A 43,936-nucleotide genomic window follows, 5' to 3' on the forward strand; every position below is an offset into this window, starting at 1 on the left:
AGCACGTTCGGCCGGTAGCCGAGTTCTTCCGCCGCCGCCCGGATCTTCTCCGCCGTCTTCTTCGACACCGAGGTCCCTGGCGTGAAATACCGCGAGACCGCCGACTGGCTCACACCCGCAAGCCGCGCAACATCGTTCGACGTGACCTTGTCGTTTGCCATCAGTCCGCTGTCCAACCCCCATCAACCATCAGCGCCGTTCCCGTCACCATCGCCGCGGCATCGCCGGCAAGATAGGTGACGGCGGCCATAATGTCTTCCACGCGACCGATGCGCCCGAGCTTGATTTTCTGCGTTATCCACTGCACCCGCTCGGGATTGGCGAAGGTCTGCTCGGTGAGCGGCGTGCGGATGAAGGTCGGGCAGATCGTGTTGACCCGGATGCCGTGCGGCCCCCATTCGATCGCCATGGACTTGGTGAAGCCTTCGACGGCGTGTTTGGTGGCGGCGTAGACCGCCCGGTCGATGCCGCCGACATGGGCCATCTGCGAGGAGACGTTGATCAGCGAACCGGGCTGGCCGGCTTCGATCAGCCCTTTTGCCACCGCGCGGGTGAGGAAATAGGCGCCGCGCACGTTGAGATCGAAGACGGCGTCGAAATCCGCCGGGCTCGTCGCCACCGCCGGGCCGTGGCGCGCGATGCCGGCGCTGTTGACCAGCACATGGAACGGCCCGTGCGCGGCAATTGCCGCCTCGGTGGCCTCGACATCGGCGACATCCAGCACCAGCGCTTCGGCCGAAAAGCCTTCCCCACTGATCGCGTCCACCGCCTCGCTGAGCTTTTCCGCCGAGCGTGCCGACAGCACCACATGCGCGCCCGCCTCCGCCAGGGCCACCGCGCAGCCGAAGCCGATGCCGGAGGACGCACCGGCCACCAGCGCGCGTTTGCCGTCGAGGCGGAAGGAGGGCGTGCGGGGGATCTCCATCAGGCGGCAGCCTCCCCATAAGGAATATTGCGCCCGCCATAACGGCGCACGCGCACATTGGCCTGTTCGGCATGGCCGACGAAACCTTCGAGCAGGCACAACCGCGAGCAATAAGCGCCGACTTCGGCCGCCGCCGCGTCGGTCGTCACGCGCTGGTAGGAATGGGTCTTCAGGAATTTGCCGACCCAGAGACCGCCGGTATAGCGCCCGGCCTTCTTGGTCGGCAGCGTGTGGTTGGTGCCGATCACCTTGTCGCCATTGGCGACATTGGTGCGCGGGCCGAGGAACAGCGCGCCGTAGGAATGCATGTTCTCCAGGAACCAGTCGTCGCGGTCGGTCATCACCTGCACATGCTCGGAGGCGATGTCGTTGGCAACCGCCAGCATCTCCTCATAGGTATCGCAGACGATGACCTCGCCATAGTCGCGCCAGGAGGCGGTCGCGGTTTCCGTGGTCGGGATGATCGAAAGGATGCGGTCGATCTCCTCCAGCGTCTGCCGCGCCAGCTTGTCCGAATTGGTCAGCAGGACGGAGGGCGAATTGTAGCCGTGTTCGGCCTGGCCGATCAGGTCGGTGGCGCACATTTCCGCGTCCACCGTCTCGTCGGCGATCACCATGGTCTCGGTCGGGCCGGCGAAGAGGTCGATGCCGACGCGGCCGTAGAGCTGGCGCTTGGCCTCGGCGACGAAGGCATTGCCGGGGCCGACCAGCATGTCGACCGGCTTGATCGTCTCGGTGCCGAGCGCCATGGCGCCGACGGCCTGCATGCCGCCGAGCACATAGATTTCGTGCGCGCCGGCCTTGTGCATGGCCGCGACGATCGCCGGATGGGGCTCGCCCTTCTGCGGCGGGGCGGACGCCACGATGCGCGGCACGCCGGCGACCGACGCCGTCAGCACCGACATATGGGCCGAGGCCACCATCGGGAACTTGCCGCCCGGCACGTAGCAGCCGACGGACTGCACCGGAATGTTGCGGTGGCCGAGCACGACGCCGGGCATGGTCTCCACTTCGATATCGGTCATCGAGGCGCGCTGCGCTTCTGCGAAGCGGCGGATCTGCGTCTGCGCGAAGTCGATATCGGCCATGTCGCGCGCCGAGACCTTGGAGATGGCGGCCTCGATCTCGGAGGCGCTCAGCCGGAAGGACGGCGGCGAGAACTTGTCGAACTTCTCCGAAAGATCGCGCACGGCCGCATCGCCCCGCGTCTCGATATCCTTCAGCGTCGCTTCCACCACGGCGCGGACCTTGGCGTCATCCTCGGAGCGCTGTGCCTCGGGCTTGCCGCGTTTGAGATAGGTTACGGTCATGAAAGTCTTCCCTTAGTTGCTCTGGGGCCGCGCGATCCGCACACCGGTCTTGCTGTCGAACAGGTGACAGATCGCGGCGGGGATGGCGGCATGCAGGAGATCGCCGATCGCGGCGCGGTATTCCTTGCCGGACTTGATGGAAACGAGCTGGTCGCCGATGCGGAAGCTCGCCATGGTCGCCTCGCCGAGCAGCTCCATCGAATAGACGTCGGCGCCGAGCTCGCCGCCTTCGGAGACGAGCGTCGCATCCTCCGCGCGAAAGCCGAGCGTCACCGGACCCTTCACATTGGTCTGGAGGCCGCCGATGGTGATGCCCGGTCCACGAAACGTGCCGTTCTCGATATCGCCGGAAACGAGGTTCATCGCCGGCGATCCGATGAAAGAGGCGACGAAGGTGTTGGCGGGGTTGTCGTAGATTTCCGTCGGCGTGCCGACCTGCTGGACGAGGCCCTTGTTCATCACCACCACCCGGTCGGCGAGCGTCATCGCCTCGATCTGGTCATGGGTGACGTAGATGGTCGTGACCTTCAGCGTGTGCTGGAGATTCTTGATCTGGGCGCGGGTGGAGACGCGCAGCTTCGCATCGAGGTTGGACAGCGGCTCGTCCATCAGGAAGGCCGCCGGCTGGCGCACGATGGCGCGACCGAGCGCCACGCGCTGGCGCTGGCCACCCGACAGGGCCGCCGGCCGGCGTTCCAGGAAGTCGACGAGCTCCACCATGCGCGCGGCCTGCATGACCTTCTCGTGATGCAGTTCCTTCGGCACTTTTCGCACACGCAGCGGAAAGCGGATGTTTTCGTAGACGGTCATGTTGGGATAGAGGCCGTAGCTCTGGAACACCATGGAGATGTCGCGGTCCTTCGGCTCCAGCTTGTTGACCATGCGGTCGCCGAGCCAGATCTCGCCCTCGCTGATGTCTTCGAGGCCTGCGATCATGCGCATGGTCGTCGTCTTGCCGCAGCCGGAGGGGCCGAGCAGCACGAGGAATTCCTGGTCGCCGATATCGAGGTTGAAATTGTCGACGCCCACGAAATTGTGCCAACGCTTCGATACGTTCTTGAGGCGGATTTCGGCCATTTGCGATTATCCCTTCACGGCGCCGGCGGTGAGGCCGCTGACGATCTGACGTTGGAAGAACAGGACCAGCACGAAGAGCGGCGCGGTCGCGGAGACCACGGCGGCGACGGCGAACATGACGTTGCCCTCCTGCTGGATCGTGCCGAGGAAGCTCGCGATCTTCGGCACCATGGTCTGGTTGGGCTGGGAGAGCAGCATCGCGGTCACGGCGAAGTCGTTATAGGCGAGCAGGAACGAGAACAGGCCGGTGGTGATGACGCCCGGCCACATGACCGGAATGACCACCAGGCGGAAGGCCTGGAAGCGCGAGCAGCCGTCGACCATCGCGCTTTCGTCGAGGTCTTTCGGGATCGACAGGAAGAACGAGTGCAGCATCCACAGCGTGAACGGCTGGTTGATGGCGACCAGCACGATGATGGCGGTCGGCATGTAGCCCCAGATGTTCATCTCGAAGAACGGCAGCAGGTAGCCGGAGACCAGCGTGATATGCGGCATGGCGCGAAACACCAGCGCCAGCATCAGCAGCCAGAACGTATAGCGGTAGCCGGAGCGCGCCAGCGCATAACCGCCGAGCGTGCCGAAGGTCAGCGACACGACGACCACCGAGACGGTGACGATCACCGTATTGACCACCGAGGAGAAGAAGTCGCGCAGCACCCAGGCGCCGTAATAGCCATCGCCGGTGAAGGCGGAGCCGGTCTGCGCGATGGTGCGCGTGCCCTCGATGGCGAACCACCAACTGTCGCGCGAGAAAAAGTCCTGCTCGACCTTGAACGATCCCCAGACCGTCCAGATGAAGGGGAAGGCCGCCATGAACACCCAGAGGAGCACGAAGCCCGTGGAAAGCGCTGCCAGCGGCAGGGGCAGTCTGCGTTTTGTCGCAATCATCGCGGCGCCCTCATCGACGGTTGAAGTCTCGCCAGGTGCGCACCAGCACTGGCGAAAGAAGAATGATCACGCCGACGATGGTCAGCATCGAAGTGGCCGCCGCCGAGCCGAAGAGCTGGTCGACCTGGCCGCGCAGGTCGTTGAAGATCGACCAGGAGAGCGAGGTGGCATTGGCCTCCGCGCTGAAGCCGACGATCGGTTCGAAGACGCGGAAATTGTCCATGAGCTGCACCAGCCCGACGAAGGTGGCGAGCGGCATGAGATGCGGGATCACCACGAAGCGGATGCGCTCCCAGCGGTTGGCGCCGTCGATCATCGCGGATTCCAGCGTGTCGTGCGGCACCGTCTGCAGGCCGGCATAGAAGACGACGAAGGAGAAGGGCGCATTGTGCCAGATGCCGTAGACGAGCAGCGTGATCCAGGTCATCGCCGCCGAGGATTTCAGAGACAGCGTCGGATCGTTGAGCAGCGTTTGCAGCGTGGCGCCGAGAATGCCCTGCGAGGAGGCCATCCAGTAGACGATGAGCGCGCCCACCAGCGGCGTGACGATCATCGGCAGGAGCGAGAAGAAGATGACCGGCCCTTTATAGAAAGGCGGAATGGCATCGACGCCGAGCGCGATGCAGAAGCCGAGCAGCATGGCGAACGGCGTCACCACGAACGTGTAGGTGAGCGTGAAGGCGAGTGCGCGGTAGAAGGGCAGGTTGTAGATGCGCGCGGCGGCATCCTTGAAACCGGCATTGTCGGACAGGATCGCGCCGATCTCGCTGACGGCCAGGTGGTTGCGGTCGAGATAGGTGCCGAAGCCGTTGAAGCGGCCGAGGGGCTCCTCGTTGCGCAGCTTCTCGGTTGCCTCCGCGTCGACGCGGGTCTCCTTGGTGCAGCCGGCAAAGGGCGTGCAGGTCTCCACCTCGGTCACGACCCGCTCGTGCTGGACATAAAACGACTGCACCGCGACCGAGATGATCGGCAAGGCGATGAAGAGCAGCATCGCCACGAGCGACGGCATGATGAAGGCAAAAAAAGCCCTGTGCGGCATGCGCCTTCTCCTTGCTCAAAGTTCCGTGTTGCATGGATCCCGCGGGGCGCGGGACGTATCGGCGGCAAGACCTGCGGGAGCGCCGGAGGGGCCAGCGCTCCCGCCGGGCCTCACTTCAGGAAGCCACCCTCGCGGGCGGCCACACTATAGGATGCCTCGACATCCTTCAGCGCCTCTTCGGCACTTTCGCGCCCCTGCATGAACTCCGCCAGTTCCGAGCCGAGCGCGGAATGCAGGAGGCCCATATAGGGCATCATCGGATAAGGCTTCGCACCGCCAGTTGCGGTTTCCAGCACGCCGACCGCGACGGGGCCGGGCTTGTAGTCCTTGGTGAGCCACGTCGCGAGGTTCGGGTTCTGCTGCCCCACCTCCGGCCGGATGGCATAGACCATGGCGCGGAAGGAGGCTTCCGCATCCTCGTCGGAAATGTTCTTGGCAATCGAGAAGCCGTCCCACCAGAGCGCGCCCGCCGGCGTCGAGCCGCCGCCGACCGTGGGGGCCGCCGCCAGCACCGTGTTGTTGGCGATCTCGGCCGGCGTCTTGGCCGGATCGATCACGCCGCTGGCCAGCGACCCCCAGCCGTTGACGATCGCCGCCTTGCCGGCGACATAGACCTTGATGATCTCGTCGGCATTGTAGGTCATGTAGTCGGGGTTCATGTACTCGGTCATCGCCTTCATGGTGGCGAGCGTGGCGAGGCCCTTCTCGTTGTTGATGGCCGCTGCCGCCGAACCCGGCGCGAAAAGCTCGCCGCCGTAGCCCAGATACATGTTGACGAATTCCGCCGCGAGGTCCCAGCCGGCCTTGTCGGAGGCGGCAAGCGGATAGTCCATCAGGCCCTTTTCCTTGATGACCTTGGCGGCCGCGAGAACGTCCTCATAGGACTTCGGCGGCTGGAGGCCGGCCTTTTCCAGGATGTCCTTGCGGAAGAACAGGTGCTGCGAATTGCCCATGAAGGCGATCGCCATCACCTTGCCGTCGAGCTTGATGAGCTGCGTCGGCTGGAGATCCTGGCCGTACTTCGCGACGAGATCGTCGAGCGGCCGCAAGAGCCCTTCGTTGAGGAGCGGCACGATCGAATTGTTCGCGATGACGGCGACGGTATATTCGGCCGGATTGATCTTCAGCGCCGGCACCTGGAGGTTCTTGTGCTCGGTCGTCTGGTTCATGCTGACCTTGACCGTCGCGGAAGCGCATTTTTCCGCCTCCGCGCCGACGAGGCGCAACGCCTCGAAATCGTTGGAAAGGATGCGCACGGAGCCCTTCTCGATGCCACAGTCTGCCCTGGCGGGCTGAGCCGCCACGAGGCCTGCGACGAGGAGGGCAGCGGTCGATGCGAAGAGTGTCGATTTTCTCATGTTCCCACTTTCTTTGTTGGCGGCGCGCCTCGCCTGGAGGCGGACGCCGCATTGCTCCCGCGCCTTTTTCCGGCGCTTCATGTCGTCATGATAGGCAATTTGCATACGTATGCAAGTAATTTCGCAAGCGTATGCAAAATTCTTCGGCCGAGGCCCTGCGAGGCCCCGCGACTAGCGCAGGACCTGGATGAGCACGCCGAATTCGTTGAAGGTCGTCCACTCCTTGGTGACGCGGTTGCCCTCGATCAGCCAGTGCGTGATGCCCCAGATATTGACCTCGCGCCCGGTCGGCTCGCCGTAGCGGCCGAGCCCGCGATGGGTGCCGGTCATCGACCAGCGGGTGGCGACGACGAAGCCTTCCTGCGCATTGCCCATCCAGTAGAGGTCGTCCACCGAATAGAGCACGTCCGGGAACATGGCGAGCTGCGACAGCATGAAGGAGCGAAGCTGCCCCGTGCCGCGGAAGATGCGGCTGCCGGTCTGCTGCGAGACGATGCCCGGATGATAGACCTGGTCGAGCGCGCCGAGATTGCGCCGGTTCCACATCGTGTGCAACGCGGCGCGCACGAACTCTTCCGGATTGTCGCGGATCTCCGTCGGCACCGCCACCTTTTCCGGCTTGCCCTGCCCCACCGTGCGCTTCGGCTCGCCGCCGAGGAAGTCGCGCGGCAGGCCGGCCGTCACGCCGGACGAGGCCGCGCGCTTGGCCGTCTCGACCACATCGAAGCCGAGCTGCTTGACCACTTCCGCCGTGTCATAGACGACGTGCTCGTAGAAGATCTCGTTGTCGCGGGCCACGCAATTCGCCATGCAAAGGAACTGCACGCGGCGCCCGGTCGGCGCGCCGTAGCGGCTGAAGCCGGTATTGGTGCCGATGATCTGCGAGCGGTGCGAGGTGTGAAAACCGATCGCGTCGTCGCCGGCCCAGACCACGTCTTCCGCGACGATGCGGATATCGGGAAAGGCATTGTTCAGCGAGGTCGTGTCGGCGACGATCTTGTCGCGGCCGACCTGAAGGGCGAGGTCGTCCCACACCAGACAGTCATGGCTATAGGTATCATAGATATAGCCGATGTCCTTTTCTTCCCAGATCTGGTGCGTGATGCGGATGATATAGTCGATGATATTGACATATTGCGGCTCGAAGCCGGTGAGCCGCTGCTTGACCAGATGGTCCGGCGAGCGCCCGATGAAGGCATCCGTGCCGCCGCGCCGGTAGGCGTCGAGCGAGATCGCATAATCGCGCGGCATGTGCTCGGGCGACAGCGGCCGGAACCGCGACCGGCCCTGCTTGGCCTCCGTGCGCCCCTTGGCGGCGGGCGCCTCCTCGTTGGTCAGGGCCTGCTTGCCGACGACCTTTCCCGACTGCTCGTTCATCATCTTCCCTCGTTTTGCATTCGTATGCATAAATAAACACGAGATGCGCGATCGGTCAACACAAAATGACTGTTCGGTCATAAAGTTTCTGCTTCCACAGTCATTGACAGGGCGAAAACCGTGACCGCAGGCCATTTTACCACAAGCCCATCCGCAGCGTCAGGATGGAAAATTGCTTGGAAAGCCGGACTTCCGCGGCCGAAGATCCGGGCAAAACGCCCTACGAAACGGAAAAAATCCGGCCAGAAGATTGACCGAACAGTCAAAACGCCGCGCCGGTTGACATGCAATAAAATCATTGCATATTAATCCGCATGGAACCCGAGCAACTGGACCGGATCTTCAAGGCGCTGGCCGACCCGACGCGCCGGCGGATCATCGACCAGCTGCGCGCCCGGCCGGACCAGTCGCTGTTCCAGATCTGCGCCGGCGCCTTCGCCACGGAAGGCAAGACGCTGTCGCGCCAGGCGATGAGCCAGCATCTCGACATGCTGGAAGCGGCCGGGCTCATCCGCGTCTCCTGGTCGGGCCGAACGAAAATCCACGCGCTCGACCTCGCCCCCCTGCGCGCGGCGACGCAGGACTGGCTGCAACAACACCTTCAGGAGGAGTGAACCATGCGGATCTACGTCATGAGCGTGCTGGTCGACGACCAGGCGAAGGCGCTCGATTTCTACACCACCATGCTCGGCTTCCAGATCAAGAACGACGTGCCCGTCGGCGAATACCGCTGGCTCACCGTCGTCTCGCCGGAAGACCCCGCCGGCACCGAGCTGCTGCTGGAGCCGAGCGAGCACCCCGCCGCAAAACCCTTCAAGACCGCGCTCGTCGCGGACGGCATCCCCGCCGTCTCCTTCCAGGTCGACGACCTCCATGCCGAATATGAAAAGCTGCGCGAGCGCGGCGTGCGCTTCACCCAGGAGCCGATGGATGCCGGCCCGGTACTGATGGCGATCTTCGACGACACCTGCGGCAACCTGATCCAGCTCGTCGAGATGACCGGCAAATAAGAAGCCGGCATGGGCTGAATGTCGGTTGGTCCTATTCGTCGTCGGGATTGTCGTCGGAGGTCCCGAGCGGCACCTCCGCCGCCATTTCCTGCCGGCTGAGCAGCCCGGCATCTTCCAGCGCCTCGATGTCCGGAAGGTCGCGCAGCGTCTTGAGGCCGAAGGCGGCCAGGAACTGCCGCGTCGTCACATAGGTGTAGGGTGCGCCCGGCGAGGGGCTGCGCGGCCCGGAGGCGATGAAGCCCGCTCCCCGCAGCGACGCGATCGTATCGCGCGACACGTCCTTGCCGAATATCTTCGACAGCTCGCTGCGGGTAATCGGCTGATAATAGCCGACCGCCATCAGCACCATCGCCTCGAACTGCGACAGGCTCGGCATCATGGAGCGGGTGGTTGCGGCAGAGGCCCGGATGGTCCCCGCATAGCGCGTGCGCGTTCGATGCTGCCAGCCGCCGGCAACCGCGACGATCTCGTAGGGCCGGTCGCCGAGGTCTTCCTTCAGGTCGTCGATCAGCAGGTCGATGCTGCAATCCTTGCCCACCACGCGGGCCAGCGTCTCGCGGCCGACGGGTTCTTCCGAGGCGAAGATCACCGCCTCGATGCGCAGCATCCATTCCCGCCAGCGCATCGGCGCCGGCAGATCCTCCAGCTCCCGGTCAAACAGCCGCTCGCTCGCCGCACTCGCTTTCAATCGTCCGGCCATGGTCACAACCCGAAAATGCGGAACGACGAGCGCCCCGACAATTCACGCACCGCGCCAAAGCTCTCCAGCCGTTCGAACAGCCGGGTGCTCGCCCAGCGCGACAGGTTCATGCCCGGCGCGGAAGCCGCCACGGCATCCTCGTCCAAAAGCTTTCGGATCACCGCACCGCCGCCCTTGGTGCGCACCTTCGGGGCGACGGCGACCAGCCGGTCGGCGCGGCGCGCAATGTCGTTTGCCGCGCGCAATGCCCCGCTCGCCCCCTCCACCAGCGCCAGGCAGACGGCGCGCGGGAAGGCGGGCTCGCCCGGCCGCACGCGCCCCCTGCCCCCGAGCGTCTTGAAGGCCGGGCCGTAGCGCTCCGCCATCAGCAGCGGCAGGGCGCGCGGCCATTTCAGCGTTTCGGCGATGACGGCATCGGCCAGCATCCAGGCGAGCGGCTCGGCATCCGGACGCCCGGCATGGATGGTCGAGACGAGGTCCGCCGCCGCGAAGGGCGCCGGGCGCGCGGACTGGAGCGCCGCATCCACATGGTCGACGGCCGCGGCAAGCTGCTCGTCCCAGGCGAGGCCGAGAAGATCGGCCAGTTCGGCGATCGCCTTCGATGAAAAGGCCGCCTTGCGCGACGAAATCCTCTTGAAGGCGAGAAGCACCTTGCCGGCCGGCCCCGCATCGTCTCCCGCCGCGGTCAGCAGCGCCGCGTCGCGCAGTGCCGCCTCTTCCTCGTTGCGCCCCATCAGCCGCACCGCCGCCGCCGCGCAGGCCAGCGCCTGGCGCGAGCGCCAGCAGCCGAGCCACACGGGGTCCGCCCGCACGAGGTCGTCCAGCCCTTTCAGGGCGATGCCGGCCGAGAAGGCTGCGTCGATCTCACCCGGCTCGCGCCCGCGCGGCAAGGCCCAGGCGGGCAGGGGAGCGAGCGGCGGCAGGGCCGGGGCGGGTTTGGCAGCGGGCGAATCCATGCGGGCGATGTTACAGCCGCCGTGCGAGGTGCGCCACTCTTTTCCGGCAAAACCGCACGCTATGGCGAAGGGGCATAATGACGGATAAACTTGCCTTATCGCTCGCCATGGTCTTTATAGAAAGAATGCCCCGAATCATCGCGCAAAACACCGAAAATCTTGCTGCCGAAGCTGATGTCCCCGAGGATGTTTCGCCGCAGGCGCCTGTGGTCGCGGAGCCCCCTCCCCTGCCCGGCCATTTGCAGGATCTCACCGATCGCGCCCGCTCCTATGTCGAGGCCGCCAGCTCCGCCAATACGCGCAAGGCCTATGCCTCGGACTGGAAGCATTTTTCCGCCTGGTGCCGGCGCCAGAACCTGTCGGTGCTGCCGCCGGATCCGCACATCGTCGGCCTCTACATCACCGCCTGCGCCTCCGGCACGGCGGAGCGCGGCATGAAGGCCAACACGGTCTCGACCATCGAACGCCGCCTCTCCTCGCTCTCCTGGAACTATGCCCAGCGCGGCGGCGAAAGGCTCGACCGCAAGGACCGCGCCATCGCCACCGTGCTCGCCGGCATCCGCAACAAACATGCCGCCCCGCCCCGCCAGAAGGAGGCGATCCTGCCGGAAGACCTGATCGCCATGCTGGAGACGCTGGAGCGCGGCACGCTGCGCGGCATGCGCGACCGGGCCATGCTGCTGGTCGGCTTTGCCGGCGGCCTGCGCCGCTCCGAGATCACCGGGCTCGACCTCGCCCGCGACCAGACGGAGGACGGCCGCGGCTGGATCGAGTTTTTCGACAAGGGCCTGCTGGTGTGCCTGCGCGGCAAAACCGGCTGGCGCGAGGTGGAGATCGGCCGCGGCTCGTCGGATGCCACCTGCCCGATCGCCGCCCTCGAAACCTGGATTCGCTTCGCCCGCATCGCCAAAGGTCCCCTCTTCCGCCGGGTGACCGGCCAGGGCAAGGAGGTCGGCCCGGATCGGCTCAACGACCAGGAGATCGCCCGCCTCGTCAAGAAGACCGCCATCGCCGCCGGCGTCGGCGGCGATCTGTCGGAGGCCGAGCGCGCCCGAAAATTCGCCGGCCATTCGCTTCGCGCCGGCCTTGCCTCCTCCGCCGAGGTCGACGAGCGCCACGTCCAGAAACAGCTCGGCCACACCACCGCCGAAATGACCCGCCGCTACCAACGCCGCCGCGACCGCTTCCGCATCAACCTCACCAAGGCCGCGGGGCTCTGAGTCTCAGGGGGCAGGACCACGCCGCCTTCCCCTTCTCCCCTCGGGGAGAAGGTGGCCCGAAGGGTCGGATGAGGGGGTGGCGCAGAGGGGCCATGCGATCTTCAACGTCCGCGACGTCCCCCTCATCCGCCTACCGGCACCTTCTCCCTGAGGGGAGAAGGGTATGTGGCATCGTCCTGCCCCATAGGCTGCCTTGTTCACGGCAGAGGCGGCAGCGCCTTGAACGGGTCGAGCACCGGCACGCCGAGCGGCTCGAAATGGCGGATGTTGCGCGTCAGCACGGTCAGGCCGTGCACCTCCGCGGTGGCGGCAATGGCGATGTCCTCGAAGCCTGGATCATGGGCGCGGGCCTGGTCGAGCATGCGGCCGGCGGCGCGCGCGCAGGCGAGGTCGAAGGCCAGCAGCTTGTCCGCATAGAGATATTCGATCGCCTGCCACCAGTCCCTGAGCGCCCGCGCCTTGCTGGTCGCGCCCTCGCGCTCCGCCTTGGTGATGCCGGAGGCGACCTCCGCGGCGGTCACAACGGAGAGGAAGAGCAAAGGGCTCGCCCTGTCGAGCCAGTCGACCAGCGCCCCCTCCCCGCCCCGCTTCGATGGTGCCAGCGCCGAGATGACATTGGTATCGACGAGATACATCAGAGATCGACGGCGCGCGGCGGCTTGCCGGCCCGGGCAGGAATATCGCCCTCCTCGCCGGGAAAGGCGGCAAGCAGCTGCCCGAAACTCGGCACATGCGACAGCTTCTCATATTCCTCATAGGACAAAACCACCGCCTGCCGCCGCCCATGCCGGGTGATGACCGCCGGGTTGCCGCGCACCGCTTGGTCCACGACGGCGGACAGTGTCGCCTTGGCGTCCTTCAACGGGATTTCCCGCATGGCTTTGCCTCATATGACTATAGTAGTCATATAGCGTGCCCGAGACCGAAAGACAAGGCAGTGGCATGACACCCCCCTCTGTCCTGCCGGACATCTCCCCCTCAAGGGGGGAGATCGGCAAGGGGCAAAAACCCTACTTAAACTGCACCCTCTGTAGAGGGCAAAACGGTGCTCCATCCAATCTCCCCCCTTGAGGGGGAGATGCCCGGCAGGGCAGAGGGGGGTGTTGCTCGCACGCGCGGATTCGGCAACCCGCAGCCCCTGAAAAGCCAACGACTCCACCAAAGAGGCTGGATTCAAGACATCCTCTCACCCGACCCCCACCAAAACCCTCACCCGTTGAGCAACCCGCCCACCGCTTCCGCCTCCGGCTTGCCGTCGATCGTTGTCACGCCCTCCAGCCACGGCGTCACCGCGTCGGGATGCGCCTTCAGCCATTCGGTTGCGGCGACCTCGGCGTCCTTGCCGTCGTTCAGGATGGCGCCCATGATTTCGTTTTCCATGGGCAGCGTGAAGCGCAGGTTGGTGACGAATTTTGCGACGTTCGGGCATTCGGCCGCGTAGCCGGCGCGGATGTTGGTGTAGATGTCGGCGCCGCCGTAGTTGGGAATAGTCGTCTCCGCCGGAGAGATAGTTGATCTGGTAGACAGAGATGAAGACGCGGTCGTTCGGATGCACGACGAGCGTGGTGGCCGGATGCTCGATGATGGCCGGGCCGGTCACCTCGTGGCCGGGTTCGAGCAGGTCCATTTCGTAGAGATTGGCCCTGTGCCAGCGCCCGCCGATATAGGCCTCGCGCGTGCCCTTGTGGGCGCTCACCGGATTGGCGGTGCCGAGCGGCCGGCGGATGAGCGTCGGCTTGATCTTGTCGGCCGTGGCGATGACGCCGAGCTCCATCAGCGAGAAGCCCGCCTCGCCATATTTCGAGACGCGGTGGTTCGCCTTGGCATAGACCTCCTCGAACTGGGCGAGCACGGCGCGCATGTCGTCTGCCGAGTTGACAGCTGGCAACGGCGCGATGACCTCGACGCCTTCGAGCTGGCCCGTATAACGCGCCATGAAGAAGGGCACCGTCTTGATCTTCTCGCGCGCATGGCCGTCGGCCAGCATTTCATCGACCGCCGCCCTTTCGAGATCGCTCCAGACCTTGGTGATCTGGCTGCCGGCGGCAACGAGCCGGTCCTCCGTGGCGCGCGCCGAAATGTCGATCTGGGTAGAGACCGAGTGGCGGCGCATGTAATCCGCCGTGGTGCAGCCGAAGGCGGAGAAGCCGGCGGCGAACTGGAAGGTGATGATGTCCTTGAAGCCGATGCCCTTGGAGCAGCCGGCAAGATGCAGCGGACCGGAGCCGCCGAAGGAGAGTAGCGTCTGCACGCCATATTTGAAGCCGTATTTCTTCGACGCATCCTCGATGCCGCGCAGCTGCTTGCGGCCGCGCGACGTCGCATAGGCCTCGATCAGCACTGAATTCAGCCGCGACTGTTCGCGGATGACCGGGCGCACCTCATGGCTGGTATAGACGGTGATCTCGGCGCCGGCCTTTTCGACCTCCTCGCGGCAGATTTCCGCGATGCGCTTTTCATGCACCGGGTTCACATGGGAGAAGATCGTCATGATGCAGATGGCATCGACCTTGTCCTTGATCAGCGCGCGGGCAGCCTTCACCACGTCGGCATCATAGAGCGGCAGAACGACATCGCCGAAATGGTCGATGCGCTCCGTCACGCCATGGGTGCGCCGGCGCGGCACGAGGGGATCGGGGTGATGGTGGGTGACGGCATGCAGCCGGTCGGCATAGGAATAATCGGCCCAGGCCTGCAAGCCGCGGCCCATCAGGATCATGTCCTCCATGCCCTTGGTGGTAATGAGGCCGAGCCTGCGGCCGGTGCGCGACAGCAGCGTGTTGAGCATGCCGGTGCCGGAATAGAGCACGACGTCGACGCCGGAAAACAGGCTTTCGAGCGAAATGCCCCAGGCCTCGGCTGCGTCAAGGGAGGAGGCGACAAAACCCTCCGCCTCGTCTTTCGGCGTCGTTGCCGCCTTGCCGATCTTGAAGTGTCCATGACGATCGACGAGGATCGTGTCGGTCATGGTGCCGCCCGCGTCGATGCCAATCACAATCGGGTTTTCCAAGTCCTTGCCCTCCGAGACTTTCGATGGGGGAAGACTAGGCTCGGGCAAGGGCGGGGCGCCATATGCCGAAAGGCACAATGACGGCGGGGCAGGGGGATGCTAGATCAGAGCATGCGCGCAGAGTTTTGGCAGAACCTTGCCGTCGCGATCGCCGCGACGGGAACGGACGAGCACGTCGACCGGCTGATCGACATGATCGGCGCCGTCGTCTCGCCCGACCTCATCACCGTCACGCGCTATTCGGCGACCCGCCGGCCGGAATTCGTCAAGCACCGCGGCTATTCGGAAGAGATGGTCGCGCGCTACCTCGAAACCTACTATGTCTTCGACCCCTTCTATGCCCATTGGCGCGGCGAGCGGCGCACCGGCATCGTGCCCCTGAAGAGCCTCGCCAGCGACCGCATGAAACGCGGCCGCTACATTGCCGAGTTCCTCGCCCAGTCGGAAATCTGCGACGAGATCGGCGTGCTGCTGGAGGATGGCGACGACTGGTGCCTCGGCATCTTCCTCGACCGCTCGCGCCAGCCCTTCCGCGATGCCGACGTGGACCTGCTCAACGAACGTTTTTCCGTCTTCGCCGCCCTGCACGCGCTCGACACGAAAACCCGCCAGCCCTCCTACAGCCGCAGCGCGACCCCCACGGCGCCCGGCGCGGTGCCGGCCAACGGCCCCGTCATCGCCGCCGCCCTCTGGCCGGAACTGTCCGCCCGCGAGCTGGAACTGGTGGAACTCGTGCTGAACGGCCACCCCACCGCCACCATCGCTGCCCGCCTCGGCATCGCCTCCGGCACGGTCAAAAACCACCGCGCCCGCATCTACGAAAAACTCGACATCACCACCGAGCGGGAACTCTTCCTCCACTTCTTCCACCGCAGCCAGCCGCATTGAGGGGGTGTTGACAGGTGTCAACGGGTAGGGGGCGCTTTGCGATCGTGGTCGGGGTCCCGGCCCGCCGTCCCGTACGATACGCCGACCCCACCCACCAACGTCATCCTCGGGCTTGACCCGAGGATCCATGCCACACCCTCAAGGCCTGCAGTGATGCGTGGATCCTCGGGTCAAGCCCGAGGATGACGGAGGAGAGGGTGGCGAGGATGGATAGGACCAGAGGGAGAGGAGGGTGGAAAGGACGAAAAGGAGGATAGGAGGAGGGGACCAGAGGAGGAGAGGCTGGAGAGGATGGAGACAAAAGAGAGGCCGCCGGGCTTGGCCTTCTACCTCCGGCTCTCAATCCCCCACCGGCACATAACCCCGCCGGCACTTCCGCACGGCCAGCCGCTCCGCATCCCGCCACGCCTCCGCCAGACTTCGCTTCGCCTCCACCCGCTCGCGGGAAAAGACGCCGATGCGGCCCCATTCGCGCACCAGCAGCGCGGTGCCGAACAGGTCGCGCGTCACCGTCAGCCGATAGAAGCGCTGCATGTTGCGCGCCGGATCGCGGCGTTCGAAATGGCTTGACCTCGTCTCATCCATGGCGCCGAGTCTCGCCGGGGAAGAGAATCGCGTCCAACGACTTTTCGGAATCGGTCCGCGCGGATCGATTCATGTGCGTGATGGGTCGGCGATGTTGACAGGTGTCAACGCGACCGTGGTGAATCCGGTGGATGACCGCGGAGGCGGCAGGGGCGAAAAGCCCAGTTTTCCAGCCTCGCGCCGGGTCCGGCGTTAAGATTTCGTTAACCAAAAAACGCTTGACGCGACTCGGAAGCTGCCGCACCGTCCCTAACGGAACCGGGCGAAGATTGTGACTTTCGCCGTAACTGCCAAAAGCATCTGTAGATTCTCCCGTCCCCGCATATCCCCGGGGTGGAGAATCGGAGACACTATAGGCGAGACGATCCGCCCGATCATGACGGGACAGGGGGATTGAGCCCAAAGACTGGGCAAGGAACGGAGACTGCGGATGGCCAAGCCGTCGGAGACAGCGTTGGGAGAACAGGTGCCGCTTCGCCCGGCCGACGAGACCATTGCGGAAGATGCGCATGCGCTTTCCGTGCAGCTCCAGGCGATGCGCGACCGGCTCTTCCCGCCGACCTCGCAGAAGACGCTGCGCAGCTTCACCTCCGGCGAGGCGGCGCGGCTGATCGGCGTTTCGGACGGCTACCTGCGGCAGATCTCGCTGGCAGGGGAGGGGCCTGAGCTTGCGACCGGCCCCGGCGGGCGGCGCATGTATTCGCTCGCCGATATCGACGCGCTGCGCCATCACCTCGCCGAGCAGGCCCGCGCCAAGGGCAATGCAGCGAAAGCCCGCGCCTATGTGAAATGGCGCGACCCCGCGCGCGGCGAACACCTGCAGGTCATCTCCGTCACCAATTTCAAGGGCGGCTCCGGCAAGACGACCTCCTCCGTGCATCTCGCCCAGCATCTGGCGATGACCGGCCACCGGGTGCTCGCCATCGACCTCGATCCGCAGGCCTCGCTTTCGGCGCTCTTCGGTTACCAGCCGGAACTCGACCTCGTCGGCAATGACACGATCTACGGCGCGATCCGTTACGACGCGGAGGTGCGCCCGCTCTCGGCGATCATCCGGAAAACCTATTTCCATAATCTCGATCTGGTGCCCGGCAATCTGGAGCTCCAGGAATTCGAACATGCGACGCCGCGCGCGCTGACCGAGCGCAAGGCCGGCGAGGCGCATGGCCTGTTCTTCACACGGGTGCAGGCGGCGCTCGCCTCGGTCGCCGACGATTACGACGTGGTGGTGATCGATTGCCCGCCGCAGCTCGGCTACCTCACGCTGTCGGCGCTCTGCGCCTCCACCTCGGTCATCGTCACCGTGCATCCGCAGATGCTCGATGTCGCCTCGATGAGCCAGTTCCTGTTCATGACATCGGACCTGCTTGGCGTGGTGCGCGAGGCGGGCGGCCAGCTCAATTTCGACTTTTTGCGCTACCTCGTCACCCGCTACGAGCCGCATGACGGGCCGCAGGCGCAGATCGTCGGTTTTTTGCGCTCGCTGTTCGGCAACCGGGTCCTGACCTCGGCCATGCTGAAATCCACCGCCGTCTCGGATGCCGGCCTCACCAAGCAGACGCTCTACGAGGTCGGCCGCGAAAACTTTTCGCGCGGCACCTATGACCGGGCGATGGATTCGCTGGAGGCCGTCAACAGCGAGATCGAACAGTTGCTGCACACTGCATGGGGACGCGCATGATGACCGGCCGCGACCGCAAGAATTCCATCAAGGCCCTGTTCGGCGGCGATATCCTGCCGGCCGGCGAGGTGGCACCCGAGACGAAATCGCTGCCCGCCGCCGGCGAGCCCGGCCGCACGTCGTCGGGCGCCGTCAAGGCGATGGGGCTGACGCTGTCCTCGATCACGCGGGAAGCCGAAGAGGCGCGGGCGCTGCGCCAGGCGCTGGAGGAGGGCGAGCGCATCGTGGCGCTCGATACCGACCGCATCGAAGCGTCCTTCGTCAACGACCGGCTCTCCGACGAGGAGCGCGACGATGCGGATTTCCTGGCGCTGGTCGACAGCATGCGCGACAGCGGCCAGCAGGTGCCGATCCTCGTTCGCCCCGCACCTGCCACGGATGGAGGAGGGGAGGGCCGCTACCAGGTCGCCTATGGCCATCGCCGCCTGAAGGCCGCGCGCCGCCTCGGCCAGAAGGTCAAGGCGATCGTGCGGGCTTTGTCCGACGAAGAGCTGGTGCTGGCGCAGGGCAAGGAGAATGCCGAGCGGCGCAACCTGAGTTTCATCGAGCGCGCGCTGTTTGCGCAGGCGCTGGTGGCGCGCGGCTTCGAGCGCCGGCTCGTGGGCGATGCGCTCGCCGTGCAGAAGAGCGAGCTGTCGCGCCTGCTTCAGGTGGCCGACAGCGTGCCCATCCGTTTCGTGCGCGAGATCGGCCCGGCGCCGAAGGCGGGGCGCGAGCGCTGGATGGCGCTGGGCGCGCTCTTCGAGAACGGCAACGGCGCGGAAATCGAGAAGGCCGATGACGAGGTCACGTCCGAGCAGTTCCGCCGGGTCGGCAGTGACGAGCGGTTCCAAAAGCTGTTCGACCGGCTGATGCATCGCGCGCTGAAGGCGGCCGCGGCGGTGGAGGAAATCCGCAAAGCCGATGGCGGGCTTCTCGCCAAGGTGGAGCGCAAGGGCAAGGCGGTGCGCATCGCGTTCCCGCCGGATGTCGACCCGGCCTTCATCGCGCGGCTGACGGCGCGGCTGGAAGAGGATTATGCGGCTTTTCTCGCTGCCCGGAAGGGCGAAATAGCGGGGAAAAGCTGAGCCCGAGACACACTGATTCGGCCGTGTGAACGGCCGGCAACACCCAGAGAAACCAGCGGAAGGAAGCGCGGAGACAAGAAAAAAGGCCCCCAAAACGTCACCATTTCGGAAGCCCTCTTCTATGTAGCAATTCGAGAGAATCACTTCCAAGGGTCAAAGTCAAGCGTCGTCGGCATCTGATGCTGCACGGCACAAGGGACTTCGCCTGCCTGAGCGGCGGCGTTGACGGGACCTCCTTGCCTCTCAAAAGAGGACCCGACCATGATGGAGCAGATTGCAACGACGCCTTTCGGCGGCGGGCGGATGAGTGCGCGCCTTTTCATGCGGCAGCGCGAAGCGGCGGAGCGGCAGGAAAAGCTGCGCGCCGGCGGCGGCGGCAACGACAATGGGCGTGCCGACAAGTGGCAGCTCATGCGCGCCGTGACGGAGGCGCGCGGCGTCTTCGGCATCGGCGACCGCACGATCAGCGTGCTGGAGGCGCTCGTCTCCTTCGCCAATGAGCGCGAGCTCGATGGCACGGCGCCGATCATCGTTTTCCCGTCCAACCGCGAGCTTTCGCTGCGCGCGCGCGGCATGGCCCCGGCGACGATCCGGCGGCATCTGGCGGCGCTCGTCGAGGCCGGCTTGATCTTCCGCCGCGACAGCGCCAACGGAAAACGCTTCTGCCGGCGTGACGAGAAGGGCGCGCTGGAGGATGCCTTCGGCTTCGATCTCGCACCGCTGGCGCTGAAGGCCGGCGAAATCTTCGAGGCGGCCGAGCGTGCGCGCGCCGAGGACAGGGCCATCCGGGCGCTGAGGAGCGAAGTGACGCTGCACCAGAGGGATATCGCCAAGATCATCGCCACGGCGCTGGAAGAGGGCAGGGCGGGCGATTGGCTCGGTCTTGCCGCCCGCCTCGCCGATCTCGTGGCAGGGCTTGGCCGGCGTGCCGCCGCAGACATCCTGGCCACGCGCCGCGACGGCCTCCAGCGCCTTCGGGCCGAAGTGGAAAACGCTTATCTCTCAAGCCTTTCAGAGCAAGAAATGAGCGGCAGTGCGCATCAATCTGAGCAGCATATTCAGAATTCAAACACAGACCAACCTATTGAACCATATGGCCGAGAAAATGAAACGGCGAAGGCGGCACCCGAGCAGAAGATGGCGATCAGCCTCGACCGGCTGATGCGGCTCTGCCCGCAGATCGCCGATTATGCCCGCAGCGGCGTGAAAAGCTGGACGGACCTCGTGGCGGCGGCGGATCTGGTGCGCTCGATGCTGGGCATTTCGCCTGATGCCTGGCGCAAGGCGAAGGCGGCGATGGGGGATGCGGCGGCCGCGGTGGTGATCGCGGCGCTTCTGGAGCGCGGCGAGGCCATCCGCTCGCCCGGCGGCTATCTGCGCGACCTCACCGACAAGGCGGAACGTTCGGCCTTCAGCATCTATCCGATGGTGCAGGCGTTGGAACGCGGGCAGGGGCGGACGTGACGCGGTCCCTGGTGTCTGGAGTGATACCATCGCCACTTGTCCCCTTCTCCCCCGCGGGGAGAAGGTGCCGGCAGGCGGATGAGGGGGAGGCTACGGGCGCGAAACGGCAAAATGATCCGTCGACGCCACCCCCTCATCCGACCCTTCGGGCCACCTTCTCCCCGCGGGGGAGAAGGGAAGGCTGCATCGTCGGAACGGTGGGACGCGGTTGACAGCTGTCACACGCCCGCTCCCGGCAAATTGCGCGCAAAAAAAAGGGCCGACGGAAAACCGTGGCCCTTGAAGTGTGAAGGTCAAAAACCTCCAGAGGGGAACAGCTGATGCGATGGACTGGGAGGAACCATCACGTGCATCAACTGCAGGCACTATGCCCAACTTTTGACCTTTTGATAAACATTTTTTGTGCAGTGCAGCTATGCAGGAACGCGAGGGCTGGTTGCCCTCACTTCAGCCGCACATCCAGCCCGAGCGCCTCGGCGATGAAGATGGTCTGGTCGATGGTGATGATGGCGTCCTTGAGGTGGATGGTTTTGAGCTCGATCGCGCTGAGATCGCTTCCCCGGAGGTCGCAGCCGGTGAAATCGGCATTGTGCAGGAGCGCGCCGGAGAGGTCGGCATTGCGGATCGATCCCGAGCGGCACTGGGCGCCCGTCAGGTCCGCCTCGCGCAGCCTCGTGCCGGAAAACGAGGCGCGGCCGAGATCGGCATGGGCGAGGCCCGCAAAGGACCAGTCGCCCTCGACCACCTTGATCGTGTCGAAGGCGCAATCCTCAAAACGGCTGCCGACGAATTTGCAATTGGTGAAGCTGGCATCGAAGAACTTGCAGGCGACAAAGGTGCAGTTGACGAAAGCGGCATCGCGGTGGACCGAGGCGTTGAAGCGGGCGCTGCGGAACACGCAGTCGGAAAAGACGCTGCCGATATTCTCCGCCTCCGTCAGGTCGAGATCCGAAAACAGCGTGTCCGCATGACGCTCCCGCTCAAGTTTGCGGCCGTACCAGTCGGCGCGGGTGATCGTGGTTTGCGGATGCTGACCGCTCACAGCTCCTCCAGCGTATCGCCGAAGCGTTCGATGCCGCGCAGGCGGGTGCGGCCGGCGGCTCCGGCGCGCTCGATTGCCCGCGTCGTAATGAGGTGGCAGACGGCCATGACGGAGACGTGGTTGAAGAGGGGGCCGGGGGCGAGCGTCTGGCAGCGGAAATGCCAGGTGGCGCTCGCCCGGTGGGCGACGCCCTCGTCGGTGATGTAGAGCAGTTTCGCGCCGCTCTTTTCGATGGCCGAGAGGATCGCCTCCATCTGCGCGATGCGGCGGCGCAGGCCGAAGACGATGGCAACGTCGCGTTCGGTGACGCTGACCAGGTGTTCGCCGAGCGTCTGGCCGGCGCCGGGGATGGCGACGATGTTTTCGGCGACCTGCGTCATCTGCCATTGCAGGTAATCGGCAAAGGGGTGGGAGCTGCGAAAGCCGACGACCCAGGTCTTTCGCGCCTCCAGCACGGCGTCGGCCACCGCGTTCACCTGCGCGTCGGTGATGGTGGCGAAGGTGCCTTCGAGATTGGCGATGCCCTGGGCGACGTGGGCGGCCACCGACTGGTCGCCGGCCGCATCCGTCGAGGTGGCGAGGAACAGGCGCGAGCCGGTCTGGCGCTCGTCGCGGGCATGGCGGCGCGCCTCCTCGTAATTCTCGTAGCCGAGGCGGCGCACGAAGCGGGTGACGGTGGCATTCGAGACCTGGGCGAGCCGCGCCAGTTCGGAGGCGGAATAGCTCGCAAGTTCACCCGGAAAATCGCAGACGAAATCGCCCAGCCGCCGCTCCGCCGGATGCAGGTCGTCCAGCGCATCCCTCACCCTGAACAGGAACGAACGATCCGTCGAACTCATCTCACCCCAAAGCCTCGTTTGCCATCGCCTGCTTGTAACGGAGGGACCGGCCTTCGGGAAGAACAGGGCGCTCACAAGTTTCTCTTGAAAAACGCATTTCTCGAAGGCATAGTATGAAAATTGATTTTCACGCTGATGCCAGGAGGAGGAGACTATGGCAGCAGAAGGTATGGTGCAGTCCGGCAAATCATCGCCGGTCATTCGGCAACTGGAAGGCGCGCTCACCCGGATTGGAGTGACCGGGGCGCACAAACAGATCATCGCATTGGTGCTGATCGGCTGCCTGTTCGACAGTTTCGAGCAGAACACGATCGGCGTGTCGGGGCCGCTCCTGAAGGAGCACTGGGGCCTGACGGGCACGGATATCGGCTTCCTGAACACGATCACCTTCGGCAGCGCTGCCATCGGCCGCCTGCTTTCGGGCATTCTCGGCGACCGCTACGGCCGCCGCGTCATGCTCACCGTCAACCTGCTCTTGTTCTCGCTCGGCTCGGCGGCCTGCGCGCTGGCGCCGGACTTCATGTTCCTGTGCATTGCGCGCGCCATCGTCGGCTTCGGCGTCGGCGGCGAGATTTCGACCGCCGTCACCATGCTGTCGGAATTCTGCTCGCCAAAGTTCCGCGGAACGGCGGCCGGCCTCGTCAATGTGGGCGCGGGCGGCTTCGGCAACTTTCTCGCACCCGTCTACGGGCTGATGATCTTCAGCATCTTCCCCGGCGAGGATAGCTGGCGCTGGCTCTTCGCCTCGCTGGCGCTGCCCGCCCTGCTCGTCGTGTTCTACCGCCGCTACGTGCCGGAAACGCCGCGTTTCCTTGCCTCGCAAGGGCGGATAGACGAGGCGAACAAGGTGCTCTCGGTGCTGGAATCCGGGTCGCTGCGGCCGAAAAACCTGGTGGTGCGCGAGCACCTGACGAAGGACCAGGCGACGGACGCGCCGCCGACCAAGGGCGCCTGGAAGGAACTGTTCCGCGCTCCCTTCCTCGGCCGCATCGTGCCGGTGTCCATCGCCATCCTGATGAGCTATGGCGCCCAGCTCTCCGTGCTGACGCTGATGCCGGTCATCTTCGTCTCGATGGGTTACACGCTGCAGGGCAGCCTGCTCTACAGCATGATCATCCAGAGCGGCAGCGTGCTCGGTGCCATTGCGGCCTCGATGTTCGGCTACTACTTCCCGCGCAAGCGCGTGCTGACCATCGGCGCGATCTGCGCCTGCCTGGCAGCGCTGTCGATCATGTATCTCGGCACCACCATCTATCTGGTGCTGTTCTTCGGCGCGCTCTTCCAGTTCTTCGTGCTCCTGCTCAACACGTCCATCTGGATCTACGCGCCGGAACTGTTCCCGACCCGCATCCGCGCCTTCGGGGTGGCCTTCATCCTGGCCTCGGGCTCGGCGGCCGGTTCCTTCGTGCCCACCATTTCCGGCGCGCTGTTCGACCATTACGGCATGGTCGGCGTGTTCGGCCTGGCGGCGGCCATGTATGCGGTCTTCGCGGTGTGCATTCGTCTGGGACCGGAAACCTACGGCATGTCGATGGAAGACATCACGCAGCGTGCCGATGCCACCACCGAAAGCCCGGAGCTTGCCGTGCAACCCCTGAAAGCTGGAGCTTGAACCAAGCATGACCCCGCACATCCTGTTGATCAATCCCAACAGTTCCGAGGCGACGAGCGAGATGATGCACGCCATCGCGCTCAACGCTCTCGCCGGCAGGCTGGCGGTGAAAACCGTCACCGCCAGCCGGGCGCCCTCCATGATCGTCACGCCCGAGCAGCTCACGGCATCCGCCGCCGAGGTGGTCGAGCTGGGCACGGCGCATGGTAAGGAGTGTGTGGGGATCATCGTCAGCGCCTTCGGCGATCCCGGCCTTGCCGAGCTTCGCCGCAAGGTGGCGGTTCCGGTGGTCGGCATCTGCGAGGCCTCGATGATCGAGGCCTCGGAGGGTGGACGCCGGTTCGGCGTGGCGACCTCCACGCCGGATCTGGCCGAGGCGATCGGCCAGCGGGCGCATGATCTCGGCCTTGCCCATCTCTATACGGGCATCCGCTGTACGGCGGGCGATCCGGTGACGCTCGCCGCCGATCCCGCCCTGCTCATCGAGGCGCTCGCCGGTGCGGTCGGCGCGTGCATCGGGGAGGACGGCGCGCAGGCCGTGGTCATCGGTGGCGGCCCGCTCGGCGAAGCCGCCAAGGCACTCCGCCCCCGCTTCGGCAAGCCGGTGCTCGGGCCGATCCCGTCGGCCGTCGAGCGCATCGTCGGCCTCATTGGCGAGGCCGAACGGGTGTCCAGGGCGATCTAGTCGAGGATCGCCATCTTCAACTCGGCGTCGCGGCCGAGTGTCGTCATCCACTCGGTGAACTGCGGCCGGCTCTTGATCTGCCGGCCGTAATGGCGTCGGAGGGCGGCCGTCAGGTCGCCTTTTCGGCTGAGCTGTTCATCGGCAAAACCCACCATCTGCGAATTCGGCCAGGCCTGCGGGCGGATGGCGACGAGGCGGGCGAACAGGCTTTCGGCCGGCTCGTCCGGGTTCGCCTGCGCCATCAGCGTCAGCATGGCGGCCGTCGAGCGCGACACGCCCATATGGCAATGGACCAGAAGGTGGCTCGGCCCCTTGGCATCCTGCCGGGCCTGGAAATCCGTGCCGAAGCGCAGGATTTCCTGCGTGTGGTCCGGGTGCGGCATCACGCGCTCCGGCGCGGCGGCGATGATGTCGTGGAAGCGCAGCGTGGTGCGGTGATGCGTGCCATAGGCCAGGAAGGCTTCCAGCTCCGGATAGTCCGGATCGATGATGGAGAGCACATGGGTGACGTTGCGCGTGCCGTGGCCCGGCAGTTCATCGATCCCGCACACCGTCAATTCCGGCGTAAAAACCACATCCATGTCCATCTCCAACACTGCGTTTCGGCTTTGCCGCAGATAGCACCTGCGCCGCCCGCCCGGCAAACCTATTCGGCCCGGTTTTGGAACCCTGTCGCGGCAAATGGGTTTTTTCGGGGAAGACCAGGAGGTGACCCATGTTTGTCGTTCTCGGAGCAACCGGCCATATCGGTGCAAACCTCGTGCGCGCGCTCGACCAGGCGGGCCAGCGGGTGATCGCCGTGCTGCACGATGCGGACAAGGCCGGCGCCATCGCGACGGCAAGGGTGGAGCCGGCGGTGGTCGACATCACCGACACGGAGGCCCTGCACAAGGTACTTCGCTGCGGCCACCGCGCCTTCCTGCTCAACCCGCCGGCCGATACGCGCGGCGACAGCGACGCCGCCGAGCTTGCGACGGCGCGCAGCATCACGGATGCGCTTGCGGGTTCGGGCCTCGAAAAGATCGTCGTCGCCTCGACCTATGGCGCGCAGAAGGGCGAGGCGATTGGCGACCTCTCGGTGCTCTACGACTTCGAGCAGCGGGCGAAGGCGAGCGGCATTCCCACCGCCATCGACCGTGCGGCCTATTATTACACCAATCTCGACCTGCTGCTGGACCCGGCGCGCGGCGGCACGCTGCCCACCGCCTTTCCGGCCGATATGGTGCTGCCGATGGTCTCGCCGACGGATCTGGCGGAAGCGGCCTATCGCCGGCTGGTGAGCGGGCTCGACGATGTCGGCATCCGCTATGTGGAAGGCCCGCGGGCCTATACGTTCCAGGATGTCGCCAACGCCTTTTCCGCCACGCTCGGCCGCCCGGTGGTGGTGGAGACCACGCCGCGGGAAGGCTGGGAGCAGAGTTTTCGCGAGGCCGGCTTTTCCGCCGAGGCGGCGCGCGCCTATGCCCGCATGACGGCGGCAACGGTGGACGCGCCGGCGCGGCCGGACAATCCGATCCGCGGTACGGTGACCTTGCAGGCCCATATCGACAGCCTGGTCGCCTCCGGCACGCGGTGAGCCGGAGGCGAGGGGGTTCTACTTCACGAAGGCCTTGCCGAGGCCCATGGCGCGTTCGACGATCATGATGACGGCGAGTGTCAGGAGGATGAGGAGCGCGGAGGCGGCGGCGACGAGCGGGTCGGCCTGGTTGTAGACGTAGTTGTAGAGTTCGACGGGCAGCGTGCTGATGCGCGGGCCGGTGAGGAACAGCGTGATCACCACCTCGTCGAAGGAAACGAGGAAGCACAGCGCCGCCGCCGCGACGATGCCGGGCGTCAGCATGGGCACGGTGACGCGGAAGAAGACGGTGAGCGGCTTGGCGCCGAGCGTCCTCGCCGCCTCCTCGCAGGCGCGGTCCTGCGTGCTGAGCGACACGGCCAGCACCCGAAGCGCATAGGGCAGCGTCACCACCAGATGGGCGAAGACCAGGCCGTGCATCGTCGCAAGCAGCCCGAAGGAGGCGAAGACGATGAGGATGGCGAGGCCGAGCACGATGGTGGGCAAAAGCAGCGGCGCGGTGAAGAGGTTGAACAGCAGGTCGCGGCCGGCGAAGGTGAGCCGCGTCATCACCCAGGCGGCGGGCACGGCGATGATAATCGACAGGGCCGTGACGATGGCCGCGAGCGACAGGCTCGTCCAGAAGGCCTGCAGCATCTGGCTGTTGGCAAACAGCGCCGAATACCAGCGTGTCGACCAGAAGGACGGCGGGAAGCGCAGCACCTGGTCGCCCGAAAAGGACAGCGGGAAGACGAGGATGACCGGCGCCAGCAGGTAGACGAAGAGGACGAAGACGAGGATGCGCATCGGCCAGGAGGTCTTGTGGATTTCCATCATCTTTCCCTCCTAATCGAGACGCCGCAGCACGGCGGAATAGGCCCACAATGCCGCACCGAAGACGATGAGCACGAGGATCGACAGCGTCGAGGCGAGCGGCCAGTTGAGCGTGACGATCGCCTGGTCGTAGATCTCGGTCGCCAGCAGGAACACCCGCCCGCCGCCCATCAGCTTGGGCGTGATGAAGGACGAGACGGCGAGCACGAAGCAGAGCAGGCAGCCGAGCGCGATGCCGGGCAGCGTCAGCGGCAGGATGACCTTCATGAAGGTGCGCGACGGCGTGGCGCCGAGCGTGCGCGCGGCCTCTTCCACCCGCGGATCGAGCCGGCCGAAGCCCGCCATCAGCGCGAGGATCATGTAGGGCATCAGGATTTCGGTCAGCCCGATGAAGACGCCCTTGATGTTGAACATCAGGCTCGGCGCCGGCAGGCCGAGCGCCTTGATGGCGCCGACCACCGGCCCATCGTCGACGAGGATGGCGATCCAGCCATAGGTGCGCACGACGGCGGAGGTCAGAAGCGGCGAGATGACAAGCACGGTGAGGAAGGTGCGCCAGGCGCCGGAGGCGCGGTGCAGGTAGAGCGCGATCGGATAGGAGACGACGAGCGTCGTCAGCGTGATCGCCAGGCTGATCCAGACCGAGTTGAACACCAGTTCGAGATAGAAGGGGTCGCTGAGCAGCCCCGCCCAGTTCTCCCAGGTGAAGACGGCCTCGATGCCGCCGCCGACGCGCGACTTGTTGAAGGAGTAACGCGCGAGGTTCAGCACCGGCAGGATGAAGCCGATCGCGTTGATGAGCGCGATGGGCAGGAGCAGGAGGACGGCGAGCTCGCCGTCGCGCCACTGGCGGGGTGCCGCCGGCACGGGGGTGGTGGTGGGAACGGCGCTCATTGTTCGCCCGCCGGATAAACGAGCGTGTCTTCCGCCGACCAGCCGAGCGTGACCGTGTCGCCGACGGCAAGCGGGCTGCGGTCGCGCCGCGTCGCCTCTTCCACGACCACCTCGGCATCGCCGACGCGCACGGCATATTGCACGAGGTCGCCGATGAAGGTGATGCCGGAGACGGCGCCCTTCACCCTGTTGGCGGTCTCGGCGGCGTCATCGATGCGGATGCGGTGCGGGCGTACAAGGATCTCGACGGCGCCGGGTGGCAGCGTCGTTGCGGAGCGAAGCTGGTGGCCGGCGGCCGTCAGCGTGCCCTCGGCGGTGATCGCGCCCTTGAGGCGGTTGGTGCGGCCGACGAAATTGGCGACGAAGGCGGTGGCCGGGCGTTCATAGACCTCGGTCGGCGTGCCGAACTGCTCGACGCGCCCGCCGCGCATCACCACGACGCGGTCGCACATCGACAGCGCCTCGACCTGGTCGTGCGTGACGAAGACGGCGGTGATGCCGCTTTGCTGCTGGAGCGCGCGGATCTGCACGCGCATCTCGTCGCGCAGCTTCGCGTCGAGGTTCGACAGCGGCTCGTCGAGGAGCAGGATCGACGGCTCGATGACGAGCGCGCGGGCAAGCGCCACGCGCTGCTGCTGGCCGCCGGACAGTTCCTTCGGCTTGCGGTGGGCGAGGTGGCCGAGCTGGACCATGTCCAGCGCCTGCGCCGCCCGGCTTTCCGCATCGCGCGACGGGATGTTGCGCATCTGGAGGCCGAACGCGACATTGCGCGTGACGTTCATGTGCGGAAACAGCGCATAGCTCTGGAACACCATGCCCATGTCGCGATCATGGATGGGAAGGCGCGTGATGTCGCGCCCTCCCACCATGATGCGGCCCCGGGAGGGTTTGTTGAGCCCGGCGATGATGCGCAGCGTCGTGGTCTTTCCGCATCCCGACGGGCCGAGGAAGGCGACCATCTCGCCCTTGCGGACCGAGAGGTCGAGCGCGGGGATGACGTTGACGGCGCCGAAGCTGACGCCGATCCCTTCCAGTCTGAGATGCTCTTCGGGTGCAGATGTCATCGGTTGCAGACCTCCATCAACGGCTGAGCGGGATGACGCGACGGCGCCACTGCTCGGTGATGGCATCGCGGATCTTGGCGACCTCGAGCCAGTTGATGTCGATCATCCTGTCCATAGCACCGGCGGCGGTGCGGCTCAGCGCCTTTTCCGAGATGAGGGCGGCGGCCTTGGAATTGGTCGGCGCGTAGAACATCTGCTCGGTGAAGGCGGCCTGCGCCTCCGGGCTGAGTGCATAGTCGATGAATTTCTTGGCGCTGTCGCTGGCGGGGCCGCCCTTGACGAGGCCGATCACGTTGATCTGGAAGCCGCTGCCTTCCTCCGGCAGCACAACGCCGAGCTTGCCGTCGGAGAGATCGGCATAGACCTGCGCGCGGGCATTCCAGCCGATGCCGATCGCCGCCGTGCCGCTGGAAATCGGCTGGTAGACGTCCGGCCGCGGTTCCCAGGTTTGCACGAGGGGGGCAAGCTCCGCCAAGCGGTTGATGCCGGCCTCGACGCTTTCGATGTAGTTGGTGCCGCCCGCCATCTTGTCGGTGAGGATGGTAAACGTCGTGCCCTGGATATCCGGCACGGCGGGAATGGAGACCTGCTTGGCATATTGCGCGTCCCACAGCGCATTCCACGAGGTGGGCACCGTCTTCACCTTGTCGGTGTTGTAGAGCAGGACGAGGTTGTCGAAGGTGACGCCGACGGCATTGACTCCTTCGGCCTTGGCCTGCGGGTAGAGGTCGGCGAGATGTTTCGTGACGCTCTCGTCCATCGGCGCGAAGATGCCCTCGTCGGTCGCGGCCTTGGCGACCGAGACGTCCATGATGGCGATGTCGATCTGCGGGGCGCTGGCCTGGGCGCGCAGCGTGCCGAGCATCTGGGCGGAGTTGGGCATGCCGTAGAATTCGACGGTAATGTCCGGATTGGCCTTCATGAAGGGCTCGACGACGGCCTTCACGTAGTTTTCCTGGAAGATGCCGGAATAGGCGGTGAGCACCACCGTATCGGCCATCGCCACCGAAGTGGCGAGGGCCATGGCAAGCGCGGCAAGGCCGGCGCGGGTTGCGTGTCTGGTCTTGGTCATGAGTTTTCCTCCACTCTTGGACCGAATTGTTCCCGTATGCTTATAGTTTGGGCCGCCTCAGGCGGCCGAGGCTTCCACGATTTTCGTGGCGCCGGATATGTCGGGCAGCTTCTCGCCCTTGCGCAGGCGTTCGAGCAGCACGAGTTCGCTTTCCTGCATGGCGAGCGCCTTGTCGACCGCCCACTCCGCCTTCGACGGATCAAGCACCAGCACGCCGCTTTCATCCGCAATCACGGCGTCGCCCGGATTGACCGTCTGCCCGCCGACCGAGACCGGCACGTTGATCGCGCCTTCGAGCCCCAGGATCTTGGTGGTGATCGGCGAGGGGCCGCGGCACCACATGGGCAGGTCGACGCGGCGGATCTCGGAGAAATCCGTCGCCGGGCCATCGATGACCGCGCCGACGATGCCGCCGAGCTTCATCGAATGGGTGACCACGCCGCCCCAGCAAGCATGTTTGTCATCGCCGCAGCGGTCGACGACGATGAAATCGCCCGGCCGCACCAGCTTGGTGAGATAGTGCAGGATGGTCGAATCCGCATGGGGCAGGCGCACGGTGACGGCCGTGCCACCGACGCGCTTTTCCGGCAGGACGGCGCGCAGTTCCCGGTTCAGGAAACCCGAATGCAGGAAATGGCCGACGGTCGCGGTCTCGACCTGTTCCATCTTCTTTATGAGTGCCGGAGCGATCTGCTGCGGCATGGGGTTGACGATGAACATGGCTCTTTCCTTCACAGAACGTGATGCTGGGCGACGGGCACGTCGCGGCGCACGCTGCCGATGCGGTCGAGGTCGAGGCGGGCCGAGGCGGCGCTGACGCCATCCGAGCACTGGGCGACCATGTGGCCCCAGGGATCGATGACCATGGAATGGCCCCAGCACCACTTCTTGCCGTCGGCATGGGCACCGGCCTGGCCGACCGCGACGAAATAGGTCTGCGTCTCGATGGCGCGGGCGCGGGCGAGCACTTCCCAATGGTCCTTGCCGGTCATCAGCGTGAAGGCGGCGGGAAGCACGATGACATCGGCGCCCTTGTCGCGCAGTGCGCGGAACAGTTCCGGGAAGCGGATGTCGTAGCAGATGGCGCAGCCGACCGTGGTGTCGCCGACCTTGTAGGTCACCACGTCCTCGCCGCGGCCGATCGTGTCGGATTCGCGGTAGGAGACGCCGCCGGGCGTGTCGACGTCGAACAGGTGGATCTTGCGGTATTTCGCGATTTCCTTGCCCTCGGGGCCGAAGACCACGGTGGCGTTGTAGTGGCTGTTGCCGGCCTTCTCGACCATCGAGCCGGCATGCAGCGTCACGCCGAGTTCCTTGGCGAGGGCTGCGAAGCGCTGGTAGGTCGGGCCGTCCGGGAAGCTCTCGCCGCTGCCGTGCACCGCATCGCGACCCTCGCCGAGAAAGGCGAAATATTCCGGCAGAACCACCAGGTCCGGCCCCTCGGCGGCGACCACGTCGCGCACCATGCGCTCGGCGTCGTCGAGGTTTTTCGCTTTGTCGGAACCGGAATTCATTTGCACAATACTGATCTTCATCGAAGTCCTCCAAGTCTCAGTCCGGGTATCGTCAGGCCAGAAGATTGGAATGACAAACGACAAAGAATTGTCGTCCCTGATAGAAAAAACTTGTGTGGACGCTCTTTAGGCCGAGATGCCGGTCGTGTCGAGCGAAGCCTCTCTGGCAATGACCGAAAGCATTGAGGGGATTAGGTTTTCCGGGTCGTCGGCATAGACCGCATGGAGTTTTAAGGCTGGAAATTGCGGGGTGATCGACAGGCGCTCCACCACGCCTTCGGCAATCATCGGCACCACCATGGGCACCGGCAGCAGCGCCACGCCGATGCCGTCGCGGGCCAGCCGAAGCATGGCGGAGAGCGAGTTGGAATTGGAAATGACCGGCGGCTGCACGCCCATTTCCTCGAACTGCCGCAGCAGCCAGATATGCGGCACGCTGTTGCGCGAGAAGGTCAGAACGGGGTGCTCGGCGAGGTCGTGCAACGTGAGTTCGCGCCCGCCGAGACCGAAGGACGGCGTCGCCACCCAGGCGCATTCCATCGTGCCGAGATCGATGTTCTTCAGGCCGGGGGTGAGCACCGGGCCCATCAGCAGCGCGAGGTCGAGCCGGCGCTCGCTGATGTCCTTGCCGATCGCCAGCGACGTGTCGACGTTGAGATCGAGGCCGAGGGCGGGAAAGCGCTCCTTCACCCGCTCGATGAAATTGGGCAGCCAGGCATGCACGATGGAATCGATGGTGCCGATCGACACGGTGGCGCGCAAATGCTGCGGGCTGCCGATCGCCACCTTGAAGCTGGTGGCGGCCTTCAGCAGTTCTTCCGCCGGCTGCATGGCGCGCTGGCCGATGGTGGAGAGCCGCACGCCGCCCGGCACGCGCTCGAAGAGTTCGCAGCCCATCTCCGCTTCCAGGCTGGCGATGCGGTTGGAGACGGCGGCCTGGGTGGCGTTCAGCCGGTCGGCGGCGGCGCGAAAGCTGCCGAGCCGGGCCACCCAGACGAATGTTTCGACGAAACGCAGGTTCATGGCATGTCCCCCCGTTCCGTCGATACAGTCACAGCCGCGCGGTTTCCACGCGTTTTTTCGCTACTCGGCGGGCGTCGCGTTGAAATCGGCGCCGCGATCGGCGTCGAGGATCGCGTCGATGGCGATCAGCTCCGGCATCTTCAACCCCTTGGCGCCGCCGCGCGAGGCGAGCAGGTAGCCGAGATAGACCGCGCCGATGGCGAACATGATCGCCACATAGGACCAGGGTTTTGCGAAGGAGGCATCGCGGAAGATCGCAAGCTCGAAGGCGAGCCAGGCGATGGCGAGCACCAGCACCGGCACCTCCCATTTGCCGAGCGAAAAGCCCTGGCTCGGCGGCAGCTGGTGGCGCTTGGCGGCATACATCAGCACGGTCACCGCATAGATGATCGCCGGCAGCAGCGTGGCGGCGGAAAACAGCGAGAACAGCGCATCCGTCTGCTGCGAGAACAGCGCCAGGATGATCTCGCCGATGGCGGCGACCAGGATCGTCGCATTGACCGGCGTGTGCAGCGTCGGGCTGATCTTGTGCCAGAGCTGCCAGCCCGGGAACCGCTCGTCGCGCGACATGGCCCAGACGAGGCGCGTGCCGGAGAGAAGGATGACGAGGCCGCAGGAGAAGATGGAGATCACCACCAGCACCAGGAGGATATTGCCGACGACCGGGCCGAGCACGCGGGAGATGACGTCAGCAATGGGCGTCGCCGAGCTGCCGATCGCTGCCGGATCGCCGAGAAGCGCGGTAATGGCGACGAGGAACAGCATGCCGATGATGCCGAGGCTCAGCACCGCCTGCCACATGGCCTTGGGCACGACGCGCGCCGGCTCGCGGGTTTCTTCCGCAAGGTTGGCGGCGGATTCGAAGCCGACGATGGTGAAGGCGCCGAGCAGCGTGCCCATGATCCACGGGCCGACTTTGGTCAGTTCGCCAAACCCGTAATAGCCCTCCGGCGAGATGGTGCCGGTGCTGACGAGGTTGGAGAAGTCCAGTTCGTTGTTGAGGTAGCCGGCGGCGAAGAGCAGCACGACGAGGCCGATCATGCCGACGAGCTGGATGGTGACGGCGACGGCGTTGAAGCGCTGGGTGAATTTCGTCGAAAACGCGATCATCACCGCCTGCACGACGATGACGAGGCTGGTGATCCACCAGGCATTCGTCGGCGTGCCCTCATAGCCGAACAGCACCGGCAGCACGGTGGAGGCGATGGTGTAATCCACCGCGCAGAGCACGATGGCGAGGAAGGTGAAGCTGATCCAGCCCATGATCCAGCCGAAAACCGGATTGGAGATGCGCGAGGCCCATTGGTAGACATAGCCCGTGACGGGTATGCGCGCGGACAGCGAGCCGAGGATGAAGGCGACCATCAGCTGGCCGACGACGACGACCGGCCAGGTCCAGATGCCCATCGGCCCAGACGTCGAGAGCATGGCGCCATAGGCGGTGAAGATGCCGGTGGCGATCGACACGAAGCCGAAGGCGACGGCGAAGGACTGGAAGGCGGTGACGTCGCGTTTCAGCGTGTCGTGCTCGCTTGCATGGTGTGTCGTGCTGTTCATGGTTCTCCTCCTGTTGAAAATTCAGTTCATGCCGGAAAGTCGCGCTCGGCCTCGCTCCACAGGCTGACCCGGCGGCCGCGTTCCTTGAAGAAGTCGATCTCGCGGGCGACGCCCGCACTTTCCTTCCAACCCGGTTCGTCGATTACGATCAGCTCCTCCATCGCCTCCATGAAGAGCGCATCGACCGGCGCCCAGAGGCGGCCGATCGCCGCCTTGTCGAGATGGGCGAGCTGGCCGTTGATCGGGTGCGACATGGAGACCTGGCTGAACACGGCCGCTCCATTCGCCACGATGCGGGCGGCGACCGCGTTGGAAATGTCGAAGCGCCGTTCCACGACGGCTTTGTCCGCATGCCCGTAGGGGCACGCGAGGAAGATTTTTCGCATGTCTGGCTCCGTGAGGTTTTGGGATGCGGCTGGCGGCGTCACCGCCAGGCGCGCGCCCTTTCGATGGCTTTGGCGAAGCGGGCATGGTCGGAGGCCCCGACCGTGCCGTCCGGCTTGAAGGTCTTTGCGGCGGTGCGCGCGCCGCGGACGTCGACACCGGCGAGTTCCGCGAGGCCCAGCGCCGTCAGCTCGTGCATCGGTGCCACCGTGATCGCGCGGTTGCTGGCCGAGGCGAGGAACTGGGCGAAGTAAGCGCTCTGCGACAGGCCGCCGTCGATGGAGATGCTGGGGCCGAGTTCGCCGACCTTGGCGGCCGCCTCGATCAGCCCGACGGTCAGCATGGCGATGCCTTCCAGCACCGCGCGCACCAGGTCGCGCCGGTCCGTCGCGTGGTCCATGCCGATGAAGAGGGGGGCGGCCTGGCGGTCCCAATAGGGCGCGGCAAGGCCCGACAGCGCCGGCACGAAGACGATGCCGCGGCTGAGCGCCGAGGGGCCTTCAAAGCTGCCGAGCTCCTCCATGGCCGAAAACAGGCCGATATCGCGCGCCCATTCCAGCGCCGAGCCCGCATCATAGACGCCGCCCTCGATGGCGAAGGTCGGGCCTTCGCCCGTTAAGTGCCAGGCGATGGTGGGCAGGAGATCGGATTCCGCCGGGCGCCTGTCGCCGGCGATCGCCAGCAGGAAGGCACCCGTGCCGAAGGTGATCTTGCAATCGCCCGGCTTGCGGCAATCATGGCCGAAGAGGGCCGCCTGCTGGTCGACGATCGAGACTTTTACCGGCGTGCCGGCGATCGTGCCGAAGCCGGCATCGACGGCGGCGATCTCCGGCAGGCACTGGCGCGGCACGCCGTGCAGCGCGCACATTTCCGCGCTCCAGGTGCCGGTCGCAAGGTCGATCAGGCCGGTGCGCGAGGCGGTGGCGAGGTCGGTGCGGAAGGTGCCGCAGAGCCGGTCGAGGAAAAAGGCGTCGGTGGTGCCGAGCCGCAGGCGGGTGGCCTCAAGGGCGGCGGCGACGGCGGGCAGGGTGTTTACCAGCCAGGAAAGCTTGCTTGCGGAAAAATAGGGATCGAGCGGCAGGCCGCTCACCGCCTTGGAGCGCGCTTCCGCCTCCGGGGGCAGGGCGGCGAGCGCCTCCGCCGTGCGCGAATCCTGCCAGACGATGACGGGCGACAGCGGTTTTCCGGTCTCCGCATCCCAGGCGAGGCAGCTTTCGCCCTGGTTGGAAATGGCTATGGCATCAACCGGCCCCGCACCCTCCAGCACCGCCTCGATATTGCGCAGCAGCTCTTCCGGATCGTGCTCCACCCAGCCGGGGGCGGGGTGGTGCTGCGCATGGCGGCGCGTGCCGGCGACGCGCCAGGCGCCGCCATCCTCGATGACGAGGCAACGGGTGGATGTCGTGCCCTGGTCTATGGCGGCTACCCGCATCTAGTCTTCCTCCCTGAAACGAAAATGCACGTTCTGCGCCTGCGGCGCATCCGGCGGAATGGGCACGAGGATGCGTCGTTCGGGCATCCAGAGGCCGCGCGCCTGCCAGACTTCCCGCCCGTCGAGTTCCAGCGACAACCGACCGCGCACGCGCCGCAGCACGCGGAGCTGGAACTGCCGGAAGGCCGGGGCGGACGCGGTGCGGCGCAGGATATTCGGCACGACGAGTTTTATCGGCGCATCGAAGGTGACGGGCACCGGGGCACCGTCCCCGGGGTCGCGTCCAAAATCCTCGGCGATGGCCCTGCCGATGGCGCGGCCCTCGCGATAGGCCCAGCCGCCGGTCTCCACCGCGCGCAGGACATTGCCGGCGGCGAACATGCGCGGATCGAGCGAGCGGCCCTGCTGGTCGACGGCCGGCCCGGCGCTGCCCGGGTCGATGCCCAGGGCCGATTGCAGGAACAGCGCGGATTCCGGGGTGAACTGCCCGGTGAGCAGCACGCCGTCGCAATCCAGCGTTTCGAGCTTTTCGGCGCGGCGGATGGTGACGGCCTCGACGCGCGAGCGGCCGAGAATGTCGACGATCTCGGCACCGCGGTGGAAGGGAATGCCCATCAGGCTCGGGAACCAGGTAAGCGGCGCGCGGGCGAGCGCATGGGCGCGGGGTTCGATCATCGCGACGGGCCTTGCGCCATGGCTGAGGCAGGTCAGCACCGCCGAGAGCGAGACGAGCTCGGAGCCGACGATCAGCGGGCGGCGGAAGGGCATGAGGCCATGAAACGCGAGATAGGATTGCAGCGTGCCCGTGGTCACGACGCCGATCGGCCGGTCGCCGGAGAGCAGGCGGGCGGAGCGCGGCTTTTCGCGCGCACCCGTCGTGACGAGGATGCGCTCGGCCGTCAGCTTTTCCACGCCGGGGCCGGCGGTCACGAGCAGAGAACCCTCGCCAAGCTCCACCACCGAATGCCCGGTGCGGATATCCACGCCGGCCTTCTCCGCTTCCCGCGTCAGCTTGCGGCCATAGGCGGCGCCGAAATAGACGCGGCCGAATTCCAGCATGCCGAAGGGCGAATGCGCACAATGCCGCGTCGCCCCGCCCAGCGCCGGCTCCCGATCGAGCAGAATGACCCGCCGGCCCTGCCGCCGAAGCTCGATCGCCGCCGCCACCCCGGAGGGTCCGCCACCAACGACCAGCACATCCGCATCGAGAGCGCTCATCGCCCGCCCTCCGTGTCGATCGCGAGCGGCGTAGCGAGCTTGCCCTTGGTCATCTCCGCCAGCCGCGCATTGCAATAAAACCCCTGGCAGCGGCCCATGCCGGCGCGGGTGCGGCGGCGCAGGCCGCCGAAATCGCCGGGGGGCACGGGGCTTGAAAAGGTCGCCTCGATCTCGCGGCGCGTCACCAGCTCGCAGTGGCAGACGATCTCGCCATGGTCCGGCCGCTGCCAGTCGCGCTCGCGGCATTCGGCGAGGTTGGGCGTGGCGATGTCGGGCGCCTGCGCGGGCGGCGTGAAGGGGCCGGCGAAACCCGCATGGAGTTTCAGCGCGTGCTGCGCGAGGCCGAGGGCGGAGCTGAGGCCGGTCGAGCGGATGCCGCCGAGCGTGATGGCGCGCTGGTCCGGCCGCGCGAAGACGCGGTAGCCCTTCTCTTCGCTGGCGGGCCGCAGCCCGGCATAAAGCGCGGTGACGGGCATGCCGGCGAGTGCCGGCACGATCTCGGCCGCACGGGCGACGAGGGCTGCGAGCGTCTGCGTCTCGACGGTGGCGCGCACCCGGTCCTCCTGCTCCTCCGCCGTCGGGCCGACGAGCACATTGCCGAAGGCCGTGGGACAGACGACGATGCCCTTGGTCACTTCCGTGGGCACGGGCAGGATGATACGCGGCACATGGCGCGCGGCCGCCTTGTCGAGCACGACGAACTGGCCCTTGCGCGGCTTGATGCGGAAGCCGGGGGTGAAGCCGAGGCGGGTATCGACGACATCGCCGTAAAGCCCCGCCGTGTTGATCACGGTGTCGGCAAGGATCTCGCCCGCCGTCGTCTCCAGCCGCCAGCCGTTGTCGAAGGTGCCCTTGATCAGCTCCGCCCCGCGCAGGAAACGCGCGCCGAGCGCCACGGCCTGGGTGAGATAGGCGAGCGGCGCCGACCATGGATCGATGATGTGCTCGCCCGGCACTTCGAGGGCCGCGACGAGCCGGTCGGAGAGCGACGGCATGGCCGCGCGGGCCTCGTCGCCCGAGTGCAGCACCACGTCCGTCGTGCCGTTGTCGCGCGCCTGTTTTTCGATGCCGGCGAGTTTTTCGGCTTCCAGGGCGTTCCAGGCGCAGACATAGGCGCCGGTCGTCACTAAAGCGAGGTTCAGGCTGTCCCTGATCTCCAGATATTCCTGCCGGCCGGCGCGCACCAGTTCCAGTTCGAGGCTGCCGGGCGGCGCGTCGAAGCCGGTGTGCAGGATGGCGCTGTTGGCCTTGGAGGCGCCCGACAAGATATCGGCGCCCTTCTCGATCAGGATCACCCTGGCGCCGGCCAGCGCAAACCGCCGGGCGACCGCACAGCCGACGACGCCCGCGCCGATAATGGCGACATCGTAGGTCTCCCCGGTCTGCGGCTGGAGTGGCACGGCATTCTCTCCCGTTCGGTCACATTATGACTGAACGGTATAAACTAAATGACCGAATGTAAAGCGGGATGGCGGAGCGAGAAGGCCACGAGACGCTCGCAAGGGATGCGAAAGCGCGATTTCTGGGGCAAAGCGAAATACGTCGAAATGACTGAACGGTCGGAATTCAGTCATTGACTTGACCGAACCGCAGGATACAACGGGAGAAATTCTGCAAATCGCGCGAATTCCTGCGCGAATCTGTGCTTGCAAGGGGGCGCCGTGAGGCCGGCCGATCGCCACGAAAAAATTGTGAAGCTCGTGCACAAGGCGGGCGAAGTGAGCGTCGACGACCTCGCCCAGACGCTCGGCGCCTCGCGCGAGACGATCCGCCGCGACCTCGCCAATCTCGATGCGATGGGCCGCCTGAAAAAATTCCACGGCGGTGCGCGCGTCCGCTCCAACACCGCGGTGGAGCCGGCGGTGGAGGGGCCTTTCGCGCTGCGCATGGCGGAAAACCTGCCGGCCAAGCGCCGCATCGCGCATGCTGCGGCGAGCCTGCTTGCGCCCGGCGACGCCGTCTTCATCGACACCGGCACGACGACGCTGATCCTCGCCGAGGCGCTGGTCGACCTGCCGGCGCTGGTCGTCGTCACCAATTCCTGGCGCATCGCCGCCACGCTGTCGGCCAATCCGGACCACAAGGTTTTCCTGATCGGCGGCGCCTATGGCGCGGATGCGGGCGAATCGCTCGGCCAGTTCGCGGTGGAACAGATCCGGAAATTCCGCGCCCGCCACGCCTTCCTCACCGTCGGCGCGGTGGACGAACATGCCGTGATGGATTTCGACGCCGAGGTGACCGAGGTGGCGCAGACCATGATCGAGCGCGTCGACAGCGTCACGGTGCTGGCGGACGCCTCGAAATTCGGCAAGCGCGGGATTTTCGAGGTCGCCCCCTGGGGCAATATCGACCGCCTCGTCACTGACGAGGCCCCGCCCGCCGCGATTGCGGAAGCGCTTAAGGGCGCGGGCACCGAAATCGTCGTCGCCTAGATCAGCCCGACGATTTGAGGCGGGCCGCCCGCTATTCCTTCGCCGAATCCCGCCAGGCGCGCTCGAACGGCAGGCGCCAGGCGTGGGGCGCGATGAGCTGGTGGATCGACTTCGGCCCCCAGCCGCCCTGGTCGTAGAGCCGCACCGGCGGCGGGTTGTCGAGTAGCGGCTGGGAGACCTCCCAGAGCCGCTCGATGCCCTCGGCGGTGGTGAACAGCGTGTGGTCGCCGCGCATCGCATCCAGGATCAGCCGCTCATAGGCCTCCAGCACTTCGCCGATCAGGCCGGTTTCGCTCATGGCGAATTGCAGCGACAGCTTGTCCAGCCGGAAGCCCGGGCCGGGGCGCTTGCCGTAGAAGGACAGCGAGACCTTGGAGGCATCGGCAAGGTCGAAGGTGAGATGGTCCGGACCCTGCGCGCCGACGCCGGAGCCCGCCGGGAACATGGATTTTGGCGGTTCGCGGAAGGCGATCGAGATGATGCGCTGCCCTTCGGCAAGGCGTTTTCCCGTGCGCAGGAAGAAGGGCACGCCGGCCCAGCGCCAGTTGTCGATGGCGCATTTGAGCGCGATGAACGTGTCGGTGTCGCTTTCCGGGTCCACGCCCGGCTCCTTGCGGTAGCCGATATATTGCCCGCGCACCACGTCGCGCGGCTCGATCGGCAGCATGGAGCGGAACACCTTGTTCTTCTCCTCGGAGATCGGCGCCGGCTCCAGCGCGGTCGGCGGCTCCATCGCCATGAAGGCGAGGATCTGGAAGAGGTGCGTCACGACCATGTCGCGATAGGCGCCGGTCGTCTCGTAGAAGGCGGCGCGGGTCGCAAGGCCGAGCGTTTCCGGCACGTCGATCTGCACATGATCGATGAAATTGCGGTTCCAGATCGGCTCGAACAGGCCGTTGCCGAAACGGAAGGCCAGGATGTTCTGCGCCGGTTCCTTGCCCAGGAAGTGGTCGATGCGGAAGATCTGCTTTTCGTCGAAGACCTCGTGCAGCTTCTTGTTGAGCTCCACGGCGCTGGCGAGGTCCGTGCCGAAGGGCTTTTCCATGATGATGCGGCAGCGCTCCACCAGCTGCGCTTCGGCGAGAAGCTGCACGGCGGGAAGGGCTGCCTTCGGCGGCACGGACAGGTAGTGCACGCGCCGCGTCTCCGGCCCCAGCGCTTCCTCCGCCCGCTCGACGGCCGCCTTCAGCGCGCCCGCGCCGGCATTGAGCGGCACATAGTCGAGGGATGCGGCGAAGGCCTCCCATTCGGCCTCGGTAAACTTGCGGGTCAGGAACTTGTCCAGCGATTCGCGGGCGATGGTGCGGAAGCTGTCCGCATTGATGTCGTCGAGCGACACGCCGACGATGCGGCAGCCGGGAATGAAGCCGGCATTGATGAGGTGGAACAGCCCTGGCAGCAGCTTGCGCCGGGAAAGATCGCCCGTCGCACCGAACAGCACGACGACCTGTGGAAAACCGGGACCGACCCGGGTGGAATTCTTGCGCAAAGTGCCCGTCCCCAACTCTTGGCCGATGCTCTCGGCACCAGACGCGACCACGCCCGGCCTGCGCCGTCGCGAAGCAGTCGTCTTCGTGCCTGAGGCCACAACAAACCCTCACCGATTTCAGGTGGAGTAGACGCATGGATTGGCAAGCCGATCAAGGGGGTATCGAAGCCGGCGGGTGCCGGCTTCGACCGCGTTCGTTCGTTACATCGCCGGCAGCACCGCGATGTCGCGCAGGTCGCTGTCGACGCCGCTGATATCGCCGACTTTCGTCGCGGCGCCGGTCTCCAGGTTGACGGTGTAGAGCGTCTTCCCGGCGGCGAGGAAGGCGGTGTTCGTGCCGTCTTCCGTTGCCTGCACATCGAAGGCGTAGGCGGCGGGCATCGGCTCGATGCCGAGCTTGCCGATCGCCTTCAGCGTGCCGTCGTTCGGCTTGGTCTGCTGGATGAGGGCGCCGATCGTGGCATCGAGATTGTACATCGCCGTCTTCTCCGGCTTGCCGAAGGAATTGGTATAGGCGGCGGCGACGATGTTCGGGGTCTCGCCCTTGTGCATGTCGCCCTCTTCGTAGGCGAGCGTGCCGTCCACCGTGACGGCGCCGGTATCCGGGTGGACGCGATGGTTGGTCGTGCCGGTCATGAAGCGCAGGCGATCGGCCATCGGGTTGAAATCGACGACGACCGGCGCTTCGGAGAGATCGAGCATCTTGTCCATCTTCGCGACGTCGGTTGCCGCGCCGCTCTCCAGATCAATCGAGACGATGCGGTGGTCCGTGGTGACGCCGATGACGGTCTTGTTGCCGGGGCGGAAATCGATGCCGAGGAGCTTGTCGACGCCGCCGACCTCCATGGTTTTCGAGACGGCGGGCTTTTCCGTGTCGAACAGCACGAGCGTCTTGTCGCCGGCAAGGCCGAGGACGGGTGCGGCAGACGCCGTGGTGGCGAGAAGGCCGATGGCGAGGGAGGCGGTGAGGGCGTGGAAGTGCTTGGTCATGTCGTTCTCCGGTGCTTTTGGCGTTAGAGAGAGGAAATGCTCTCCATCCGAAGACACATGGCGGGTGGCCTTTGGATGCAGCGTGCAAAAAAATATTTGCACGCTGCATCCAGCAGGGCTGTCCGGGTGTCTTCCTGTCACCAATGCCGGAGAGATGACTGGACGAAATCATGCGGATGATGGCAATTGCTTTTCAGGAAACCGCGGCCGACTGCAATGTTCGACGGAAAGAGGGTGGATTGGCTTTTAGACCTGACGATCCGGACGAACTGGAAGCCGCGGTGCTCGCCTGCGCCAGGGGAGAGCGAAGCGGGCTCCGCCTGATCTTCGATCGCGAAAGCGGCCGGCTGGTCGCCGTCGCCCAGCGCATCGTGCGCCGGCGCGAGCTTGCCGAAGAGGTCGTGCAGGAGGCCTTCATCCGCATCTGGACCCATGCGCATCAATATTCGCGGGAGAGGGGTTCGGCGCGCGGCTGGATCTATGCCATCGTCCGCAACCGCGCGCTCAACCTGCTGCGCGACGGCGGGCGCGAGGAGGCGGTCGACGACATCGAGGCATTGCAGGACCGCGACCATGCCAGCGAGGTCATGGCGGCCTGGCAGATGCTCGACCGCGACAGCCGCCTGCGCGAATGCCTCGACGGGCTGGAAGAAACGCGGCGCAGCGGCATTCTCATGGCCTATGTGGGCGGCTACACCCATGGCGAGATCGCCGGGCGCTTGCGCCTGCCGCTCGGCACGACCAAGTCGTGGATACGGCGCGGCCTTTCGGCGTTGAGGGAGTGCATGTCATGACCGGCGGTAGAGAGGACGTGCTTTCGCTTGCGGACGAATATGTGCTGGGCCTGCTGGATGCCGGCGAGGCGGCGGCCGTGGATGCCCGCATCGAGCACGATGAAGCCTTGCGCGCAGCAGTCGCGGCCAGCCGCGAGCGCTTCCTGCCGCTCGACACCCAGCTTGCGCCGGCCGCTGTCGACGATGGTCTGTGGCGCCGGATCGAGGCGAACCTGCCGGCGCGCGGCGAGGCCCCTCCGGTTGCCGCCCCGGCAAACGACAACAGGCGCTCCGGCTGGCGGCTGGCAGCGCTTTCCTCCTTTGCCGCCACGCTGCTTTTGACGGCGGGTCTCGTCTGGAGCCTCGGCCGCACGGTCGAGCCGGTGGTGATTGCGGTCCTCCTCAACGAGGCCGGCGAGGTGCAGGCGGTCGTCGAGGATTTTGGCAACGACACGGCCAATGTGCGCCTGCTCAGCGCCTTCGAGGTGCCGGCCGACAAGACAATCCAGGTCTGGACGCTTCCCTCGCGCGAGCTCGGCCCCGTTTCGCTCGGCCTTCTGGACGGCAGCCGGTCCGCCCGGCTGGAAGGGCCGACATTGCCCGATCCGAACGAAGACCAGCTTTATGAACTGACGCTCGAACAGGCCGGCGGCTCCACGTCAGGCCGTCCCACCGGGCCGATCCTCGCCAAGGGCTTTGCCAAGGCGGTGCACTAACGCGCACCGCGCTTAGGGCACGGTTATCGCATATGGCGGGAAACCGTTGCAGCTTTCCCCTTCTCCCCCGCGGGGAGAAGGTGGCCCGAAGGGTCGGATGAGGGGGTGATGTGGATGGAATTTTTCGCTTTTTTGCCTTCGGCATCCCCCTCATCCGCCTGCCGGCACCTTGTAACTTCCCTTTCACCGGGATTGGCGGTGTATTGCCGGTTGCGGTGGCGGATGAGAGGCCGCAGCACCTTTGGGCCTTGAAGCC

At 65.9% G+C, this 43,936-nt stretch carries 43 protein-coding genes and 2 pseudogenes; 13 read left to right on the top strand and 32 right to left on the bottom strand.

The window, feature by feature from the left end:
* The 8 genes from AC1RWL_RS31540 to AC1RWL_RS31575 form a co-directional block, all read right to left on the bottom strand.
* A partial coding sequence (locus AC1RWL_RS31540; RefSeq protein ID WP_493097491.1) for a LacI family DNA-binding transcriptional regulator occupies positions 1 to 161 on the bottom strand: 161 nt, incomplete at its 3' end.
* Positions 161 to 925, bottom strand: a complete 765-nt coding sequence (locus AC1RWL_RS31545) for an SDR family NAD(P)-dependent oxidoreductase (RefSeq protein WP_493097432.1) — start codon at positions 923 to 925, stop codon at positions 161 to 163. The genes AC1RWL_RS31545 and AC1RWL_RS31540, both read right to left, overlap by 1 nt.
* Entirely contained in the window at positions 925 to 2,235 is a 1,311-nt protein-coding gene (gene hisD, locus AC1RWL_RS31550) for a histidinol dehydrogenase (RefSeq protein WP_439629508.1), read from the bottom strand. The genes AC1RWL_RS31545 and hisD overlap by 1 nt, the downstream gene beginning before the upstream one ends.
* A 12-nt stretch (positions 2,236 to 2,247) precedes the next feature.
* The gene (locus AC1RWL_RS31555) at positions 2,248 to 3,312 is read right to left on the bottom strand and encodes an ABC transporter ATP-binding protein (protein ID WP_439617136.1); all 1,065 of its coding nucleotides are present in this window, start codon (positions 3,310 to 3,312) and stop codon (positions 2,248 to 2,250) included.
* 6 nt (positions 3,313 to 3,318) lie between these two features.
* Complete coding sequence (locus tag AC1RWL_RS31560) at positions 3,319 to 4,200, bottom strand: carbohydrate ABC transporter permease (RefSeq protein ID WP_493097433.1); 882 nt, start codon at positions 4,198 to 4,200, stop codon at positions 3,319 to 3,321.
* Positions 4,201 to 4,210: 10 nt separating this feature from the next.
* The gene (locus AC1RWL_RS31565) at positions 4,211 to 5,239 is read right to left on the bottom strand and encodes a carbohydrate ABC transporter permease (protein ID WP_256120344.1); all 1,029 of its coding nucleotides are present in this window, start codon (positions 5,237 to 5,239) and stop codon (positions 4,211 to 4,213) included.
* Positions 5,240 to 5,349: 110 nt separating this feature from the next.
* On the bottom strand, positions 5,350 to 6,597 hold the full coding sequence (locus tag AC1RWL_RS31570; RefSeq protein ID WP_493097434.1) for an ABC transporter substrate-binding protein: 1,248 nt from the start codon (positions 6,595 to 6,597) through the stop codon (positions 5,350 to 5,352).
* Between the two features lie 171 nt (positions 6,598 to 6,768).
* The gene (locus tag AC1RWL_RS31575) at positions 6,769 to 7,977 is read right to left on the bottom strand and encodes an ester cyclase (protein WP_439617134.1); all 1,209 of its coding nucleotides are present in this window, start codon (positions 7,975 to 7,977) and stop codon (positions 6,769 to 6,771) included.
* Positions 7,978 to 8,288: 311 nt separating this feature from the next.
* Between AC1RWL_RS31575 and AC1RWL_RS31580 the strand changes: the two genes are divergently transcribed.
* On the top strand, positions 8,289 to 8,588 hold the full coding sequence (locus tag AC1RWL_RS31580) for an ArsR/SmtB family transcription factor (protein WP_493097435.1): 300 nt from the start codon (positions 8,289 to 8,291) through the stop codon (positions 8,586 to 8,588).
* Positions 8,589 to 8,591: 3 nt separating this feature from the next.
* Positions 8,592 to 8,984 (top strand): VOC family protein, encoded by a 393-nt coding sequence (locus AC1RWL_RS31585; protein WP_493097436.1) that lies wholly within the window; start codon positions 8,592 to 8,594, stop codon positions 8,982 to 8,984.
* A 31-nt stretch (positions 8,985 to 9,015) separates the two neighbouring features.
* Here the strand turns inward: AC1RWL_RS31585 and scpB are convergent, their stop codons facing one another.
* Positions 9,016 to 9,684: an SMC-Scp complex subunit ScpB gene (scpB, locus tag AC1RWL_RS31590; protein WP_493097437.1), complete on the bottom strand. Its 669-nt coding sequence runs from the start codon at positions 9,682 to 9,684 to the stop codon at positions 9,016 to 9,018.
* Between the two features lie 2 nt (positions 9,685 to 9,686).
* Positions 9,687 to 10,640, bottom strand: a complete 954-nt coding sequence (locus AC1RWL_RS31595) for a DUF1403 family protein (RefSeq protein ID WP_493097438.1) — start codon at positions 10,638 to 10,640, stop codon at positions 9,687 to 9,689.
* A gap of 125 nt (positions 10,641 to 10,765) precedes the next feature.
* Here AC1RWL_RS31595 and AC1RWL_RS31600 point away from each other — a divergent pair, with 125 nt between their 5' ends.
* Positions 10,766 to 11,860 carry a tyrosine-type recombinase/integrase gene (locus AC1RWL_RS31600; protein ID WP_493097439.1) on the top strand — a complete coding sequence of 365 codons (1,095 nt, stop codon included), beginning with the start codon at positions 10,766 to 10,768 and terminating at the stop codon, positions 11,858 to 11,860.
* A 197-nt stretch (positions 11,861 to 12,057) separates the two neighbouring features.
* On the opposite strand, the gene AC1RWL_RS31605 is transcribed toward AC1RWL_RS31600, so the two are convergent.
* The 4 genes and pseudogenes from AC1RWL_RS31605 to AC1RWL_RS31620 all read right to left on the bottom strand — a co-directional run.
* Positions 12,058 to 12,495, bottom strand: a complete 438-nt coding sequence (locus AC1RWL_RS31605) for a type II toxin-antitoxin system VapC family toxin (RefSeq protein ID WP_256120336.1) — start codon at positions 12,493 to 12,495, stop codon at positions 12,058 to 12,060.
* Complete coding sequence (locus tag AC1RWL_RS31610) at positions 12,495 to 12,737, bottom strand: type II toxin-antitoxin system Phd/YefM family antitoxin (protein WP_493097440.1); 243 nt, start codon at positions 12,735 to 12,737, stop codon at positions 12,495 to 12,497. The genes AC1RWL_RS31605 and AC1RWL_RS31610 overlap by 1 nt, the downstream gene beginning before the upstream one ends.
* A 332-nt stretch (positions 12,738 to 13,069) precedes the next feature.
* A pseudogene (locus AC1RWL_RS31615) lies at positions 13,070 to 13,382 on the bottom strand (glycine betaine ABC transporter substrate-binding protein); the annotation flags it as partial.
* Positions 13,356 to 14,870 (bottom strand): annotated as a pseudogene (locus tag AC1RWL_RS31620) (hydantoinase/oxoprolinase N-terminal domain-containing protein); the annotation flags it as partial. The pseudogenes AC1RWL_RS31615 and AC1RWL_RS31620, both read right to left, overlap by 27 nt.
* 96 nt (positions 14,871 to 14,966) lie before the next feature.
* On the opposite strand from AC1RWL_RS31620, the gene AC1RWL_RS31625 reads away from it, so the two are divergent.
* Positions 14,967 to 15,758, top strand: coding sequence for a helix-turn-helix transcriptional regulator (locus tag AC1RWL_RS31625; protein WP_256120329.1), 792 nt, complete (start codon positions 14,967 to 14,969; stop codon positions 15,756 to 15,758).
* A 339-nt stretch (positions 15,759 to 16,097) separates the two neighbouring features.
* Here the strand turns inward: AC1RWL_RS31625 and AC1RWL_RS31630 are convergent, their stop codons facing one another.
* Entirely contained in the window at positions 16,098 to 16,343 is a 246-nt protein-coding gene (locus tag AC1RWL_RS31630) for a WGR domain-containing protein (protein WP_493097441.1), read from the bottom strand.
* Between the two features lie 430 nt (positions 16,344 to 16,773).
* Between AC1RWL_RS31630 and repA the strand changes: the two genes are divergently transcribed.
* From repA to repC, 3 genes are all read left to right on the top strand, one after another.
* Positions 16,774 to 18,024 (top strand): plasmid partitioning protein RepA, encoded by a 1,251-nt coding sequence (gene repA, locus AC1RWL_RS31635; RefSeq protein WP_256119141.1) that lies wholly within the window; start codon positions 16,774 to 16,776, stop codon positions 18,022 to 18,024.
* Positions 18,024 to 19,091: a plasmid partitioning protein RepB gene (repB, locus tag AC1RWL_RS31640; RefSeq protein WP_493097455.1), complete on the top strand. Its 1,068-nt coding sequence runs from the start codon at positions 18,024 to 18,026 to the stop codon at positions 19,089 to 19,091. The genes repA and repB overlap by 1 nt, the downstream gene beginning before the upstream one ends.
* A gap of 261 nt (positions 19,092 to 19,352) precedes the next feature.
* Entirely contained in the window at positions 19,353 to 20,555 is a 1,203-nt protein-coding gene (gene repC, locus AC1RWL_RS31645; protein ID WP_493097442.1) for a plasmid replication protein RepC, read from the top strand.
* 442 nt (positions 20,556 to 20,997) lie between these two features.
* On the opposite strand, the gene AC1RWL_RS31650 is transcribed toward repC, so the two are convergent.
* Entirely contained in the window at positions 20,998 to 21,597 is a 600-nt protein-coding gene (locus AC1RWL_RS31650; RefSeq protein ID WP_493097443.1) for a pentapeptide repeat-containing protein, read from the bottom strand.
* Positions 21,594 to 22,436: a MurR/RpiR family transcriptional regulator gene (locus tag AC1RWL_RS31655; protein ID WP_435269117.1), complete on the bottom strand. Its 843-nt coding sequence runs from the start codon at positions 22,434 to 22,436 to the stop codon at positions 21,594 to 21,596. Before AC1RWL_RS31655 ends, AC1RWL_RS31650 begins: the two co-directional genes overlap by 4 nt.
* Before the next feature lie 154 nt (positions 22,437 to 22,590).
* Between AC1RWL_RS31655 and AC1RWL_RS31660 the strand changes: the two genes are divergently transcribed.
* Entirely contained in the window at positions 22,591 to 24,048 is a 1,458-nt protein-coding gene (locus AC1RWL_RS31660; protein ID WP_493097444.1) for an MFS transporter, read from the top strand.
* 7 nt (positions 24,049 to 24,055) lie between these two features.
* On the top strand, positions 24,056 to 24,733 hold the full coding sequence (locus AC1RWL_RS31665) for an aspartate/glutamate racemase family protein (RefSeq protein ID WP_493097445.1): 678 nt from the start codon (positions 24,056 to 24,058) through the stop codon (positions 24,731 to 24,733).
* On the opposite strand, the gene AC1RWL_RS31670 is transcribed toward AC1RWL_RS31665, so the two are convergent.
* Positions 24,730 to 25,314: a tyrosine phosphatase family protein gene (locus tag AC1RWL_RS31670; protein WP_439617313.1), complete on the bottom strand. Its 585-nt coding sequence runs from the start codon at positions 25,312 to 25,314 to the stop codon at positions 24,730 to 24,732. The two genes, AC1RWL_RS31665 and AC1RWL_RS31670, sit on opposite strands and share 4 nt — an antisense overlap.
* A 134-nt stretch (positions 25,315 to 25,448) precedes the next feature.
* Here AC1RWL_RS31670 and AC1RWL_RS31675 point away from each other — a divergent pair, with 134 nt between their 5' ends.
* The gene (locus tag AC1RWL_RS31675; RefSeq protein ID WP_493097446.1) at positions 25,449 to 26,309 is read left to right on the top strand and encodes an NmrA family NAD(P)-binding protein; all 861 of its coding nucleotides are present in this window, start codon (positions 25,449 to 25,451) and stop codon (positions 26,307 to 26,309) included.
* Between the two features lie 18 nt (positions 26,310 to 26,327).
* Here AC1RWL_RS31675 and AC1RWL_RS31680 read toward each other — a convergent pair whose 3' ends face one another.
* The 12 genes from AC1RWL_RS31680 to AC1RWL_RS31735 form a co-directional block, all read right to left on the bottom strand.
* Positions 26,328 to 27,122, bottom strand: coding sequence for an ABC transporter permease (locus tag AC1RWL_RS31680; RefSeq protein ID WP_493097456.1), 795 nt, complete (start codon positions 27,120 to 27,122; stop codon positions 26,328 to 26,330).
* A gap of 12 nt (positions 27,123 to 27,134) precedes the next feature.
* Entirely contained in the window at positions 27,135 to 28,016 is an 882-nt protein-coding gene (locus AC1RWL_RS31685; protein WP_256119150.1) for an ABC transporter permease, read from the bottom strand.
* Positions 28,013 to 29,080 carry an ABC transporter ATP-binding protein gene (locus AC1RWL_RS31690; RefSeq protein WP_319316278.1) on the bottom strand — a complete coding sequence of 356 codons (1,068 nt, stop codon included), beginning with the start codon at positions 29,078 to 29,080 and terminating at the stop codon, positions 28,013 to 28,015. The genes AC1RWL_RS31685 and AC1RWL_RS31690 overlap by 4 nt, the downstream gene beginning before the upstream one ends.
* Before the next feature lie 16 nt (positions 29,081 to 29,096).
* Positions 29,097 to 30,152, bottom strand: a complete 1,056-nt coding sequence (locus AC1RWL_RS31695; protein WP_493097447.1) for an ABC transporter substrate-binding protein — start codon at positions 30,150 to 30,152, stop codon at positions 29,097 to 29,099.
* A gap of 57 nt (positions 30,153 to 30,209) precedes the next feature.
* Positions 30,210 to 30,872 carry an RraA family protein gene (locus AC1RWL_RS31700; protein ID WP_256119153.1) on the bottom strand — a complete coding sequence of 221 codons (663 nt, stop codon included), beginning with the start codon at positions 30,870 to 30,872 and terminating at the stop codon, positions 30,210 to 30,212.
* A gap of 11 nt (positions 30,873 to 30,883) precedes the next feature.
* Complete coding sequence (locus AC1RWL_RS31705) at positions 30,884 to 31,687, bottom strand: carbon-nitrogen hydrolase family protein (RefSeq protein ID WP_439629455.1); 804 nt, start codon at positions 31,685 to 31,687, stop codon at positions 30,884 to 30,886.
* A 105-nt stretch (positions 31,688 to 31,792) separates the two neighbouring features.
* Complete coding sequence (locus tag AC1RWL_RS31710) at positions 31,793 to 32,689, bottom strand: LysR family transcriptional regulator (protein WP_256119155.1); 897 nt, start codon at positions 32,687 to 32,689, stop codon at positions 31,793 to 31,795.
* A 60-nt stretch (positions 32,690 to 32,749) separates the two neighbouring features.
* Positions 32,750 to 34,246, bottom strand: coding sequence for an amino acid permease (locus tag AC1RWL_RS31715; protein ID WP_493097448.1), 1,497 nt, complete (start codon positions 34,244 to 34,246; stop codon positions 32,750 to 32,752).
* 26 nt (positions 34,247 to 34,272) lie between these two features.
* Positions 34,273 to 34,632 (bottom strand): DUF1937 family protein, encoded by a 360-nt coding sequence (locus AC1RWL_RS31720; RefSeq protein ID WP_493097449.1) that lies wholly within the window; start codon positions 34,630 to 34,632, stop codon positions 34,273 to 34,275.
* A gap of 38 nt (positions 34,633 to 34,670) precedes the next feature.
* Positions 34,671 to 36,062 carry an FGGY family carbohydrate kinase gene (locus AC1RWL_RS31725; protein WP_493097450.1) on the bottom strand — a complete coding sequence of 464 codons (1,392 nt, stop codon included), beginning with the start codon at positions 36,060 to 36,062 and terminating at the stop codon, positions 34,671 to 34,673.
* Positions 36,063 to 37,280 (bottom strand): NAD(P)/FAD-dependent oxidoreductase, encoded by a 1,218-nt coding sequence (locus AC1RWL_RS31730; protein ID WP_493097451.1) that lies wholly within the window; start codon positions 37,278 to 37,280, stop codon positions 36,063 to 36,065.
* Positions 37,277 to 38,680, bottom strand: coding sequence for an NAD(P)/FAD-dependent oxidoreductase (locus AC1RWL_RS31735; protein ID WP_493097452.1), 1,404 nt, complete (start codon positions 38,678 to 38,680; stop codon positions 37,277 to 37,279). Before AC1RWL_RS31735 ends, AC1RWL_RS31730 begins: the two co-directional genes overlap by 4 nt.
* Before the next feature lie 261 nt (positions 38,681 to 38,941).
* Between AC1RWL_RS31735 and AC1RWL_RS31740 the strand changes: the two genes are divergently transcribed.
* On the top strand, positions 38,942 to 39,712 hold the full coding sequence (locus AC1RWL_RS31740) for a DeoR/GlpR family DNA-binding transcription regulator (RefSeq protein WP_256119161.1): 771 nt from the start codon (positions 38,942 to 38,944) through the stop codon (positions 39,710 to 39,712).
* 31 nt (positions 39,713 to 39,743) lie between these two features.
* Here the strand turns inward: AC1RWL_RS31740 and zwf are convergent, their stop codons facing one another.
* Both zwf and AC1RWL_RS31750 read right to left on the bottom strand, forming a co-directional pair.
* On the bottom strand, positions 39,744 to 41,201 hold the full coding sequence (gene zwf / locus AC1RWL_RS31745) for a glucose-6-phosphate dehydrogenase (RefSeq protein ID WP_492649830.1): 1,458 nt from the start codon (positions 41,199 to 41,201) through the stop codon (positions 39,744 to 39,746).
* Positions 41,202 to 41,402: 201 nt separating this feature from the next.
* Complete coding sequence (locus AC1RWL_RS31750; protein ID WP_493097453.1) at positions 41,403 to 42,191, bottom strand: DUF4394 domain-containing protein; 789 nt, start codon at positions 42,189 to 42,191, stop codon at positions 41,403 to 41,405.
* Between the two features lie 239 nt (positions 42,192 to 42,430).
* On the opposite strand from AC1RWL_RS31750, the gene AC1RWL_RS31755 reads away from it, so the two are divergent.
* Positions 42,431 to 42,985 (top strand): sigma-70 family RNA polymerase sigma factor, encoded by a 555-nt coding sequence (locus tag AC1RWL_RS31755; protein ID WP_439629441.1) that lies wholly within the window; start codon positions 42,431 to 42,433, stop codon positions 42,983 to 42,985.
* Positions 42,982 to 43,680, top strand: a complete 699-nt coding sequence (locus AC1RWL_RS31760) for an anti-sigma factor (RefSeq protein ID WP_493097454.1) — start codon at positions 42,982 to 42,984, stop codon at positions 43,678 to 43,680. The genes AC1RWL_RS31755 and AC1RWL_RS31760 overlap by 4 nt, the downstream gene beginning before the upstream one ends.
* The last annotated feature ends 256 nt before the right edge of the window (positions 43,681 to 43,936 follow it).

This window comes from Shinella sp. GW821-FHT10F02 (assembly GCF_058809275.1).

Excerpts from the sequence above, each read along its gene's own strand:
- AC1RWL_RS31545 (WP_493097432.1), bottom strand. The coding sequence starts at position 925 with ATGGAGATCCCCCGCACGCCCTCCTTCCGCCTCGACGGCAAACGCGCG.
- hisD (WP_439629508.1), bottom strand. The coding sequence starts at position 2,235 with ATGACCGTAACCTATCTCAAACGCGGCAAGCCCGAGGCACAGCGCTCC.
- AC1RWL_RS31555 (WP_439617136.1), bottom strand. The coding sequence starts at position 3,312 with ATGGCCGAAATCCGCCTCAAGAACGTATCGAAGCGTTGGCACAATTTC.
- AC1RWL_RS31560 (WP_493097433.1), bottom strand. The coding sequence starts at position 4,200 with ATGATTGCGACAAAACGCAGACTGCCCCTGCCGCTGGCAGCGCTTTCC.
- AC1RWL_RS31565 (WP_256120344.1), bottom strand. The coding sequence starts at position 5,239 with ATGCCGCACAGGGCTTTTTTTGCCTTCATCATGCCGTCGCTCGTGGCG.
- AC1RWL_RS31570 (WP_493097434.1), bottom strand. The coding sequence starts at position 6,597 with ATGAGAAAATCGACACTCTTCGCATCGACCGCTGCCCTCCTCGTCGCA.
- AC1RWL_RS31575 (WP_439617134.1), bottom strand. The coding sequence starts at position 7,977 with ATGATGAACGAGCAGTCGGGAAAGGTCGTCGGCAAGCAGGCCCTGACC.
- AC1RWL_RS31580 (WP_493097435.1), top strand. The coding sequence starts at position 8,289 with ATGGAACCCGAGCAACTGGACCGGATCTTCAAGGCGCTGGCCGACCCG.
- AC1RWL_RS31585 (WP_493097436.1), top strand. The coding sequence starts at position 8,592 with ATGCGGATCTACGTCATGAGCGTGCTGGTCGACGACCAGGCGAAGGCG.
- scpB (WP_493097437.1), bottom strand. The coding sequence starts at position 9,684 with ATGGCCGGACGATTGAAAGCGAGTGCGGCGAGCGAGCGGCTGTTTGAC.
- AC1RWL_RS31595 (WP_493097438.1), bottom strand. The coding sequence starts at position 10,640 with ATGGATTCGCCCGCTGCCAAACCCGCCCCGGCCCTGCCGCCGCTCGCT.
- AC1RWL_RS31600 (WP_493097439.1), top strand. The coding sequence starts at position 10,766 with ATGCCCCGAATCATCGCGCAAAACACCGAAAATCTTGCTGCCGAAGCT.
- AC1RWL_RS31605 (WP_256120336.1), bottom strand. The coding sequence starts at position 12,495 with ATGTATCTCGTCGATACCAATGTCATCTCGGCGCTGGCACCATCGAAG.
- AC1RWL_RS31610 (WP_493097440.1), bottom strand. The coding sequence starts at position 12,737 with ATGCGGGAAATCCCGTTGAAGGACGCCAAGGCGACACTGTCCGCCGTC.
- AC1RWL_RS31625 (WP_256120329.1), top strand. The coding sequence starts at position 14,967 with ATGCTAGATCAGAGCATGCGCGCAGAGTTTTGGCAGAACCTTGCCGTC.
- AC1RWL_RS31630 (WP_493097441.1), bottom strand. The coding sequence starts at position 16,343 with ATGGATGAGACGAGGTCAAGCCATTTCGAACGCCGCGATCCGGCGCGC.
- repA (WP_256119141.1), top strand. The coding sequence starts at position 16,774 with ATGGCCAAGCCGTCGGAGACAGCGTTGGGAGAACAGGTGCCGCTTCGC.
- repB (WP_493097455.1), top strand. The coding sequence starts at position 18,024 with ATGACCGGCCGCGACCGCAAGAATTCCATCAAGGCCCTGTTCGGCGGC.
- repC (WP_493097442.1), top strand. The coding sequence starts at position 19,353 with ATGATGGAGCAGATTGCAACGACGCCTTTCGGCGGCGGGCGGATGAGT.
- AC1RWL_RS31655 (WP_435269117.1), bottom strand. The coding sequence starts at position 22,436 with ATGAGTTCGACGGATCGTTCGTTCCTGTTCAGGGTGAGGGATGCGCTG.
- AC1RWL_RS31660 (WP_493097444.1), top strand. The coding sequence starts at position 22,591 with ATGGCAGCAGAAGGTATGGTGCAGTCCGGCAAATCATCGCCGGTCATT.
- AC1RWL_RS31665 (WP_493097445.1), top strand. The coding sequence starts at position 24,056 with ATGACCCCGCACATCCTGTTGATCAATCCCAACAGTTCCGAGGCGACG.
- AC1RWL_RS31670 (WP_439617313.1), bottom strand. The coding sequence starts at position 25,314 with ATGGATGTGGTTTTTACGCCGGAATTGACGGTGTGCGGGATCGATGAA.
- AC1RWL_RS31675 (WP_493097446.1), top strand. The coding sequence starts at position 25,449 with ATGTTTGTCGTTCTCGGAGCAACCGGCCATATCGGTGCAAACCTCGTG.
- AC1RWL_RS31680 (WP_493097456.1), bottom strand. The coding sequence starts at position 27,122 with ATGGAAATCCACAAGACCTCCTGGCCGATGCGCATCCTCGTCTTCGTC.
- AC1RWL_RS31685 (WP_256119150.1), bottom strand. The coding sequence starts at position 28,016 with ATGAGCGCCGTTCCCACCACCACCCCCGTGCCGGCGGCACCCCGCCAG.
- AC1RWL_RS31690 (WP_319316278.1), bottom strand. The coding sequence starts at position 29,080 with ATGACATCTGCACCCGAAGAGCATCTCAGACTGGAAGGGATCGGCGTC.
- AC1RWL_RS31695 (WP_493097447.1), bottom strand. The coding sequence starts at position 30,152 with ATGACCAAGACCAGACACGCAACCCGCGCCGGCCTTGCCGCGCTTGCC.
- AC1RWL_RS31700 (WP_256119153.1), bottom strand. The coding sequence starts at position 30,872 with ATGTTCATCGTCAACCCCATGCCGCAGCAGATCGCTCCGGCACTCATA.
- AC1RWL_RS31705 (WP_439629455.1), bottom strand. The coding sequence starts at position 31,687 with ATGAAGATCAGTATTGTGCAAATGAATTCCGGTTCCGACAAAGCGAAA.
- AC1RWL_RS31710 (WP_256119155.1), bottom strand. The coding sequence starts at position 32,689 with ATGAACCTGCGTTTCGTCGAAACATTCGTCTGGGTGGCCCGGCTCGGC.
- AC1RWL_RS31715 (WP_493097448.1), bottom strand. The coding sequence starts at position 34,246 with ATGAACAGCACGACACACCATGCAAGCGAGCACGACACGCTGAAACGC.
- AC1RWL_RS31720 (WP_493097449.1), bottom strand. The coding sequence starts at position 34,632 with ATGCGAAAAATCTTCCTCGCGTGCCCCTACGGGCATGCGGACAAAGCC.
- AC1RWL_RS31725 (WP_493097450.1), bottom strand. The coding sequence starts at position 36,062 with ATGCGGGTAGCCGCCATAGACCAGGGCACGACATCCACCCGTTGCCTC.
- AC1RWL_RS31730 (WP_493097451.1), bottom strand. The coding sequence starts at position 37,280 with ATGAGCGCTCTCGATGCGGATGTGCTGGTCGTTGGTGGCGGACCCTCC.
- AC1RWL_RS31750 (WP_493097453.1), bottom strand. The coding sequence starts at position 42,191 with ATGACCAAGCACTTCCACGCCCTCACCGCCTCCCTCGCCATCGGCCTT.
- AC1RWL_RS31760 (WP_493097454.1), top strand. The coding sequence starts at position 42,982 with ATGACCGGCGGTAGAGAGGACGTGCTTTCGCTTGCGGACGAATATGTG.